This is a genomic window from Alteromonas sp. (assembly GCF_984505615.1).
In genome coordinates this window covers 57,672-115,342 of sequence record NZ_CFHOXV010000006.1, presented here as the reverse complement: position 1 = coordinate 115,342, position 57,671 = coordinate 57,672, and the positions used below count along the sequence as shown (strand labels likewise).

Genomic DNA, 57,671 nt, shown 5'->3' with positions numbered 1-57,671 from the left:
GAATGGACAATACCTGCCAACTCATTAAGCTCCTGATATTTGAATTCCGGCACGGGTTGTTCCAGTGTTTGTTCATTGAGCCCCTGAGCCCATAACCGCAGCCTTTCCACAGGTCTCGATACGCTGCGCAGCAGGATCATCAGCACCCCGGCGAATAACACCAGCACGCCCAGCCCAAGGAGCATGGACCAGCCTTCATGGGATATCATGAATTCAGGTTCGTCATCGAGTTTAAGAGAGTCAAACACCTGGGCCACGTACCGGTCGGGATACCTGCCATGACGATCGGAAATTTTTACCACAAATACGGCACTGGACGGCCTGAAGAAGATAAACGATCGCTCAACGGCTTTATGTAAATGAAATGGCCGGAGTTTGTCCGGATTAAATTTTGTTTTTACGCTGTCCGGAAAATCCTTCCAGTCGGCAGCGACAATAAAACTTAATACTTCTTTCGGTTTGCCCGGCTCAACCCGGATCTCTCTCGCGGCCGCTATCATGTTGCCACGCATGACGCCGTCCATGCCGGCAAAAAAGTTCATCATTGCGAGCACACTAAAACCGGAGATGACGACGGTTCCCATTACCAGCAGGGCAATGAGAATATAGCGTCTCAAGCTCAGACTGAAGCCACGAACCATACTATTGCGCTCCGGAAACTAATTTGAAACCTACACCGGTGGCAGACTGCACATCCAAACCGCTTTCTTTCCCCAATGCCTTTCTTAAATGATGAATATGTACTTTCAGGCTATTGGAGTCCGGCCGGTTTTCTCCCCACACGGCCTGAGAAAGCATTTCGCGGGAGACCGGCGAAGGATACGCCCGCACCAGCTGTTCGAGTACGATAAACGCCGTAGGACTCATTTTCACCGGCTCACCTGCCAGCGTGGCCATTTTTCCGTTCACATCCACACACAGTTCACCACATCGCAATTGCTTTACCTGCCCGCTTCGTCGTAGCGACAGCGCCTGCAAACGTGCCACCAGCTCGGCCATGGCGAAGGGTTTTACCAGATAATCATCAGCACCTTTCGCAAACCCTGCCAGCTTATCATCTAACTGATCCCGTGCGGTGAGCATGATAACCGGCGTATCGTCGCCCTTTTCACGTAACCGTTCACACACAGACAGGCCATCCAGTCTCGGCAGATTAATATCGAGGATCACTACGGCATATTCGTTTTCAGACAGAAAATTCAGTGCCGCCACACCGTTACTGGCATGATCGCAGTCGAAATCTTCCAGTGCCAGATAATCAACAATGTTCCCGGCTAAATCTAAATCGTCTTCAACCAGCAGTAATGTGGTCATCACGGTCTCCGAAACGTTTTCTTAAATGCTCACGGCCACGCACCATCAGGCTTCGCACATCTTCATTAATTAACACCAGTGCAGGAATTAACAACAGGGTGATGACAGTAGCAAACAGAATACCATAGCCCAGCGATGCTGCAGCAGGGATCAGAAACTGTGCCTGTTTGGAGGTTTCCCCCAGAATAGGATACAGCCCGGCAAACGTCGTCACGGATGTCAGCAATACTGCCCGCAGGCGACTGCTGCACGACTCGATAATGGCGTCCTGCACATCGGCACCAAAGCGGCGTAACTCGTTATAACGGGAAACCAGCAGCAACGAATCGTTCACCACCACGCCGCTGAGGGCAAGAATACCGTTCAGAGACAACAGACTCATCATCAAACCGTTACTCCAGTGACCGAGGATAGCGCCTACCACACCAAAGGGGATTGCCATCATAATGATCACCGGCTGTACATAAGATTTAAGCGGAATGGCAAGCAAAGCGTAAATGGCCACCAGTGCAAGGATAAACACCGTTTCCATAGAGCTTTGTGTTTCTTCCTGCTGCTCTGCTTCACCAGCAAAATGCACTGACAAATCCGGGTACTGGCGGGTAAGCACCGGCACCAGCTCACTGTTCAGTTTTTCCACCAGCTCTGTTGAGGTAATTTCATCACTGACAACGGATGCAGAGACAGTAAGCGCCCGCAAACCGTCAATCCGGGTGATTTGCTTCTGCTGGCTGTCAGGGATAATACGGGCAACCACGTCCAGCGGCACCACAGTGCCGTCGTTCAAACGCACTCTGGCGTTCAGAATATCAGCAGGGTTTGCCCGGTCAGCTTCAGGGTAACGTACCCGCACTTTTACTTCGTTTTTATCGCGCAGATAACGCTGCACGATTTCACCACCAAATGCCCGCAGCAACTGCTGTGACAAGCTCTTTGTGTCCATGCCCAGTGCGCGGCCCTGCGGCGTCAATTCGAATCGCAACATGGCTTCACCCGGTGTCAGTGAGCTTTCTACACTGTGCACACCGTCGATGTTTGCCAGCGCTTCACGGAACGCAGCTTCTGCTGCCGTCAGCGTGCTGTCGCTGATACTCTTCAGCTCCACCTGGAAGGCGTTTACCATTTCCCTGCGGGACTGAATTTTTAACTGCTTCACCCCTTCCGGTTCACCGGCAAGCTCACGCCATTTCGAGGCCAGTTCATCCAGCGAGTAGGGTTGACCCTCTGCCAGTGAAACAATGATGCTGCCACTCTGATCGCCGGACGCCGTCACCTGCAAATTGGCGATGCCTGAACCTTCAAGGCCCAGATTATTCATCAGAAAATCATCCGCTTCATTGAGTGTGTTTTCGAGCCGTGTCAGGTTTTTCTCGTTCTGACCGAAGCTGGCATCACTTTGCAACGTCATAGACGCTTCCACCGTGTCTCCCGGCATACTGGGGAAAAAGCCTACCCGCACCACACCGTTCATTGGCATACCAATCACCAGAATAAACAGAGCGACAAACAGCATGACGGCGGCATAGCGATATTGAATGGCTTTGCGCAGTGCCGGCTGATACATCCGTTCATTGAAGAAGTTTAAGCCGCGATCAGCACCCCGCTGCACTTTGCCCCACAGATCTGCAATGCCCTTACGGGGTTTTCTGTGTGTCGGTAAATGGGCCAGGTGAGAAGGCAAAATGAGTTTTGATTCCACCACCGACAGCAGCAGACAGATGGTAACAATCATGCCGAACTGGGAATAAAGCTTACCCAGCCCGCCTTCCACGTTAGACAATGCAAAGAACGTCGCAACAGTCGTCAGTACCCCGAACAATGTGGGAACGGCAACCCGCATGGTGCCTTTGATGGTGTTTTGCAGCGTATCTCCGTATTTCTGCCTGGTGGCGTAGACACTTTCCCCCACCACCACGGCATCGTCCACCACGATACCCAGCGCCATAATAAACCCGAAGGTAGTCATTTCGTTGATGGTCATATCAACGAAGCTGTCCGTCATGAAAAACAGGGTACCAAAGAAAATAAACGGCAGACCGGCGGCCACCCAGAACGCCACGCGAAGATTGAGAAACACTGCCAGCGTGATAAACACAAGCACAATGCCGGACAGCGCATTTTTAGTCAGCAGGGCGAGACGATCGGTAATCATGGTGCTGCGGTCATACCAGGTTTCCAGCTCTACGCCTTCCGGTAAAAGACCCCGCTCATGCCACTCTTCTACCACGCTTTTCGCCTGTGCCACCATGTTCACCACATCGCCGTTTTCATCCATCACGATTTGAATACCATAGCCGTTCACACCATTGTAACGGGCAAGCGTGTAAGCATCATCGGCAAACATGTCGGTCACGACAGCCACATCTCCGATTGTCAGGAATGTGCCGCTGTCGTCTGCCAGTAGCGGAATGTTGGCAAAGTCCTCTGCATAATAAGCCTGCTCAGAGGCCTTAAGGCGGATCACCTTCTCTTTGTTTCGCAAACTGGTTGTAAGGGCAGTAGCCGACTCCTGATTAATGGCATCAGCGATATCAGACATGGTTAGTCCGTATGCCTGTAACTTAGCCTCGTCGATTTCGATGGACATCATGGGGTCAATAAAATTAGGCGTACTGACCTCACGAATTCCGTCTTTGGCGAGTAAATCCCGCTCCAGTTGATCGCCCAGTTGTTGCAATGTGGCGTGGTCAGTATCGCCGTAAAGCTGCACCCAAATCACGTGATCCTGCCGCCGGCCTTTGGATATCACCGGCTTTTCTGCATCAGACGGGAAATTGAAGATACTGTCTACCTTGGTTTTTACATCCGTAAGCAGCGTATCAAGATCGTAATCACTTTCCTTTTCAATCTGTACATTACTGCCACTGGCTGTAGACGTAGAGGTAATGCGCTTAATACCGGGCACACCTTCCAGCGCATTTTCGATGTTAATCGCAATGCCCTCTTCGGCCTGTACCGCGTCACCGCTGTCGTAGGTCATGGAGACATTGATAAAGCGGGGATCCATGCTGGGGAAAGCTTCTTTACGGATATCACCCAAAGACGCAAGACCAACAATGATCATTCCCAGCATTAACAGATTTGCCGCCACCGGGTTGCGGGCAAACCAGCCGATGATACTGCTGTTATTCGCCGCCATTGCCGACCTCCGCTACCGGATTCACTTTCATATTGACGAGGTAACTGTTCAGCGGCCGCACAACCACTTTCGCACTCTCCATGCCGGCAACCGGTGTAATGTAGGCGTGACCGTTTTCCATAAACAATACCTGCGGAGTAAATTTATCCAGCGTATTATTTTGCGTGACGTACCATACTTCCTGTTTCTGCGAAATCGCAGAAGACGGAATTTGCCACACATCCTGCCATTCACGGCCGGCAATTTCTGCCACCACATACGTACCAAAATACAGCGGAGATGCCTGAGCAAGCGGGTCGTTGACCACCACGATCGCGCTTCGCTGTCGGGATGTGGTGTCCAGATGCTGCTCTACCCGTTCAACCACACCTTCCCAGCGGGTTAAACCGTCCATGTCGGTCAGTGTGACCGGCCAGGGCGTTTGTTTCAGTGTCGCCGGTGACGGCAGATTGTTCCATTGTGTCGCTGACAGCGGTATCGCAATTTCTGCTACATTCGTGGCATACAATGCGGCTACTTCAGCGCCGGATTGCACAAAGCTGCCGGGCTGGATGCTACGGGTTACCACCACACTGTTAAACGGTGAAGTAATTTGAGTAAAGGCCAGGTCACGCTGCGCCTGCGCCAGCGCTTTTTCTGCCTGGGCAACTGTGGCTTCTGCCGCAGCCAGTTGCGGTCCGCGCAGAACAAGAGAAGATGACGGCTCACCTTCCAGTCCGGAACGTTGCCATTCAGACAATGCCTGCTGACCCTGTAAGCGTTCTTCTTCCAGCGCCACCTTTGCGTCTTCCAGCGTAGCCTGTGCTGCCGCTACGGCCTGTTCATAATCGGTATTGTCGATGGTGGCCAGTACGTCCCCTTTATTAAACTGTGCGCCGGTTTCAAACCGTTTACTCAGCGACTGTACCTGTCCGGACACCTGCGCAGATAACGTCAGATTAAAACGGGGATTTACCTGACCATAGCCTTCTACATTGGCCTTATGAGACTTTGCAGCCACACTAACCACACCCACTTCAGGAATGGTCGTGGTTTGCTGTTGCCCTGCGCCCGGCATCCTGCCTGCCGGTGCAGCCTGTTGTGTCTTCTCGTTACCATTTTCTGTGCCGGCAGTCTCAGGCTTTGTCGCATTAGCAGAAGACGGCGCGCCAGGCGGTCCCGGTGGTGCACCATTTCCACTAATTAACATAACAGCGAGAATGACCACGCAGACTGCGCCCAGAGTGATGAAAAGGGTTTTACGTTGCTGACTCATGACGATACTCCAAGGCCGAGTGCCAGCCCTAAATCGATACGGTTTGAAAGTTGATTGCGCTGAAGCTGAACCAGTTGTGCTTCAAGGGAATAGGTAGTCTGGGTAACCGACAATAAATCGAGAATATCACTCAGCCCCTGACGATACTGACTGGTGTAGTTGTCCTGACTACGCCGTGAATTGCTGTAAGCCTGACTGATGTGCTGTTGCCGGCGCTGATAGCTGTTTTCCAGATCCAGTGTTGCCTGCACTTCCTGTACCGCGGTAAGCAGTGTGTCCTGATAGTTCCACCAGCTGTTCAGTGTATCCAGCTCTGCCAGCGCGATATTTGCCCGCAGCTCACCGCCCTGAAACAGCGGTGCCGTAATACTGCTCAGCAAGCTCCACACGGGGTCTTTGAACAACGACAGCGCGGGTGTTGTACCTGAATCACTCAGGGCTGCGGTAATATTCAGTGACGGCAGTAATTGCTTGTACGCCACTTTTTCAGAAGATTCGTTAGCTTTAATCTGATAATACGCCGCCATCAGATCAGGGCGCCGTGCCAGGTCCTGTTCCGGCAATGCAGCCAGCGGCAACACCACATCAGGGAACGACTCGCTGATGGCAACATCAGCCAGTGACATATCGCTGCGCCCCAGCAAAACTGCCAGTGCACGTTTTGAACTGGCCAGATTATTTTCGTATTCAGCAATATTGGCCCGTGACGTTGCACTGCTGGTACGGGCTGTATCTAAATCTGCCAGTGTGCCCAGACCGGTGCGGTAACGGTTTAAAATGATGCTCTCGCTGTTCTCAAGCGCGGCCAGCTTCTTCTTTTCAATATCCAGAATTTTCTGCTGGCTGATGATATCCAGGTATCCCTGCATCACACTGGCCGCCAGCGTGGCCCTTGCCGACTGCAACGCCGCCGCATTACTGCGGGTAGTAAAAGCCGCGGCATCCACACTGTCACCGATGCGGTTCCAGATATCAATTTCCCAGCTGACATTCACCGAAGCACTGTAGGAGGTGTCACTATTTTCACTGTTATTACCGGACAAGCTGGCCGATGCCTGTGGCAGGCGGGACGCATTGGCAGACGTCTCCCGTATTTTCGATTGCTTCAGTGTAATGAGTGTTTGCTGCAAACCGGGATTATGCGCTATCGCCTCGTCCACCAGCGCCTGCACGGCTTCTACCGGCAACAACTGATCAAGACTGGCTGTTCTCACAGCAGAGTCTGACTGAGGCAACCAGGATACCGTGTTCCCCATTTCCTCAGTCACCCGTTCACTTAATGCTTTATCAGTGGTGTCTCCGGTGCTGGCACACCCAGACAGTATTAATGCGATGCTCACTGTGAGCACCGGCAAATTCATCTTCATTACTACACCCGGTTTAATCGTATGCTGCAACATTACATCAGTCAGGGTTAAGACCGGGTTAACGCCCTGATTACACCGTTCAATATGAGCCAGTCAGAACCCGGGCGGGTGAAATTGCACGGGGCATAGGATAAACTTGCGCGGTTGTTGAATTAGCAGGTTTTATTCATTGGATACTTTAATCACCCCCCTTTCTGAACTCATTAAAATTGCCGTTGCGCCGGTATTTTTGCTAGCCGGTATCGCCGGCTTTCTGAACGTGATGTCTGGCCGTCTGGGTCGTATTTCCGACCGCGTACGGGTAGCTGAACGGAATATCCAAACCTTTGCTGATGCTGAGCGGATCCAGAAAAACAAACGTGAAATTATTATGCTGTGGCGCAGAGTGGGTGTGATTAACTGGGCGATCGGCCTGTGTGTAACCGCAGGTTTGCTGGTGTGCTCGGTGATTGTTACTTTGTTTTCCGGTGAATTATGGCGCATCAATCTCGATACGCTGGTCATCACACTGTTTATTCTGGCAATGGCATCACTGATATCAGCTTTACTGGTATTTCTGGTAGAGGTGCGGCTTGCCACCAAAACCATCGAATATACCCGTAACGTACACTGAGAGTGCCACCTGGCTGACAGCATTGCGCTGTCAGCCCTTACTGTTTATGTCCAGGAAACGATACCGGCAGCACTAAAATACGCAAGATAAGCGACAACCATCAGCTGCAGCACAATGAATATCAGCACAAAGCCCTTCAGCCAGCGGGATGTATCTGAACGGCTGTAAATGACCGTCTGAATGCCTGCCCATACTGTCACCAGAGGCAGAACAACAGAGCTGATGAACAAGACAACCGACATTAAGCCGGGGGCCGCCAGATAAGCAAAGGGGTTGCTCATGCCAATGCCCAGCGCGAGCAGAAAAACAAATGCACTGACCGCTGACAGTGACATCCACTTACGGAGTTGTTTTCCGTGTACCGTGGTAATTTTCCCCCTGGCGTTATTTATCAGCCAGACCGGTGTATACAACAGCGCAATAAGTAAAAAGATTAGCCAGGCAAATAACACGACCTTGTCGGCAACAGCGTTGAAGGCTGAGACTTTCACCAGTACGCGATCACCGTAATGAATAACCTCACCGGCAAGGGGATCCGTGGCCGCAGCCATCACAATCTCACCCTTTTCATTTTGCCAGCGATTGTCACCTGCGTAGGTTAATTCCCGGTTCCAACCCGGCGGAAACACGCTGGACAGCTTCGCTCCGCCATCCTCCACATGGATCATAACCGGAGCGACCAGACGCTCGATAAAATACTGCTTTTCTATGCGGGTATTAATAAACCGGTAGTAGCCGGACTTTTGCTTCCATTCATCCGGTACCGGCTGACTTATCACTGAAGGGGAATCTGTCTGCGAAACCAGGAAGTCACTGATTTTTCTTCCCACCTTATACAGCACACTGGCATCATCGCTGTTCTGCAAAATCACAAACCCGTATCCACCCTCCGGAGAATACGCCAGTTCTGATGTCCAGCCGGTTAACGCCCCGTCATGTCCCCGGTAAGCATATCCGCCGTAATAGCGGGCAAAATTATAGATGCCGTAACCACCATCGAATTGATGCACATTCGTAGTATCACTTACCTCCATGCGGTTAACACTGTCTATGCTGAGCAGTGGCGAACCACGTCCGGTAAAGAATGCCAGCAGCTTAGCCTGATCATTGATACTGGATGACACGCCGCCTGACGGATACATTAACAAGTGTTGATGAGGCACAACCTGACCACCGCTGACGCCGGATGCAGCATCGCTGTTTTGCTCAGGCTCTGCGTAAAACGTATTTTCAAATCCAAGGGGAATAAAGAGGGTATCGCGGATATAGTCTGCAAACGGCTCACCGGTTACCTGCTCTATCAGCATAGCGGTGGCCACTGCCGCGGAATTAGAGTACGCATGACGGGTGCCGGGCGCCCAGCGGGATACCCGGCTGTCAGGATTTATCCCGAACGCTTCACTGAGGGGCATGACATCAGCATTGTCATACACATGTTCCTTCAGCGACAAGTCGTCCCAGCCGGTGGTACTTTCAAGTAAATGCTTAACCTTCAGCGGATGAGTCGCTTGCCAGGGGTTTTCAAATTGAAGATCAGGCAAAACGTCCCTGACATTGTCTTCAGGATTGATGCGTCCCTGTTCAATAAGTCGCATAGCAGCGATACCTACGAACATTTTACTGATGGAAGCGATACGGTAAGTCGTGGAAGGCGTTACCGCCTGAGATGAGCCGGGCGCTTTTACCCCGAAGGTATTAATATGGGCGGCCTGGCCGGGTTGAATGACTGCCCATGCCATTGAAGGAATGTGGCTGTCTTCTAAGATTCCTTCAATAGCAGCGTCGAGTTCATCCACAGAGGCCGGCACACTGTCACCGGCTGCACTGAGAGCAGGGAAAAGCATAATAAAAGCGAGCCAGCACATCGCCGGCAGACGGGAGACACGGGTCATACAAATATCCTTTTGCAAATTGTAATTCTTTTACTGGTCAGTCCCGGACCAAAGACACCGCTATCTTTGCTGCTCAGAGAACAGCATCAATCCATATCGACAATCTGATCCTTGCCTGAATATTTAGCACGGTATAACCGGGCATCAGCTTTCTCTACCAGTTGTTCCAGATTCTGCATCTCTTCCGCACACACGCCTATGCTGCAGGTAAGATTGAGACGATGCTCGGTGAACTCATGCTCGCGGACTCTTGTCAGAAAAATATTCAAATCGTCCAGCAAAGCAGCATAATCACGGGTTGAAATTACAGTGAATTCCTCACCACCATAGCGGGCATAGAGATCTTTACCGAAACAATCTCCCATCAGGCTGGCAAATTCCTGTAACAGATGGTCGCCGGCTTTGTGTCCGTAGGTATCATTAACCTGTTTAAAGTCATCAACGTCAATCATGGCGACAGTAAGCCCGCCCAGACGCCCTTCATTTTTGAACAGTGCCTCACCCTGTTCAAACAGGTAACGCCGGTTGTATGTTTTTGTCAGCGGGTCCAGATTCGCGGAATCGCGGATGGTGACCAGCATCTCCTGGGCTTCGAGGTTTTGAAGCACCCGGCAGAAAAACTCTTCGTGATAAAACGGCTTACTCAGGAAGTCATTAGCGCCGCTTTTAATGAACTTGGCAGATAACACACTGTTACCATTGGCAGATAAACCAATAAACACCAGGTCCTGGAAGTTACGATCCTGACGCACGGCTTTAACCAGTTCAAAGCCGTCCATATTCGGCATCATGTAGTCAGAGATAACCAGTTTAATATCCGGATTTTCAGCCAGTACCTGCAACGCTTCCACTCCGTCAAATGCTGACAACACCTGAAAACGGAATTTGCGCAGAAAAGCACACAGGTAAGAGTTGCTGGTAGTGGAATCATCAACCACCAGTACTTTGGTGGTCAGATTTTTACGCAGGCGGTCAATCAGCTTGATAACCTGCATGTAGGAATAGCGGGATTCTTTGGTGATGTAGTCCAGTACGCCTTTGTCGATGAGGGAGGTACGTAATGTTTCATCAAAGTTACCGGTCAGTACGGCCGTAGGCACGTCATGAGAGAGCATCAGCTCTACGATCTCACCACGCGGAGCGTCGGGCAGGTTCAGGTCGACTATCGCTGCCAGAAATTCTTCGCCGCTGTCCAGCTTTTGCTTTGCTTCAGCATAATCCGAACACAGCACACTGTGAAAGTGAGGGTTATCTTCCACCAGCTTATTTAAAATTTTACGGACTATCTGACTGTCTTCGACAACGAGAATTTTAAACATAACTACAACCTGAACTACTTGTCATACCAGCATAACCAATAAAAAAGAATAATGCGTTAACAAAATACGAAAGTTATACTGATGTATAACCTTCGCGGTCATTAATCTTCCCTGGCTAATGCGTCGAGTACAGCAAACAATACGTTTGCACCCACCCGCGACACTTCCTGATCGTAGATATGTTCTACATTTACGCCTTCCTGCCCGCCGGCAAGATCGCTGATAGCACGAATTATAACCCAATCGACATCATTTATCGTGCAAACCTGACCGACTGCAGCAGATTCCATTTCTGTCACTTCGGCCTTGAATACATCACGTGTCCACTGGCGGTATTCGCGGTTATCCAGAAATACCGAACCGGTCACGCCGTTACCACCTACCGTTAATTTTGCTTTGCGTTCGCCCAGAATCATCTGGTCCGGCAAGGCCAGCATGGCACTTCTTGCTGCATCCAGCAAACGGGGGGTCGCAGAGAAATAAGCCGTATCCACCGGCTCATCCAGGCCATCTTTAATGATCAGCACTTCGTCAGGCTGGATAAAGTGAAAGTTCTTGTATGCCGGCAGGTGCGGGTCCACTTGTCTGCGCTCCGGCTGTTCCTGCAAAAATCTGGCGTAATATTCCGGCAACACGTAATTGCCCGGGTTTTGTTTATCCGGATTGGTGTACACACTTTCATCATGATAGTACCAGCGCACAGGCACAATCACGTCACCTGGCTGCCAGTCCGGATTCACCGCGCCGGCAATCCCCATGTACACCACCTGTTTCACAGGAAAATAATCGAAAGCCATCTGCATGGTCAGTGCAGCATTGGCGATACTCATGCCCGTCGCAAATACAAGAATGGGTTCATCATGGTATTTACCTATACGGTAGGTTACACCTTTGTACTTCACGACCTGTGTGATCTGAGCGCCGGAATCAGCCTCGATACGGCCCAGAATCCCCTTCATTTCAGGCCCGTATGCCACCACGACGGCAGTAAAACCTTCCTGTTGAAACTGCTTTGGTCCGAAAGCTTCCGTTGAAAGTGTGTTATCCGCGGGGGCTACTACGGCAGGCGTTGCACAGCCACCCAGCATCAGCAACGAAAATAATGCAAAAACCAGTGAGCGTGCACCGGTGATGGAAAGGGTCATAGATAAAATCCGGATATGTAAAAAGAATTAAGGATTTTAAGCGGAAATACTGAAGAAACACAATGCGCAGTTACCCCGTCAGTGAGCGGTAACTGCGCTGCCATTTAGCAAAAAATAAACGGTTTACAGAGGTAATACTTCCATTACCAGAACGAACATACCACGGCGTTTCTGCGCCGGTGCTTTTGCGTTGTCATCTTCAAACTCAGCTTCCAGCCAGTACATGCCAGGTTCCTCAAAGGTAACTGCAATCTGGCCGTTAGCGTCAGTTGTAAGGTTCATCGCGTCGTCAGTATCACGATACTTTTCACCGTCTTTTACAATAGTCACTTTCGTGCCGGTGGCAGCACCGCCATCCATCAGGAAGCCAAGGCTGATTTCTTCACCGGTATACAGGTCATTCGGATGCGTTTTACCATCCAGCTCCAGGCCTTTACCTGTAGGTTTGATGGCGTCTTCTGAAGGTTCACCCAGAGTAGCAAATACGTTAATCCGGCGTGATGATTCAACCACTTCCAGACCGTCTGCTTTTTTCGGTACTGCTTTGTTGAATTCTTCCAGCGTGCCGGTTTTACCGCGACCGGGCCACATCTGACGCTTACCGTCTGCGTCTTTCCAGAATGCCATCAGCGACTGGGATGCCGTTTCAACACGGTACGTGCCTTCTTCCTTCACATTGATGTCAAAAACACTACGGTAGCGTAGTTTCTGTTCGTGCTGCTTCGCCACTTCTTTACCGGAAGGCGAAGTCACCGTAATACCTTCTGTGCCCAGTGCGAAGTGATCAGGGGTAAAAATGCCGTTTGCTACGGCAGCATCGAAGCTGATCCACTCGTCATCGCCTGACACAACAGTGGTTGTCGGCTTAATCCATGCACGGTGAGCCAGTGCCGGTGTTGCGATTAAAGACAAGGCAACAACGCCGGTACCGATCAGATGTTTAATTTTCATTTATGGCTCCAAAGTTAATTCAATTTCAGACAGTTCCTGATCACCTTCTGCAACCTGATGTTGCGATGCAGAAACAGGCAATGTGACAGGCACGCTTAATACTTCACGGCCACCCAGTTCCCGGGCAGCTTCAACGTTCAGGGTATATTCTCCGGCAGGAATATCATCGAACTGTCCGGACAAGTCGATGGTGTGCTCACCTGGACGACGGGTAGCACCACTTACACCGTCCATAGGTAAATCGGCACTGCGGCCACTGCGACGCCACCAAAGGCGCAAATCTTTCAGCCATTTTTCGCCTTTACCGTTTTCCATTTCCACGTCATACCATACGGCAACGTCTTTTACCCGCTTCTGCTTAGCATCAGCCAGCCAGACGGCAACATAAGGTGCATGGTATTCAGCCACAGATAAACGGGGCAAGGTAACCTTTACTTCACTGGCATGAGACAAAACAGGAAAAACAGCGAGAGATAAAGACAGAACGGCACCAGCTAACCCACGGCGTTTTGCTGATGACAATTGGCGTACCACGGTACATCCCATTAACAGACACTCCTTAAATGAACAATTTTAATGTCAGCGCACATTCATATTCCCGGTATATTCCGGGTCGGAATCTTCCCCTTTCTCCTGATAAGCCCGCCGGAACAAGCTGTTTATCCCGTTGTCCTACAGATTGAACGTGATGGAATCGACTCTTTCAGCCCGCACCCTTATTCTGGCTGAGTAAGGATTATCAAGAAATGAGAATTATTTCCATTTAGACTAAACTGACTCGCATGAATTCTCAACTCATTTCTTCTGAGATTTCACAGGAATCATTCGCTATATGAACACCAAGCTTCTCCGTTCGCTGCAAATTTTCGTTGAAGTTGCTAATACCAGCAACATGAGTATCGCAGCCAAAAAACTTCACATGACCGTGTCTGCCATCAGCCAGCAGCTGCGCAAACTGGAACAGGAAATCGGACTCAGTCTGTTTAACCGTAACACCAGACACATCAGCCTGACAGAGGCCGGTCACATTTATTATAAAACCAGCATGGAACTTATCCGTGTGGCAGAAGAGGCTCAGCACCAGATTGAGCAACTTCAGGAAACCCCCTCAGGCCGCTTACGTATTGTCGCGCCGGAAGGGTTCGGTGGTGGTCTGCTGAGTAAACCTTTGCAGGCATTGCTGTCTGAATTTCCCAAAATTAAAGTGGCACTGGAATTAACCAGCCAGACTACTGATGTCATTGCCAGCGGTGCGGATCTTGCGATTTCATTGCAGGAAGTAAACGACGTAAATCTGCACTGCCGCCATCTGGCCACCTGGGATCTGATTGTCTGCGTAGCAGCAAACCATCCGCTGGCAGATCTGGATACCGTTAACAGTACTGATTTAGCACCCCATGCGTATATTTCTCATCCGGGAATGCGGGATTATGTGGAATCACAGGAAGGAAAAGATAAAGCTCTCCCTAATCCGCCCCGTCTGATGGTGGACTCGGTACAAGCTTTGATCCGCCTGACTCTGGATGGCCTTGGTTACGCCGTGCTGCCTGAGCCGGAAGTCAGAGAGTACATTGAAACTGGCAAACTGGTAAACATTCTGCCTGAATGGAAAGCGCCGAAATATGATGTCTACGCGGTTGCACCGAAGCATGATGCAACACCAGTAAAAACACTGGCTGCGGTTAAGTGTTTGCAGGAATCTTTTTCACTGATATAGAACGCTTTGTTCTAAATGAAAAAAGGCCGGTTAAACCGGCCTTTTCTCTTTAATTGGCGTAAACGGGGTGAGATACCGCTTTGTTCACTAGTTGTGAAGTTCGTGTGCCCCGTGCCTTATAGCGATATTGCTTACCGGTACGGGTTTCATTTTCAGCCCGGCTTTCGCCTGTTTTAATGGCTTTTCCACGTTTACGTTGAATTTTGATCGTATCAAGACACATAGTTATCACTCCTGACTAACTTAGACATGCCTGAGCTATTCGCCCGCGGTCGTTAAACCGCGCATATTGTATAGCCCGGGATGATAATCCTTACTGCCGGTTTGTCGCTCAGTTTATGCTGACTGGCGCATCCGGAAATTCATACTCACTGTTGATAAAGCACATTTCAGACCAGACTGATTTTTGACACATGCCTCATTCTCCCGAAACGCCCGTATGGTCAAGCTTTGAGCAAAATCATCTGGTATAACATCTTTCCTCAAACTGGATTTTTAACCGCGAATAAAGGATGATAGCGGCACTTTCGAATGTAAAATTGGCATAGCAGTGTGTATGCCTTTACCATTTTTCTATTACCAGGACTTAGGGAACTTCTATGTATAAATTGGTACTTATCCGTCACGGCGAAAGTCAGTGGAATCTGGAAAACCGCTTCACTGGCTGGCACGATGTGGATTTGACTGAAACCGGCGTTGCGCAAGCACAGAACGCGGGTAAACTGATGAAAGATGCAGGCTTTGAGTTTGACATCGCTTATACCTCTGTACTGCTGCGCGCAATCAAAACACTGAACATCGCGCTGGAAGAAATGGGACAGCATTACCTGCCTGTACAACGCCACTGGCGTCTGAACGAACGTCACTACGGTGGCCTGACAGGTCTGGATAAAGCAGAAACTGCAGCAAAACACGGTGAAGACCAGGTGAAAATCTGGCGTCGCAGCTTCGACGTACCACCTCCGGCAGTTGAAGAAAGCAGCGAACACTTCCCCGGCCATGACCGTCGTTACAGCCATGTTGATCCAAGCATTCTGCCCCGCGCAGAGAGTCTGGCGCTGACCATCGACCGCGTACTGCCTTACTGGCACGACGTTATCCGTCCTACCATTCAGGATGGCAAGCGCGTAGTTATTGCCGCTCACGGTAACAGCCTGCGCGCACTGGTTAAGTATCTGGACGGTATGTCAGAAGAAGAAGTACTGGAACTGAACATTCCTACCGGTGTACCGCTTGTATACGAACTGGATGCCGATCTGAAACCAATTTCTAAAGAATACCTGGGCGATCCTGAAGCGATCAAAGCGATGATGGATGCCGTTGCCAAACAAGGTAAAGCGAAGTAATTCGTATCTATTATGCACACGCTGAAAGACAGCGTGTGCCTTATCTTCATTCTTAAGCTTTTCTTAAGTTTCTATCTGTATGATTCCATCTGATTCGCAGTACAACGTTATGTTGAAGAGGAACTCAGTTGGATCTTTCTGTCATTATTCCTGCCAAAAATGAGCAGGACAATATTGCCCCTCTCGTTGAAGAAATTATTCAGACTCCCGGTCTGCAATGCCTTTACGAAATTATTTATGTTGATGATGGCAGTACTGATGACACCGCCGGCAGGATACTGGCTGTGAGCAGAACCGCTTCTGTGCCTGTACGACTCATCCGGCACAAACGCTCTGTGGGACAAAGCACCGCCATATTTACCGGCGTAGCCCATGCAAGTGGAAAACTGATTGTCACCCTTGACGCTGACGGCCAGAACAATCCTGCTGATATACCCGCCATGCTGAAAGCCGCTGCTGCATTTTCTGATTCAGAACATTTCTGTATCGCCGGTTACCGCAAAGCCCGTAAAGATACAGCCTGGAAGCGATTTCAATCAAAAGTCGCCAACAAGATTCGCAGCTCACTGCTTGGTGATGACACACCTGATACCGGATGCGGGCTGAAAGTTTTTCCCGCAGAAACATTCAGACGCCTGCCGTATTTTGATCACATGCACCGGTTCTTACCTGCCCTCATCCGCCGGATGGGCGGTAAAATTGTTGTCATTGAAGTCTCACACCGCGACCGTCAAACCGGTACATCCAAATACAATATGCTGGGCCGTCTGGGTGTAGGGATAGTGGATTTATTTGGTGTGCTCTGGCTGCAAAAACGCTGCAAACATGCGGACATCATCAGTGAATAAGCCAGCCGGGAAATTCACTGTGTCGCAGATCAGGCCAGTCTTACTTAAGCTCTTTTTTGTTGTGCTGATAATCTGTGGTGTGAGCTATGCCATCGATGTTCTGCCTGCATTTTCCGAATTTAATCAGCAGTGGATTGATGCGCACACCCGGAATAATGGTCTTAAGGGTGCTTTGCTGTTTTTAGTAGTTGCTGTCTGCTTACTCTCTGTCGGCGTGCCGAGGCAAGGTGTTGCCTTTCTCGGCGGCTATGCGTTCGGGTTCACTGAGGGCTTTGTGTATTCCACTATTGCTGCAACAGTGAGCTGTTCCCTTTGCTTTCTTGTCTCGCGCCTGTTTGCCCGGAAACTTGTACAGCGATTGTTCCCGGTAAAAATTGTCAGGATCAGCAGCTTCCTGTCCGGCCAGACCTTTTTGAAAGCATTTGTGATTCGCTTGCTGCCGCTGGGTAACAACTTGATTACCAATATCATTGCCGGAGTAACCACGGTTAACCCCCTCCCTTTCATCACAGGATCTGCTTTGGGCTATATACCGCAAATGGCAATCTTCGCGCTGATGGGTAAAGGGATCGTCGTTCAGTCGGGTTGGAAACTCGCTTTCAGTGTGTGCATGCTGGGTGTCTCTATGCTGCTCAGCATCTATCTGTACCGTCGCTACAAGGCAGATAAAATGTTGAATGACTCTCCGCCCTCCTGTCCGGCAGGGGCAGCTCACAGCAATGCGTCATACAAGGCAGAGGTAAAGTAAATCATGTGCAGCAGAAAAGCGGTGTCACAGCCATCGACAGCATGGCTGGCGCATCCTTACTTACCCTGGTTTTTCTTTTTGTTCGCAGCAGTGCTTATACTGGCCGGTACCGGTTTACGCTCCCCGTGGCCCGCAGATGAGCCCAGGTTTGCCCTTATCGCAAAAGAAATGGTGGAGTCTGGACAGTGGCTCTTTCCACTGCGTGGAGGCGAGTATTATCCGGATAAGCCTCCCGTTTTTATGTGGTCTATCGCGGTGTTCTATGCATTTACCGGATCACTGAAGCTGGCATTTCTGCTTCCGTCCGCCCTCTGCAGCATACTGACTTTATTTTTGGTGTATGACCTGGGAAGCCGGTTATGGAACAGGCAAACCGGTCTGCTTGCGGCGGCATCATTGTTGTTCAGTTTTCAGTTCGTCTTGCAGGCAAAGTCTGCACAAATTGATGCGATGGTGACATGCTGGATTACCCTCGGTTGCTACGGTATGTTGCGCTTCATGCTGACAGAGCGGCGCTGGCGCTGGTACTTCACGGCGTTCTTTTTCATGGGCGTGGGAGTAATAACCAAAGGGGTCGGATTTCTGCCTGTATTCATGCTGATCCCTTATGCGTTATATGTTTTCAGGTTTAAGCAAAGCAGAAGGACTTCTTTTGGTGATATTGGCAAATGGATCGCCGGTCCGGCGATTATGCTTGTCACTATCGGCTTGTGGTTAGTCCCCATGTTACTGGTTGTCGACAACAGTCATGACCCGTTGCTGCAACAATACCGTGACAACATCCTGTTCCGCCAGACAGTCACCCGTTATGCAGACTCCTGGCACCATATCAAACCATTCTGGTATTACGTGCTCAATGTGATACCCGCATTCTGGCTGCCCTTAAGTGTTGCATTACCCTGGTTGGTCCCGAACTGGATAAAAGCACTCCGTGCCGGTGACGGCAGAATACTTATTCCGCTGGGCTGGGTATTGCTGGTTTTGATTTTCTTCAGCATCAGTCCGGGTAAACGGGGTGTTTATATTTTGCCGGCACTCCCTATGCTGGCGCTGATAGCCAGCCCGTACGTCACCGGAATCATAAAGCGTAACGGGTTTAACAGGTTAATCGCCGTTATTATCAGCGCACTATCTCTGGTGGTACTAACGGCAGGTATTGCCGGACTTGCCGGTGTCGAAAAGTTACTCACATTACAGGAAAAATTTGAGGTTACGCCCTGGTGGTGGTTTATCTTCACCGGCAGTTGCGGACTGGCGACCCTGCTTTTTGTACGCGAAAAGAACACCCCGTTGCGCTGGCCGGTTTTTATTTCCTTATTGTGGGTATCATGGAGCACATGGGGATATGTGCTGCTGGAAAATGTGAAAACACCGGTTAATGTTTACGACAATATACGGGCGCACCATGGCGATAACATCGAAGTCGGCCTGGTAGATTTTGCTGAGCAATTTATATTATTTTCGCCCTATCCGGTTACCCATTTTGGCTTTCACACACAGACTGAAAAACAACTGGCCAAAGCGTACGAATGGCTGGAAGACAACCCCTCACGGTTTGTGCTTACTAGCAAAAATAATTTGAAGGGGCTGTGTTTTGACTCTGAGAAAGCAGAGCCTGCCGGTTATGCGCACCGGAACGAGTGGGTTTTATTGTCGTCTGACAGCAAGCTGGGGCAGTGTACAATTTCCGCAGAAGGGATCCCTGAATACCATTACCGGCCGGCAGCCAGGTAATGCCGGTTACCAGAAACTGTCAACCACACTCAGAATTGCCTGCCAGGCAGGTTGTACAGACGGATAGGTACCGTCCTGCCGTAAACCGTTGTGCTGACGGTTTGTCAGCATAATGACAATCAGACCATCATCAGGCCGGAACATCAGTTGAGTACCGGTAAAGCCGGCATGACCGAAGCTTTCCCGTCCCTCCCCGTCTTCGTAACGCCAGAAGCCCAGCGCCTGACCAGTATCGTAAGGCGTATTCAGAAACGCAGCCAGCGTCTCAGGCCCGGTCAGCATGGCGTTACCATAACCGCCACCATTGAGCAGCGTCTGGCAATAGATTGCCAGATCCGGCAGAGCAGAAAACAGACCGGCATGACCTGCCACACCTTCAAGTGCGTACCAGGCGTTGCCGTCGTTCGCCTCACCGGTTAACGTGTAATCGCGGTAGCCATCAAAATTGCGCTCAAACGGCGGGTTTTCTACTACCGGGTATGGCGTGGAAGAATTTACCATGTGTTGCTCGTAGGGATTGCCCTGCGACGTGGCGGCAATATTATCCAGCCAGCTTTCCGGTGGTAAATAGCGGGTTCGGTTCATACCCAGAGGCTGATGAACAAACGTGTATACGTAGTCGTTAAGCGGCATTTTACTGATCTGTTCAACGATTTTACCCAGTAACATAAAACCGATATCAGAATATGCCCGTTTTTCCGTGATCCCATAACGTCGTGGCAGTGACGCCAGCCAGGCGAAGACAGAATCACGGCTTTGCCTTTTGTGCAGCCAGAGTGGTTGCCACTCCCATAAGCCGCTGCGGTGGGTCAGCAGTTGCTGCACAGTGATGCCGGCTTTATCTGTTTGACTGAAGCCGGGCAGCAAGTCGCCCAATGTGTCGTCCAGTGACAACCGGTGTTCACTGACCAGATGCATCACCGCAGCCGTGGTAGAGACCACCTTCGTCACGGACGCCAAATCAAAAACCGTGTCTGCCGTGACCTTGCGGGGAGATGCCAGCGAATGCAGACGGCCGGAGTTCATTAACTGATACTGCGCCATACCCTGTCCCGCGGAATACAGTACCTTACCCTGTCTGGCGACAAGGAGAGCAACGCCCGGAAACAGGTGTTTATCGGGGTCAGTGCCAATAAATGGCTGCAACGTTTGTTGCAATGCCTTGCTCTGCGTGGCGGTTAATCCTTCTTCCGGACTTGCAAATTCCAGTTCGGGATAGTCTACAGACACCGCCACATCGCCGGTTTTTACCTTTAATGACAGTGCATTTTTACCGGTTTTCACCGCATCTTTACTGGTCAGTATATATTGTGCATTTTCAGCCGGATCCAGTGTGCCGTCGAAGACCACCCGGTCATTCACTTCAATGCGCGCCTCGCTGACAACAGCCGGCACAATACGCAATCTGGCGTAGTCACCGGGCACTGAAAATACACCGGTAAGAGGTGTTGACGTTGCTTCAGACTGCAAAACTAGCTGCCCCTGCAACTGTGCGGCATGGGCTGACACACTGGTCGCCATGCCGATAACTGCGACTTTCAGAAACGTCCGGAATGGTTTAGTCATGAGCCACAGGTGTGCTTACCTCGTCCAGAGATACCGGGATCCCGCCCTGCGGCTTCAACATGCCGGTAAGTACTCTGACCAGGCTGTCCATCGTGCCGCCGGTATAGGGCGCGTCAGGTTCATCAGACAGGGCATACACATTGGCGTTATAAGTCGCCAGCACCGCATCGCTGAAGGTATTCAGTTGCATGGCGTCGTAAGGCATCCGCAAATACACCAGGATACTGCGTTTTCCTGTTTCTTTGACTTGTTCGAGTAATGAAGGCAATAAAGCCTGCGCCTCATCAAACCCCATGATCTGCTTTGTATTAACGTCCATGTCTTCCATACCGCCCAGTTCTACCAGACTGGGCGCCGGTGTCATGCTGCCAACCACTACGGTATCAGCCTGCGCCATGGCACTGTCCAGCGAAGGCCTGTTAAGTTGCTGCAAGCTCATGCAGGTAACCTGCTGCTGCGGACGGTACAGTGACATGTGATAAGACACCGCACGGCATACGGTTTCCTCCGGCATGAGAACCAGTACGTTACCGGTTTCCGGAATGATAAAGTCAGCCGGTTTGCCTTTAACAACCGCAATGGCCGCATCAGCAAGTAACTGAGCTCGCCGCTTGTTGTCTGCCAGAGAAGCCGCCAGTTTTTCCGGTGAAGGGGTAAAGTGTGCAGCCAGCCCGAAGTCAGCTTTTGTTTTCCGGATCCTTGCGGCAGATTCTGCAATTAACCCTCTGTCGAGCTCACCCTGTAATACCTTTTGTGTAAGGGCATCGAGTAATTCATTGAAGGCGCGGATACCACTGTCACTGTGGACCGGCAGTGGCATCACGACGATATCCGTACCGGCAGAAAACGAAGCCGCTACGGCATCAGTCTGGTCAAAGAATTTTGCGATGCCGGCCATGTTCATGGCATCAGACACGATGAGTCCTTTAAAACCCAGCTCATCACGCAGGATCCCGGAGAGGATTTTTTTCGACAATGTCGCCGGCTTAATTTGTGGCTGACCGGACTTGTCGTTGAGCTTACTGTCATCTAATTGCGGATACTGAATATGCGCCGTCATTACCATGGCCGGCGATACCTCACGGATAATCGTTTTAAACGGGTACAAGTCCACCGCATCAATCATTTCGCGGCTGTGATCGACCACCGGCAAAGCCAGATGGCTGTCTGTGTGAGTGTCACCATGTCCGGGAAAATGCTTCAGTGTGGCCAGGATCCCCTGCGACTGCATGGCTTCAACCTGCGCTTCGCCGGCCTGCGCCACCACTTTCGGATCCTGCCCGAAAGAACGCACGTTAATGACCGGATTCGCCAGATTGGCGTTTACATCCACATTGGGAGCGAAGTTGGTATTAATACCTAACAGCTTAAGCTCCTGCGCCATGATTTCAGCGCTTTCACGGGCAAAGCGGGTACCATGTTTTCCGATGGTTGCGCCAATCGCCATATTGCCGGCAAAGTCGGTTGTAAAGACCCGCGGAGTTCTGAATACACGCCCCCCTTCCTGATCGACGGCAATAAACAGCGGCTCTCCGTCACTTTTCCCCGTTGCAGCCTGCTGCAAATCGCTGGTCAGCGAGGCAATCTGGCCTGGCCAGGATAAGTTTTCACCGAACAAAATGACGCCGCCCACGCCGGACTCAGCGACGAAGTCTTTTAACTCCTGCGGTAAAACCGTTACCGGCTCGCGGCATTTTTCTTCGTCGCCGGCACAAAAATAGCGGAAGTCAGGCATGAGTTTTTGCGCAATATCGCGCCGTATACTTTGCGTATCAGAGTCAGCAGTCATAGCATTTGCAGGAGTCAGGTTAAGGCAGCTTAAGCATACCGCTATTTGAAAATATCGTCTGCTCAAGTGGCGGATTAGTGGCATAGAATATCTGTACCCCGATGGTAAGTAATCGTAATTCAGGAATTGGCTGAGGGATTTTTTATCTCATGTTACATTTTTGATCAAGAATATTTTATTTTTATATGCTAGGTTTGTCAGGTTTATTTCGCCTGAAACCCGCTTCCGGAAAAGTAGTATGAAACGGTTTCCGGCACCCTGTACCGGCACAAATACCTAACCGGCAAAAGATGATTATGAATAAATTTATTGAACGCCTGTACCATATTGGTAGCAAACCTCAGCGAAAAATTCTCGGACTGATGAGCGGTACATCGCTGGACGGCCTGGATATCGCGTTGTGTAACATCACAGGCTCAGGAAAAGAGACTGAAGCCCGTATCGAGCGGTTTATGACAGTCGATTATGACGTCAAATTCCGTCAGGCAATTCAACGTGTTTTTGCAAAACGGGATGTAGACTTGCAGGAAGTCACATTACTGAATGCGTGGGTAGGCGAATATCATGCGTCTTTAATCAATAAAGCACTGAGCCAGTGGCAAGTGGATAAAGAAGATATCGACTGTATTGCCAGTCACGGTCAGACCATTTATCACTGCCCGCGGGAACAGCACGGTTTGCCTGAATACGGCAACGGCACATTACAAATCGGCGATGGTGACCGGATTGCTACAGGCACCGGCATTATTACACTTTCTGATTTTCGTCAGAAACACATCGCCGCAGGTGGTGAAGGCGCGCCACTGGCGGTTTACGGAGATTTCCTCGTGTTCAGCCACGAACAGGAAAACCGTGTTTTACTGAACATCGGCGGCATCGCCAATTTCACCTGGCTGCCCGCCGGTAATCATCCCGCCGAAGTATTCAGCACCGATATCGGCCCGGGCAATACCATCATTGATGCCTTTGTATCCCGGCACTATGCACGGCAGCGCTTCGATAAAGACGGCGCCATCGCATTGTCAGGAAACGTGAATGAAAACCTGCTCAATGAATTGCTACGCCATGATTTCTTTTCCTGTCCGGTACCAAAAACCACCGGACCTGAGGTATTCAACCTGGATTATCTGAATCAGGCACGATTACGCAGTCAAACCCTGTACATTCCTAACGAAGACGTTGTAGCAACACTGACAGCATTTACCGCTAAAGCGATTGCTCACGGCATTATTATGACTGCCACCAGCACGTCAGCGATAACGATGTACGTGAGCGGGGGCGGCGCGCGAAATAAAGCACTCATGGCAGCTATCGCGGATGAACTGCCGGACTTTATCAGCCTTAAAAATTTGTCTGAACTGGGCATAGATGCCGATGCGAAAGAAGCCCTGCTATTTGCCATTCTCGCCAATGAAACGCTGGCCGGCAGCCCTTGCTTTGAAGGCAACCTGTTCGGTATTCCCAATACCAATATGGGGAAAATAAGCCTGCCGTAGACGATTGTTCAGCACAGATATATGCCAGCGCGGGTTTAAGGGTAACAGTGTGACAGGAAAGAGAGCGTGCCCGGTGAAGGGCACTGAGCATTTGCTGTTCCTTTATCCGATATTTTTCCGCGCATACGCTGCAACGTACCGTCTTTATCTATGATGTGATGTTTAAGTGCCCCCGCCACATGAAGAATGATGGCTGCGATGAGCAGATAGCCAACTATCTCGTGTACTTCCCCTGCCGCCTCTGAAAGGCCTTCGTTTCTTGGCAGAACATCCTGAGGATTAACGGGGTCATGGTTAGCGGGAATTAAATCAAACCCGAAAAACGGAACGTTATGCCCGCCCATCGATGACATGATGATGCCAGACACTGGCAGGATAAGCGTACCGAGGATCAGTACCCAGTGAATCACACCGGCCAGCATATGCTCCCACGCTTTATAGTCTCCCGCCGGCACCGGCCAGCCATTTTTCACCCGCCACACAGCACGGGCAAAAGCAAATACCAGAACGACCACGCCAAAAGACTTATGTAACGGATACAGGCTATAGTCATGATTCTCTGTCATGTAAATACCGACAGCTAATAAAGCGATCATCAATATCGCCACTATCCAGTGAAGAGACACGGTGATTTTACTGAACTGAAATTTTGAATCTGCGCTCATGGGCTTTCCCATCCTTAAATTTTAGGGTCTGAGTTAAACCGGACCGGGCGGTCAAACACGCGACTAAAGTATGATATTTAATGCATATTTATACTTATAATAACCACTTTAAAAGCATGGGAATAGATAAATTTCATTTTATTTCAGTTAATTAAGTAAAACTAAACTTTTGACTAACTCACATGACTGGCGAATAAAAGTACCATAAATATAAATACTAATAACAATGCGCGAGAAATGAGATGTTAGCTCTTAAGTCTACATACGAAAAAGAAATCGCCGGATTAACACAGGCGATTAACGAACATAAAGCCTTTTCTGACGCAGTAAAACGTCACAATGCCTACGTTATTTTCACGCCGGATGGCAACGTGATTGAATGCAATCAGATCTTTGCGTCTATTTTCGGTTTTCAAAGCAGTGATTTGATTGGTCAGCACCACAGTGCACTGTGTTTCAGTGAGCTAACAAACAGTACCGCTTATGCAGCATTATGGCGTGACTTGCGCGACGGCCATGCCCAAACCGGTCAGTTTCACCGTAAACACCGCAGTGGTGAAGGTGTGTGGCTGGAGGCTTCTTATGAACCCATTCTGGATGAAAACGGAAGAGTAACTGCAGTACTAAAAATTTGCTGCGACATCACTGAGCAAAAAGAAACAGCAGAAGCCAACAAAGCGATTTCTGATGCCCTGGACCGTTCAATGGCAGTGATTGAATTTACCCCAGACGGCACAATCCTTAACGCAAACGGAAATTTTCTGGCCACCGTGGGCTACAGCCTGAACCAGATTCAGGGTCAGCATCACCGTATGTTCTGTTACGATGATTTCTACATCGACAATCCTAATTTCTGGGACATTCTCGCAGCAGGCAATTTCCAGTCCGGCCAGTTTAAACGCAAGAATGCAGCAGGCGAAGTGCTGTGGCTGGAAGCCACTTACAACCCCATTTACTCTGCTGACGGCAGAGTCTATAAAATTATCAAGTTTGCCTCAGACATCACGCAAAAAGTGATTGAACAAAGTAACATCGCCAGTGCATCGGAGCACGCGGTGTCGATTTCAGAAGAAACGTCACAAATTGCATTACGGGGAACAGAATCACTGACCAATTCCGTGGATGTATTTAACGCCACTTTGAAAGAAGTAGATCAGGCAAACGTACTGATTGAGCAACTGACTGCCCAGTCAGCCAACATTGAATCCATCGTTTCTACTATCCGCAGCATTGCTGATCAAACCAACCTGCTTGCGCTGAATGCGGCTATCGAGGCAGCCCGTGCCGGCGATCAGGGTCGTGGCTTTGCCGTGGTAGCAGACGAAGTACGCCAGTTGGCAAAACGAACCAGTGACTCAACGGTAGAGATTGAATCGGTAGTAGGCGAAAACAAAGGTCTGGCACAACAAGCCAGTGAGAAAATGACCGAAGTGAAATCCAAAGTTGACCTGAATGCTGAGCAAATCGGCAGTGTGCAGGCTGTGATGGATGAAATATATCAGGGTGCGGTAAGCGTAACTGAGAACGTTTCCCGTATCATGAACCAGTAAGTCCAACCGACTAGGGGCAAGGACGCCCCGAACTTCGGGACGCCATACCATATGGTTACGATGAATTATGGTGCCATGTGGATCACAGAACGGATGCTCTTCCCTTCGTGCATCAAATCAAACGCTTCGTTGATTTCTTCCAGTGGCATAGTATGGGTGATGAAGTCATTCAGAGCGAATTTGCCCGCCAGATAATCTTCAACAATACCGGGCAGTTGCGAACGACCTTTCACGCCGCCGAATGCAGTACCACGCCATACACGACCGGTCACTAACTGGAACGGACGGGTTGAAATTTCCTGGCCGGCACCGGCTACACCGATGATCACCGATTCACCCCAGCCTTTGTGACAGCATTCCAGTGCAGAACGCATCACATTCACGTTGCCGATACATTCAAAAGAATAATCAACGCCGCCGTCGGTCAGTTCAACAATCACTTCCTGAACCGGCTTGTCATAGTCTTTAGGGTTGATGCAGTCAGTCGCACCTAATTTCTTAGCCAGTTCAAACTTGGATTCATTCAAATCGATACCGATAATACGGCCTGCTCCCGCCATGGTTGCACCGATGATGGCAGATAAGCCAATACCGCCCAGTCCGAAGATAGCAACGGTGTCTCCTTCCTGAACTTTCGCCGTATTGAGTACCGCGCCCATACCTGTGGTCACACCACACCCTAGCAGGCACACTTCTTCCAGTGGCGCATCAGGATTAACTTTAGCCAGCGAAATTTCAGGCAGAACCGTGTACTCGGAGAACGTGGAGCAACCCATATAATGATAAATTGGCTTACCATTACAGGTGAAACGGGTTGTCCCGTCAGGCATCAAACCTTTACCCTGAGTTTCACGTACCGCGCTGCATAAATTGGTTTTACCTGATGTACAGAATTTACATTCTCCGCACTCGGCGGTGTAAAGCGGGATAACATGGTCGCCCACTTTCAAAGAGGTTACCCCTTCGCCAACTGACTCAACAATACCACCGCCTTCGTGGCCCATGATGGCAGGAAATACGCCTTCAGGATCCTCACCAGACAGGGTAAATGCGTCGGTGTGACACACGCCTGTGGCAAGAATTTTTACCCGCACTTCACCCGCTTTTGGCGGTGCAACCTGAATTTCTTCTATAGACAGCGGCGCTTTCGCTTCCCACGCTACCGCGGCTTTACAAGTAATTACGTCAGCCATGTTGTTTTATCCTTTATTCGATGTGTGTCGGACTATTCTAAACAGTCGCAGTTATGTAACAATACACGCAATATGAAAATCACTTTTTCATAAATGCAATAATAGACCCATTTACCTGCAGGGCTTTATGAACAGAGACGGTATTGTTGAATTTGTGGCGGTTGTTGAGCAGCGCAGCTTTACGCTGGCAGCGAAAAAACTGCGTATCTCTACCGCAAAAGTAAGCCGCCAGGTCAGTGCACTGGAAACCCGTCTGTCATCGAGGCTGTTAAACCGCACCACCCGTGTGGTGACGCCAACCGAACTTGGTCAGCAGTTCTATCATCAATGCCGTCACATTCTCGACCAGCTTGATGACGCAGAACGTTTCGTCTCCGAACAACAGCTCACGCCTTCAGGCAAACTCATGCTTACTGCCCCCGTAACTTACGGTGAGCGGATCATCGCACCGGTCGTTAATGACTTTCTTACGCTGCATCCCCGCATTGAGGTCAGCCTGAATCTGACAAATCAGGTTGTGGACTTAGTACAGGAAAACTACGATCTGGCTATCCGTCTTGGTCATCTTGAGAGCTCATCGCTGATTGCCCGCCGGTTAGGCTCGCGAACGTTATTCACCTGTGCCTCACCGGAATACTTTGAGCAGCATGGCCTGCCTCAGTCGGTAGCCGACCTTGCCCGGCATCAGTGCATTGCCGGCACATCAGCCCACTGGCAATTTAATGTAAATGGCAGAGTCGTCACCTACCGGCTTTCAAACGCACGACTGCGTTGCAACAGTGGCGTGGGGATCCGTGATGCTGCCCGTAAGCACCTGGGCATCATTCAACTGCCTGATTATTATGTCGCTGATGATATCGAAGCTGGCCGTCTGAAAGTGATATTGCCGGCACAACAAATCGATGATGACGGGATATGGGCGGTATACCCGCAAACCCGTCATGTATCAACCAAAGTCCGGTTATTACTGGACTATCTGGTTACCCGCCTGAGTCCCGGCGCGTAAACCAGTTCGCCACCGGGCCGGCTCTGCCGGTACACACCTTATGCCGGAATTGCTGGTTCAGGGCTTTCAGGCTCTGCTTCAGGGGGCTTTCCTGTAATGCTGGCAATAAGCTCTGCCGCATTTTTCTGTCGGAATGCCCGATACTCTTCCCAGTCAAATGACTTCAGAAACGCCACAGCCGCATCACAGCCATTTACAATCAGCTTTTCTTTGTCTTCCGGAGACATATCAAAGTCAAGCCAGCCAATGTCTGTTGTATCAATTTCCTTCACCACCCGGTTGTAGTCTTCAAAATGCTCATGGCGGTATTCTTTATCAGTGTTGCCTTTGGCAATATCCACCACATTGGAGATAAAGTTCAGCAGTGATGAATTATCGAAACGGTCTACATCAAAGCCCAGCTTGGCACCAAACGTGGGCATTGAAGGGACTTTGCTGGGTTTCGCGTGAAATTCGTCAAAGGGAAAATTTGATAACAGGCCGCCGTCAACGAAGGAGACCGACTCGCCATACTTCTGAGGGTCTTTCAGCGTCACCGAAAAATCCCGTTGAAGCCGGTCTTTCACATCACTGTAAGGGGGGATGTCAGTCAGCGTGAAGGGATCAAAAAAGATGGGAATAGACATGCTGGCACGGGCAAAATCTGCAACGGGCGCATCGTTTTCCGGGCGGTAGAATAAATCGGCGTCTTTAGGAAAGGTCACCTCAACACCCACGGCCATACAACTGGCTTTTACTGCCAGTCCGCCGAACGGGGCGGATTTATCATATGTGAACCGTGGCGGATGGTTCAGGGTAACCGTTTCCGGCAGCGTCCATTTTGATGCCAGACCGGTGAGATGTGCCGCACCGAAGGGCTTCAACACTTTTCGTTCCATCCAGTCGTAAAAGGTTTGACCGGGGTTTAACCCCCGCTTTGCTTTCAATCGTTTGTAACCGGAAATCACACCCTTCATCCATCGCCAGCCTTTGCTGAACATGTTACCGCCACCGGGATTCTGCACCACATCCCTGACGGCTTTAGGTCCGTCGACAAAACTGAAAAATGCCACTTCATCCAGCACATCTGCAATCGCCATGGTTTTAGGCTGATCCGGTGTACCGGCTGCACTCAGCCCTATCGCATTGATTGCACCGGCAGACGTGCCGGCTATTTTACGAAAACGGATATTGCACTGTTCAAGCACGTAGGTATAACCCACGAGACCAAGCCCGAGCATGCCGCCGCCTTCCATCACAAGGTCGACGAAATAGTACTTTTCACCGTCTTTTTCGAAATATACATCTGACCAGACTTTGCTTTTCAACTCAGCCGGGATTGAATAGGCCGACAATATGTCCTTCACAGACTTAGCCGGTGTAGTTTGCGCGTTCATTACAGCCTCCCTGTCCATAATTTGTTCAACATGCTAACGCAGGGTAGGATTAATGCAATGGTCATTCTGTACTAAGCCAATACCATTTATGAATAAAACCGTCTCTGAGATTGAATTAAGACACAGAACCCTGCGTTTACCTCACGGTGAAGATGCGCCACTGATTGGTTCAAAGCAGCACTACCGGGAAGAACTGAAAAAGTGGCAGAAAAAACTGCTGCATGTTCAGCAGGCCATTTATCACCAGAAAAAACGGGCAATTGTGGTTTTCGAGGGCTGGGATGCATCCGGTAAAGGCGGCGCCATCAGGCGTCTGACCGGCCATCTGGACCCCAGAGGGTTTGCCGTGCACCCCATTGCAGCGCCCACCGCTGAAGAACAGGGAAGGCACTATTTATACCGGTTTCAGACAAGGTTACCCAAGCCCGGCCGTATCGCCATTTTCGACCGTTCCTGGTATGGCCGGGTACTGGTGGAAAGAGTGGAACAACTGACACCGGATGATGCCTGGCAACGTGCCTACCGGGAAATCAATGAGTTTGAACGGATGTTGTCTGATGATGGCGTCCGCATCATTAAGCTGTTTTTACACATCTCGCCCGACGAGCAGCTACGCCGGTTCGAAGAGCGGCTGCACAATCCCTACAAACGCTGGAAGCTTACAGAAGAAGATATCCGCAACCGCAGTAAGTGGTCTGATTACGCATCAGCTACCGAAGACATGTTTGATGAGACGGATACCCGCCCGGCTCCCTGGCATCTGATACAGGCAGAACACAAATGGTATGCACGGGTGGAAGTCTTAAAGAAAGTTGTGAAGGCATTGCGAAAAGGCACCGACATCACGCCACCGCCACCGGATGAGAAGCTCATCCGTCTGGCAGAGCAAAAATTGGGGATAAGCGTGCCGGATACAGACACGCCGGAGCCGCAACAGTCAGAGCAGGAAAACTAAAACGTCAGCTTATATTTCTCAAGTTGGTAGTAGTAAGGAAGTGCTTGCTCACAAACTTCCTGTAATGCCTCCGAAAGTACCGGCACGGGTTTCCGTGCCGTGGCTTTAAGCCCGGTACTTGCCCACACCGCATTGTACCAGTGCTCTGCCCAGACGCCGTCAGCTTTGTTGCCACCAGCCGGCCAGCTGAGCATGCCCGCATCGTAAGGTATACCAATGGCTTCACACAGCGCCTGCAGCCCCGTTGCGGGGTTGGTCAGCAAATCGTCACTGTCAATTACCACCGGCGGCTCGCCGTTCAGCGTCATCTGGCGGTTAAATAACTCAGCTTGCTGACGGATGCCGATATCATCCAGTACCGGTTTCTCCCGCTTTTCATTGTAACTGGCAATCACCCTGGCCGGATGACGCAACAGAAACACGTTAATCACATCGTCTGTCCAGGCCAGCGGAAATGCGGGTAACATGTGATGTGACATGTGCTTCTGATAGAAAATATCTTTACCGTCAGGGATCGGACCCAGGCATTGCGCAATAACCTCAGAAGCACGCTGTGGTTGCGATGCCAGTATCGCTTCCTGCATCGGGTGCACTTCCCCGCTTTCCTTCAGATACGCCGCGTAAAAGGGCTCGTCAATTACCGCGCAGTCACTGCGGGCGGAAAACGCATACATCATTGCTGTCGATAAGTTTCTGGGGCCGGACCACATAGCAATACGCATCAGTGAGACTCCTTAACCAGTTGATAATATGCCTCTCTTATCTGCTGCGTGACCGGTCCCGGGTGCACGTCGCCAATTGCTCTGCCATCAATGTGGGATACCGGCGTCTGCGCACCAAACGTGCCGGTAAGGAAGGCCTCGTCAGCACCATAGGTTTCAACCAGCGAATAATTGCGCTGATGCACCTTCAGGCCAATCCGCTCACACACGTCTATCACTTTCTGCCGGGTGATACCGTTCATGCAGTAATCACCTGTTGAGGTCCAGACCTCGCCTTTTCGTACAATAAAGAAATTACAGGCGTTGGTGGTGTTTACAAACCCGTTTACATCCAGCATCAGTGCTTCATCGGCACCGGCCTTTTCTGCGGCAATACAGGCCAGTATGCAATTGAGCTTGGAATGCGAGTTGAGTTTGGGATCCTGCGTCATAGGCAGGCCACGAATATGCGGCACAGTAGCCAGCTTGATAGGCCGCGCAATGGACGCTTTGGAGTGCTCACATATAATAACCAGCGTAGGACCGTGCACAGAAAGCGCCGGATGCTGAAACGGCTTTTTCTTTTTGCCCCGGGTGAACATCAGCCGTGCATGTACATCGGTATGCATGTTGTTGGCTTTACGGGTGGCTTCCAGCGCCTCTGTAACCTGCGCCCTGGTCATGCCTAAATCCATATCGACCACTTTTGCAGCTTCAAAAAGCCGGTCCATATGCTCATCCAGAAAAGCCCATTTGCCGTCGTATAACCGCAAGCCTTCCCAGATGCCGTCACCTAACATAAAGCCACTGTCGTATACCGACACTTTGGCTTCGTCGCGGTGAACAATGTCACCGTTTACATAAATGAGAATATCATCATTACGCGCATCTTCCGCTGCGGTATGGGTAGAGACATCCGCCATACTCATTGATTGTTTTTCCTTTTTTGTACAGCCAGAAAAACAAAAATACCGGCTGACGACCCGTAAAGTAAAGTCGTACCGCCGGTATTTGCGATGATATTCAGCGATGATTAGTTAAACAGATCTTTCAGCTTGTCTTTGCCTTTCTCCATTAACTTCTCTTTTTCTTCATCGATTTTTTCCTGCACTTTCTCTTTGGCTTTTTCTGCCAGCACTTTTTTCGCTTCGGCTTTTGCCTGCTTGATGGCGTTATCCAGCATCTGATTTACGATAGCCGCACCGACCTGATCAGCAGGTAAACCGTCAGGCTGACCAATGGCACCGGCACTGAACGTTGGCAGAGTGACTTCATACGCTTTCTTATCAATTTTGAAATCACCGGTTTCAAGGTTTTCAAAATTCAGTTTCAGCTTCGCGTTACTCACCGTTACCGCATCCACAATCAGTTTTGGCGCCGGAGCGGAGGATGGCTCTGCAGGCTGGCTGTCGCCCTGAGGCAGGTTAGCCATCAGATTCTTTTTGATAACCATCAGGTTGCCCTGACCTGATGCATCTACTTCGTACAGGATTTCCGGACCGTCTACAGTCACTTCCTGGATGCGGTAAGGCTCTTCGGTAGCACCGGCGAGATCTAATGTCACACCGTCAAGGCTGAATGCATCTTCTTCACTGAATCCGTCAGGATTTTCTACATCAATGTCAGTGATAGTCAGACGCCCGTCACTGAAAGACAAATCCACAGCCGACACGGTAACCGGCGTAGCCAGATATTTTGTGCCCTGTGTTTCAATTTGTTCGCGGATAAAGTCATTGGCACCACTGGCCAGATAAACCACACCGCCGGCAATCACCACAATAACCAGCAATAAAATAACCAGAACTTTCTTCATTACTTCTCCCTGCATAAATGAGATTAAATACCGCACGGTTCACGGCATTTGCGCGTATTCCCTGTATCAGTGTTTGAACGACTGCTTTACACGGTTTACGGCGTTTAGGTTTTCCATACGACCACTGCCTGTTATTGTGATCACAACACTGCATCAGACAACGTCTTTTTGCAGTCACAAGACTAATTTGAAGAGTAAAGGAAAGCAATGAATAAACTCTCATGGGTGCTGGCATCAGCACCGCTGTTATTTGCTTGCTCCCAGCCGGCAGACAACACCACAACGACAGAATCAAAACCAGCCAGTGCACAACACACTGAGCACCAATCCACGATGGCATCAGGTACGGATTATCATTCATTTTCGAACCCTGACGCAGTGCGGGTAACACATTTGGATCTGGATTTAACCGCAGACTTCGACAACCGTGAACTCACTGGTACAGTAACGCTGGACTTCGACCGTATTCAACCGGCTGCGGACACGTTAATCGTTGATACCCGCGCACTGGATATCAAACAGGTAACCGCAAATGGTAAAGCCGTTGAATTTACCCTGGGTGAAGAGGACGAAAATCTGGGTTCTCCCCTGTCGATAGCCTTACCTGCATCGGCCAGTGCTGTCACTATCGACTATGTGACTTCACCGGAAGCATCCGGCGTGCAGTGGCTTACTCCGGCACAGACTCAGGGCAAAGAACATCCGTTCCTGTTCACTCAGGCTCAGGCCATTCATGCGCGCAGTTTCATTCCGCTGCAGGATTCACCTCAGGTCAGAGTCACTTACGACGCCCGTATTCATACTCCGGCAGATTTGCTGGCAGTCATGAGTGCGTCGAATGACCCCGATACGCCCCGTGACGGCGATTACAGCTTTACCATGCCTCAGCCTGTACCTTCTTACCTGATTGCCCTGGCCATAGGTCATCTTGAGTTCAAGCCTATGGGTGAACGTAAGGGCGTGTACGCCGAGCCTGAAATTCTCGATGCAGCCGCCGCCGAGTTTGAAGACACGGAAAGCATGCTGGAGCTGACAGAAAAAACCTACGGCCCCTACAGCTGGGACCGTTATGACCTGCTGATCCTGCCACCCTCCTTTCCTTTTGGTGGTATGGAAAACCCCCGTCTGTCATTCATCACCCCTACGGTGATTGCCGGCGACAAAAGTCTGGTTTCCCTGATTGCCCATGAGCTGGCGCACAGCTGGTCGGGTAATACTGTGACCAACGCTACCTGGCGGGATTTGTGGCTGAATGAAGGTTTTACCACCTATCTGACTTACCGCATTATGGAAATGTTGTACGGCACAGACCGCTTTAACATGGAAGCGGTACTGGGCTATCAGAGCCTTGAAGCAGATATCGCTGCGCTGCCGGCCAATGATGAAATACTTGCCGTAGATTTACGCGGGCGCAACCCTGACGATGTGTTTTCAGATATCCCTTACGAAAAAGGTGCGCTGTTTCTCCGTGAACTGGAACAAAAGGTGGGCCGTGAAAACTTCGACGCTTTCCTGATGCAATACTTTAAGCATTTTGCTTTCCAAAGTATCACCACAGACACCTTCATGGCGTATCTGGAAGACACCCTGCTGAAACAATATCCGGACAAGCTCGACAAGCAACGTATTGAAGAATGGGTATTTACGCCCGGCATTCCTGATGGTGCACCTGTACCGGCGTCAGATGCCTTTGATAAGGTGGACAGTCAGCGCACTGCCTGGTTAAATGGCGATAAGCCTGCTGCAGACATCAAAACAGCAAACTGGACAACCCACGAATGGCTGTATTTCCTGAATAACATGCCTTCTTCACTGTCTGCTGCGCAGTTAAAAGATCTGGATTCTGCCTTTGATCTTACCAACAGCCATAATAACGAAATTGCGCACAGCTGGCTGATGATTGCCGTACAGAATGAATACAAGCCGGCCTGGCCCCGTTTGCATGATTACCTGGTTGAAATAGGCCGCAATAAGCTGGTGAAACCGCTCTACCGGGCGCTGTCGCAAACACCGGAAGGGAAAGCGTTTGCGAAAAAGGCATTTGAAGAAGCAAAACCCGGCTATCACCCGCTGACGGTGCATGCGAATGAAGGCTTCGTAGAGGACTGACATCCTTATTTAGCATTAAATAAATGTCAGAAGGCCGTATCAGCGTAAGGTGATACGGCTTTTTTTATCACTTTTGTTCTGAAAACGCCGCCCGTCAGCCTTCTTTATAACCAAAGCGAACAAAAACCTTCTCCGATAAAATGTTAAAAACTATAGCCATATGTTTATTTTATGTTAATACTAAGAGTGTACGTTCTTTGACCAGCAGGAGTGTTGACTATGAGCAATCACATATGGGGACTGATCCATCATCCCGATAAAGAATGGCGTTCCATTAATGAAGAACATGAAACGGTCAGCCATTTATATACCCACCATGTACTTTGGTACGCGCTTATCCCCGTGGTTTGTTCCTTCATCGGCACCACACAGTTTGGCTGGACTTTTGGCGGTGAGGAAGTCTTTCAGGTTTCTGTCGCCAGCGGACTGGTGCTGGGCGCCGCATTCTATGCATTAATTTTATTAGCCGTAGCTGCGGTTGGCAGTATTATTCACTGGATGGCAAGACGATTCCCTGAACGCCCGTCACGGGCAGAATGCATCGTATTTGCCGGCTACACAGCAACCCCGTTATTCATGAGCGGCGTGTTTGCTATTTACCCAGTGTTCTGGCTTTGCGTAACGGCAGTGGCAGCGGGCCTGGTGTACACGGCTTATCTGCTTTATGCGGGTACGCCAAGCTTCCTGGGTATCAGCCATAAAGAGGGCTTTATCCTTTCCACGTCGACGCTCTGCATGGGTGTGCTGGTGCTGGAAGCCTTAATGATAGTGGCCGTTGCTCTGTGGAGCATGGGCTCGGAGCACAGCATTATGTGGTACTTCTTCCACTAGCATTAAGTGCATTATTCATCACGGATTGAACAATAATTTCATTCCTCTGTTACTGCGGGCCCCGGGCCCGCTTTTTTGTTTCCGGCTCCGGGGCAGTTACGCCTTTTGCGGCAACTATTTTCTACCCGTCGAACACCTGGTCAGTCAGCGCCAGCGCGGCTTCTACGGTATCATCCATATCGTAGTATCTGTAGTCTGCCAGTCGCCCGCCGAAGAGGTACTTAGCTGCATTTTCAGGCTTTGCCGCCAGCGCTTTGTATTCTGCCAGCATGGCGTTATTTCTGGCATCGTTGATGGGGTAGTAAGGTTCGTTATCTTTGCTGAATTCATGTGGAAACTCCCGCGTTATCACGGTTTTTTCCTGTTTACCGAATTCAAAATGTTTGTGCTCTATAATGCGCGTCCAGGGCACTTCTGCTTCGGTGTAGTTTATTACCGCGTTACCCTGATAATTCTCGCAGTCCAGTACTTCGGTTTCAAAATGCAGGCTGCGGTATTCCAGCTCCCCTAAGCACTTACCAAAGAACTCATCAATTTTACCGGTGTAGAGCACTTTACCGGCCAGCGCTTCCCACGCCTCACGATTTTCAAAGAAGTTCACACCGGTTCTCACTTCTATGCCTTCGAGCAGCCCGTCAATCAGCGCGTTGTAGCCGCCATGAGGGATCCCCTGATAAAGATCGTCAAAGTAGTTATTGTCGAAAGTAAACCGGAATGGCAAACGTTTAATGATAAAGGACGGGATCTGCGTCGCCGGTCGCCCCCATTGCTTTTCCGTATAGCCTTTAATGAGTGTTTCGTACAAATCTTTGCCACCGAGATATAACGCCTGCTCTTCCAGATTTTGGGGCTCAGTTTGACGGTAAGGGGCACGTTGCTCTTCAATTTTTGCCTTTGCCTCTGCAGGGGTAGTGACCCCCCACAACTGGTAAAAGGTATTCATATTAAATGGCAGGTTATAAAGCTTGTTTCGGTAATTGGCGACAGGAGAATTTACATAGCGGTTGAAACTGACAAACTGATTCACATAATCCCATACCCGCTGATTACTGGTGTGAAAGATATGTGCGCCGTACTTGTGCACATTGATGCCTGCCACGTTTTCACAATAAATATTACCGCCTTTATGATCACGCTTATCAATGATCAGAACGGACTTTCCGGCAAGGCGCGCTTCTCTGGCAAACACAGCACCGAACAGGCCCGCACCGACGATCAGATAATCATATTGTTGTTTTGTCATCAGACAATCCGCTGTTTTGTATATCCGTTAACAGTATATACCCAAAGTTGTTGAAAAGGCTGCGCTATCAGGCAAACAGCCCTTTCATAAAATCATAAAAGGCTTCGGTTTTGCGTGTGGTTAAGCTGTTCTGCGGCTTGAGAAACCATACCGGCGCATCATTATCTGCCAGTGCTTCCGGTAATACTTCCACCAGCTGCCCGCGGGCTAATTCATCTTTAACCGCAATATAAGACTTGATCCCCAAACCGTGGCCGGCCAGCACGGCCTGCGTCATATTGTCGGAATTAGACACGGTAAACCGCGCGTTCACATTCAGCGTCCGGCTGTGTTCTCCTTCCTGTATTTTCAACTGGCGCTGCCAGGGAAGTACAACCCAGCGATGCGCTGCCAAATCATCAATACTGCGGGGATGGCCGGCCCGGGCCAGATATTCAGGTGCAGCGCACAACAAACGGGAATTATTTGCCAGTTTCCTCGCTAATAAGCCCGAGTCAGCCAGTTTGCCTACCCTGATGGCAACATCCTGCTTATCTTCAACCACATTGACGAACTGGTCGTTGATCAGAAAATCCAGCTTAAGATCCGGATACGACTGCTCAAATTCCATAAGTTTTGGCATCACAAATTTTGAAAATACCCAGGGCGGCATGGTAACCCGCAGAATGCCACTGACAGACGACCCCCTGGCACCAATCTGATATTCCGCATCCCGCAATGCTTCCAGAATGTCTCCCACCCGTTGGTAAAACACCTCACCTGCCGGCGACAAACCAAACTTTCTGCTGTCCCGAAAGACCAGCACCGTGGACAGTGCCTTTTCAAGTTTACTTAACCGCAGGCTCACCGTGGCAGGTGACACTTGCTGTACAGACGCAGCAGCGTGTATCCCCTTGTTTTCCACAATGGCGATGAAGGTTTCAAGTTCATTCAGGCTATACATACTTTAAATATCTTAAACACAGGTTTCGATTTACAGGACTTCCTTTAAGAAATTAAAACAATAAAATCGTTATGTACACCACCATCGTAGGAACAACTTACATTGAGACATATTCTTTTTATTGCCGTCGCCTTGCTGGTAACGATTATGAACAATGCGGAGGCTGACACCATGCCATCACAACCCAAAGTGATCATTTTTGACGTTAACGAAACCCTTCTGGATATGGAAGCAATGCGTGAATCAGTAGGCGAAGCCCTCAATGGTCAGCAATCATTGCTTCCCTTGTGGTTCTCAACCATGTTGCACCACTCACTGGTATCAACCGTGTCAGGGGAATATCAGGACTTCGGGAAAATTGGCGTGGCAGCATTAATGATGGTGGCAGAAACCAATGGCATAGACATCACGGAAGAAGAAGCCAAAACAAGCATTGTGACGCCACTGCTCAGTTTGCCACCGCACCCGGACGTAAAATCAGGGCTGACGGATTTAAAAGCACGGGGCTATAAGATTGTCAGTCTAACCAACTCGTCCAACTACGGTGTGAAAACCCAGTTTGAAAATGCCGGCCTGACAGACTTTTTTGATGCCCGTTACAGCATTGAAGATATTCAGATTTACAAGCCTGATCTCCGCGCCTATGCCTGGGCACTGAAGCAACTGGGTGTTAAACCGGAAGATGCCCTGATGGTAGCGGCTCACGGCTGGGATATTGCCGGAGCGAAAGCTGCAGGTATGCAGGCCGCCTTTGTAACCCGGCCGGGTAAAGCCATGTATCCTCTGGCTCAGAAGCCCGATTATGTGGTTAACGATCTGCACGAATTAACAGATATTCTCGACAAGCAGTACGGCCGGTAATCAGATACATCACGCTTAAAACATCAGGCCCAGGCTCACCACGAACCTGCGGCCTGATTCTCCGATCTTCATCAACGCCGATGCCTCTCCGGTATCAACAGTCCGCTTTACCGTTTCGTTGGTGGCATTGTAAATGTCCATACGCAATGTCGCATTGGCCGAAAATAACCAGTTCAGACTGAGATCCACGCCGGTATAATCTTCCACATAAACATCTGCATTATTGGTTAAATCCCGCTGCTCGGCGAAGCGGCTGCGGTAGTTAATGTTGATTGCAGCCTGCCACGCTTGCCAGCCGGATAACAGTCGTATATTTCCCGTCCAGTCAGAGACACCTTCTGCACGCCAGTGTGCGGTGGGATCTCCCTCAGATTGTGATGATATTTGCGCTTTGGTGACACGGGTTATCGTGGCAGACAAACGGTGACGGAGATGCTGAATGCCCGGTTGTCCGAAAGCAATTTCAGCCCCCGCCTGTACACCGGTTATCCGCCCTTCACTGTTATTGGTTCGCTGCAGAGTTTCATATTCTGTGCCCCGGTAATCAAGAGTAAGCGCTTGCTCCGATATGTAATCAGTGAGGTGGTGGGAGAATGCCAGCAACTCAGCATCGATGCTTTCACTGTTTACGTTCACAGATGTGGTGAACGTATCTGCCACAACAGGTTTAAGCAGAGGGTTTCCTGCTTCGGCATAAGGCAACCCGCCTGAGTTTACATGGATTTTCGGGTTTAAATCTGAATAGTTCGGTCTGTTGAGTGAGCGGGTGTATCCTGCACGCCATTGCCAGAACGGCGTAAATTGCCACTTCACGGCAACAGAGGGCAACCAGGCGCTGTCGGTACGGGCAAAATGCTGTGCGATAACACTTCCCCCGCTGTTGAACCCGGACCCGGTCGTCTCACTTTCAGTGTGAGTGTACCGCATGCCGCTTTCAATCATGAGATTCGGCCCGTTATTTTTGGCCCCGAACGGCTGCCAGACAGCCGATACATACGCTTCCATGGCGCTAAACGTAACCGCATAGCTGTTCAGCAAATCATTCACTGATGCCTGACCATCAGCAGGAAACGATAACGCGATATCGTACAACTGAAATAAATCGCTTTTTGGGATCAGCCACCCGGCCTGCCCGTAAGTAAAGAAGTCCGCTTCAAATCCGTTGGGGAGTGGCATCAGCCATCTGCCATCTAAATCCGGCAATGCTGCCAGCGCGGACTCACTTAACTGAATGTCCCGGCGTGTGTAATGATGTGCCTGTGTGGCATGCAGGCACCCGGCTTCTATATTTGACAAAGGGGCCTCACCCGGCGGCGTAAACGCTACGTCGCCGCCCCACTCGGTCGCAGAATTCTCAACACTGATCCGTCGCTTACTCATTTGAGTGATGTGGGAATAGCTGCTGACAAGGCCGGTGTTTCCATCATCAACAAATTGATTGAGCTGATGATTTGACACATCCACATCCACCCCGGCAGGCTGCATTGCAACATGCACCCGTGAAATGGGGTCCCGGGTCACACTGTCCGCTCTGCTCTGGCTGTAAAATGGCGTAACGGTAAGGGGCAGCCTGTCACTTTTCCATTCTGCCGACGCCTGAAAGGTATCTGTGGCATAGTCGAGTGTTGACTCCTCGCGGGTAGATTTCATCTCTGCGCGACTGAAATGAAGAGCAGAAATGCTGTTGTTCTGTCCTTTCACGGCAGTTGCCTGCTCATTCACCGGGCTCACCGACAGCCGGTGTTCATCGAAGGAAAAACCGGTATCGGAGCGCAGCCACAAAAATGATGTTCGCAATGCGTCCACAGGCTGCCAGACCACGTTGGCGTAGTAAGTTGCCCGGGTACGGTCTTCGTTTTCGATAGTCAGTGCCAGACCGTCTGTGGGGACCAGTGTATTGTCTGCCATACCCTGCCACTGAAACTGTTCCGGTGCGCCACCATTTTCGCCCCAGTGCCAGGTTTCAAATTGATACTGACGCTGCAAACGGTTCTCGTAATTCATCCGGAATACCGCACCCAGCGTGCCGCTGTGGTTACGTAGATTACCGATTGCGGCAAACCCGGGCTGGTAATTAATACCGGCCTCCGGTGATGCCGCGGTAAGGCGGACCTGCGCACTGTTAAATTTATAATCCAGGGGATCATCACTCAATAAATCCACCGTTGCACCAGCCGCACCGGCGGGCTGAGCGGTAGCGGCAGTTTTAAACATGGTCACCTGATTAAATAATCCGGCGCTCAACGTATCAAAACGATATTGCTGACCGTATTGGTTGGAATTGCGGATATTTTCTGTATTCGCCAGACGGTGCCCGTTAAGCAGTGTCATCTGATATTCCGCACTTAAGCCCATCGCATTGATGTTAAGTGCTTCACCGCGATCACGGGTGATACTCAGTCCGGGCAAGGCCTGCAGCGCCTCGGCTAAATTTCCTGCTGGCAGGCGGTTTAGCATAGCCCCGACCAGTACCGCCTTCTCGCCTACCGCCTCAGACTTGATTTGTCTGGCATACCGGGTGGCATTGTCATAATGCTGATTGTAAGCCTCAGGCGAGGTCGTCGACATGTGCCCGGTCACCATCACCTCTTCCAGGGCAATGCTGTTTTCACCTGACTGCGCATTGCGGTTTGCAGGTGTCTCAGCGGGCTTGATGATGATGCCTGACTCAGTATTTTGCCATACGAGGCCAAGCGGATGCAGGCAGGCAGAAAGCTGTATCTGTAAAAGCTGCGACGTGTCGTAACAGCGCTGAAACTCGCTGTCTGAAAGCGCATTGAAAGCGCTGTTACTTACGGTATTAGCAGAGTAAATGACAGGAACAGAAAACTGCTCAGACAGTGCGGTAAGTCTGGCTGGCAGACTGACCGGGCTAGTGAGGGTTGGTGACGGAGCGGGAAAGTCAGTAACTGAACCGGCGGCAAACAATAAACGGGGCAGCAAGGCCATCGATATTGCTGTCAGTCCTGCCCTTACCCACATGAATCCGAATCACTCTTAATGCTTAGCTTATTAATCCAAAACAGTGTGAAGTGATTAAATGAAAGATTTATGACAACAGCCGGAGCTGCTGCCATCAACCGTACTGAATACGCTAAATTGCGGCTATTTGCCGTTTTCCGGCTTCGCCAGCACAATACTGTCCTCGTATTCATGCATCGCCAGACCGTTCATTTGTGCTAACAACCTGGCGGAACCGGCAATGTCAGCGGCTTTAAAGCGGCCACTGATATGTGCGGCATTATCATCAACGTGCTGCAAAACAACGGGTTTGTTGCTATAGCGGTTCAGTTGATAAAGTGCATCATTTAACGACACATTGTTCAGGTCAATCCAGCCTGCCTGCCAGTCAGGTTCTGTTGCCGTAAAGGCTGACACGGTAATGCCCCGGGCCGTCACGCTGGCTCGCTGTCCTTTTACCAGTTCCACACGGTCACTGCCGTCTGGCATAGACACAGCGACTTTACCGTGAAAAACGTCAATTTGAGTTTGCGAGAGTGATTTATCCACATTAAACGCCGTACCTAAGACCTGAATATTGGCGTTACCTGTTTCTATAGTAAATGGTCTGGCTTCGTCTCTGGCTACTTCAAAGTACGCCTCACCTTTGGTTAACTTTGCCTGCCGGTTTCTGACCGACTCCGAAAAGTGCAAACTGGCCCCGCGGTTCATGGCCACTTCAGAGCCGTCAGACAGTTTTACATCTTGTGCATCAACGCTGCTGAATGTCTGCGGTGACGCATAAGCCACTTTCACCGGCATCTCATCAGGGAATGATTGTTCCTGAATAACGTACCAGCCAATAACGCCCGCACAAAAGCATGCTGCCATTCCGCCCAACCACGCCCATCTTGATGCATTGCGCGACGTCGTGTGAGACTCATGTTCAGCCAGCGCCTCCAGTAAGGCGGGATCGTCCCAGATAGCCTGTTTAATCTCATCGTTTCCGGCGTCATGGTTTTTATTTATTTCTGTCATAGTAATTTAACCTGCTGTCGTACTGTAACGACGACTCAAATGCCGGAACGGGGACGGGGCTTATCAGAAAAACGCGCCTCTATGGCAATTTTCAATGCATCCATTGCACGGGTAATGTGTTTCTTCACCGTTTCTTCATTGAGTCCCAGGGTGGTTGCGATATCTTGTCTGCTTTCATTATGCAGTCTGCGACGGATAAAAATATCCCGGCGCAGCGGCGACATTTCACTTAATACCTGCTTGTATAACGCTACACGCTGCTGATTATCCAGCATGGTTTCCAGTGACACTGCTTCGCATTGCGGCTCATGCTCAAGCTCTGCCGGAGCACGTTGTTGCTCCCGGTGATGATCGATAACCAGATGCTGCGCCATGCGATAGCCATAGGCCAGCGGGTTATCCAGATGTTCATGAAAGCTTGTATTCATAGCCTTCACCAGTAATTTCTGAAACAGATCTTCTGCGTCAGCACGTTGCCCTACCGCTTTTATCAGATAGTTTTTCACAGCGTCCTGATTTGCCATCAGGCATTGCAGCAGAACACGATTCTGCTTTGCACAATGCTCAGGCATGTTCATATTCGCAGCCTGCAGATGCGCAGGTTCAGTGCTGTCAGTGGTTTTGGCCAGTGCCATAGTTACTCGGTTCTCAGTAAAGTTCAGATAAAACGGGTCACGTTAAAGACGGGCATATTACGTGATCGGGGACAGTTTTTTATATGACATTTCAATGACATATTTATGAATCCCTTGTCTTTAAACTGACATAAAAACTTCACCATAAAATTCGTCCCCGAGGCGTTTTTCCTGTCGTCATGGTTGGCGAATTTCAAAAATTAGTCGCAAAGACATTTACAGGAAAACACACTCATGAAAAACCGCTTATTCCCGTTGTCGCCACTTGCTCTGGCACTGAGCACCCTGATCACCGGCACCGTTGTTGCGCAGGAAGCCCCGCAGGAAAAGGACGATAGTGTTGAGAAAATCGAGGTTACAGGCAGCTACGTGAAGAGCCTTGAAAAGGCGATTGATATCAAACGTACCACGGTTGGCTTTTCTGACTCGATTGTGGCTTCGGATATTGCTGACTTCCCCGAGCAAAACCTGGCTGAAGCACTACAACGTATGCCCGGTGTTACCATTGAGCGAAACAAGGGTCTGGGCCAGCGCGTTAATGTACGCAGCCTGCCGACTGAATTTACTTTTGTGTCTATTAACAACCTTGCTACTGCGTCAGGCAGCGGCGGCCGTGATGTTGAATTCGACAGCTTTGCTTCTGAAATTATTCAAAGTGTTACCGTTAAGAAATCGCCGACGGCTGCAGATGAAGAAGGTGGTATTGCCGGTTCAGTCGCTATCAGTACAGCCCGCCCGTTTGACTATGACGGCCGCCAGATTGTTGCGTCCGTTGAAGGCGCCTACAACGATATTTCGGAAGAAACAGATCCTAAATTCTCATTCCTGGCCAGCGACACCATGGGCGACTGGGGCGCGTTAGTGTCGTTTGCCTATTCAGAACGTACCAACCGCACAGACAGCAACTCAGGCATTAATTTCCGTCCGCTTTCGCGCTTTTTAGAAAAATCAGGCTCATCACAGTGGCAATCAGACCAGGCTGCTGATGTACTGGCCCGCGATACCGGCATCACGATTGACGACCGCTTCGACAGTGACGAAACCAGCCGCGTTGTATTTATTGATAAAGTGGGTGACCGCTCTTACCTGAGCGAGCAGGAAAAATGGGGCGCCACGGCATCTGTTCAGTATAAGCCTTCACGGGATTTCAGCTTAACCTTCGACAGCATGTGGAGCACCTTCGATAACCACGAAGACGAATATGATGCGGCAGCGTATTCCGCCTCAAGTATCAGTTCGTTAGAGCGTATCAATGCTTACGACAGCACGACATTAGCAGATTACGGAATGACGGTGCTGACTGATGTAGATTATGCTGCCACACAGCACGAATTTTTGAGTAAAGAGTACAGCCGTACTACGGATTATCAGCAATACAGCCTGACTATGGACTGGCAGTTTGGTGAGTGGGATGTTTACGGCGTAGTGGGTTACAGCGGTGCTGAGAAAACCGAGGAATCCACCAACCTGAAGCATACAGCTTATCGACCTACCCGTACCCGTTACACCAGCACAGGCGGTGAAACCATTGCCAGCGATAATCCTGACTCCTTCGATATGTACAACTCGCCGGAAGCGTACACCTTCGATTACTACGAAGTGAATCTTGAAGGCATTTCAGACGACAAATACGCCGCCCAGCTGGATTTCACCCGTAATATGGATTTAAGTTTCTTCCCTGCGCTGGCAAAAGTGCAGTTTGGCGGACGCTATACGGATAAATCGAAAACCCGTGATTACGGTACAAACCGCGTAACCGGCCCGGCTGAAGGTGACTCGTCTTGGGTAGGCACCCGCACACTGGCTGACAGCGACTTAACCACCATTTCTGACTTAGTTTCGGGCGGTGAGTATTTACCGGAAGTGACCTCAAAATCAGACTGGGCACAAATTTCAAATGCCTACGCCCGCAGTGAAATGCGTTACGACGGCTTTGCTGTGGATTTTGAACCGGATCAATTCTACGAAGTAGAAGAAAAGGCAACGGCGCTGTACGTGATGGCGGACTTCGAGTTTGATATTGGCAACATGCCGGCGTCACTGAACACGGGTTTGCGTTATATTGATACTGACGTAAATTCATCAGGTTACCACCAGGTACAGAATGACGATGGCTCAACCGGCTATACCTCTGCGCCAGTCTCCAAATCCGGTAATTACAAAGAAACCCTGCCAAGTGTGAACTTCACGCTGGATATTACCGACGAGTTATTGTTCCGTGCTGCTGCGTCAGAAAACTTCATCCGCCCTGCACTGACTGACATCGCTTACAAACGTACCGTGAGCTTAAATGAGTTTAAATACCGCGACGGTAACCCGGATCTGAAACCTACCTATGCTGACCAGTGGGAAGTGGGACTGGAATATTATCTGGAAGAAGGTGGTTTGCTGGCCGTATCTTACTTTGAAAAAGAAATCGAAGGCGTTGTACGTGAATCACTCACCGGCGTGGTAACAGGTGTGACCAAGTACAACGACAACGGCACTGTTGACGGTGTTTACGACTTCGACGTTTACCAGAAAGTTAACGCTGAAGGTTCCTATGATGTCAGTGGTCTGGAATTTATCGTTCAGGTGCCTTTCGCCCGCTTCCATGACGTGCTCGACGGGTTTGGTGTGAATGCCAACTACACAACGCTGGATAACTCTTTAACAGGCGCTTCTGATTTAGGTATTCCTACGCCGCCGGAAGGACTGGCTGACGAAACCTATAACGTGACGTTCTACTACGAAGACGACGTATTTGATGCCCGCGTGTCTTACAACTACAAAGACAAGTACGTGGAATATATTGAGCGTGACATGTATCCGGTATACCGCGATGCCTACGGCCAGTACGATGTGTCTTTAGGCTACCGTATCAACGAAACCTTCAAAGTGACGCTGGAAGGCATCAACATTACTGACGAAGCCACCAAAGGTTACACCATGGACCCGGCCTTCCCGACCATGTATGAGTTCTCCGGCCGCCGCGTCTCTCTCGGCCTGCGGGGTAACTTCTAAGTTTACTGCGTGTTTCTTCCCTGAAACTGTTAGCCGGGCATTGCCCGGCTTCTTTATTCTTAATCATCAATTTATTCTTACCCCGCAACTCAAAGAATAAAAAATTCCAAACAAATAACACCACTGTAATAAAAACATCTTACTACCGTCACTCAATCCTGTAACGCTGGTCTGCGCAGTACTCCATTTATTTTTATCTCTATTCGTTCAAAAGGAATGTATCCATGTTGTGGAAGTTACGCGTTGCGGGCACCCTCGGGCTCCTGCTTACTCTTACCGCTTGTGATGACGATGAAACGGTTGAAGTTGAAGTTCCCGTTGAAGTAGAAGTGCCGGTTACCGTGAACCCTGAGCATAAAATGCTCACAGACCCGTTTTTACAATTACCCACAGCCTCCAGTGTGAATGTGGTGTGGTTCACCAATTTCGAAGGCAGTGAACATGCATTAACCTATGCTGACCAGACCATCACGGATGTTACCACCACGAAGCTGGAACGCATGATGGAAGATTCTGGCTCTGCTATCGACAATCAGACCTTCGAAACAGTGACGTATCGTGACGTTTACCGCCATGAAGCCACTGCAACAGGACTGACGCAGGGTGAACGGGTCGATTACTCGGTGTCCAGTACTGACGAGGACGGCTTTGCATTTACCAGTGACACCTTTACCCTTGCCCCTACACCAGCTACGGGTCAGCCGTTAATGATTCTGCTGACCTCTGATTTGCAGTCGAAAAAGAACGTTGTCGCAAACTATCAAAAGGTAGTGGAAACCGTTGGCACGCCTGACGCTGTCTTCTTTGCCGGTGATTTTGTGAATGTACCCGACCGCGCTTCAGAATGGTTCGATCAGGCCAAAGACAATGCGCCTGCATTCTTTCCTGCCCTGCAGGGACACTACCAGCAATACATGCCGGGCTTTCCCTACAATGGCGGTGAAATTCTCCAGCATGCACCGGTGTTCGGTACTATCGGAAACCATGAGGTCATGGGTCGTTATACGCCCGATGAAGAAAGCTACTCTCTGAACGGCGGCTTTGGTGATCCTCAACCGGCATGGTTTGCAGAAGTCGCCTATGAACAGGTTAAAGCCGACGTTAACCCGTCTGACGATGAAACGGTTAAGGCACAGTGGATTGCCGATCACTCTCACAACCAGATGAGCTTTCTGGATATCTTTTCCTTCCCGGACGATGGCCCCCGCGGCGAAGAATACTTCGCGGTATCGTTTGGAGACGTGTTCCTGATTTCTATGAATGTGTCCCGCATCTGGCGTTCGTGGAGTGTTACCCCGAACAACAAAACCAAATTTGTTGAAAACGCCGAAAACTACACCGACCCGACACAGTGGGGATTTGGTGAGTTTTTGTTTGAGCGTTTCGATGCTGAGTCAGAGCAATACGCCTGGCTGACAGATGTTATGCAGACTGAAGCATTTCAAAATGCTAAGTACAAGGTGGTGATGGCGCACCAGGGCGTTTTCGGATTGGGTGACAACACCGTTCCGGTGCTTGCACAGCCAGTGCTGCAGGTTGTACAGGACAATGGCAGTGGTGGTGAATCTGTCGCTGAATACACCTTCCCCATTGAGCCGGCCACATGGACTGACACCATCGCGCCGTCACTAGAAAGCGCGACGGAAATTCGTTACCAGTATCCGCTTACCGGTGATGTGTGGCTGAACGATATTGAACCCCTGCTCATTGAAAACGGTGTAGACCTGGTGCACATCGGCCATTCTCATTTGTGGAACCGTGCGCAGGTAGAAGATCTGCACTACCTGGAAAGCTCTAATGTGGGTAACAGCTATGGTGCATATTACGATGATACCACCGGCACTTACACGGCAAACCGGCGTCCGGCTACAGCTGATTTCTGGGAAGATGTTTATTCAGCCAATCCGCGCTGGTCAGAAACGAATTATCCGCCTAACGGTGATCCACAGGGGCGTGTAATGAGCTTCCCTACGCAGTTCAGTCCTATGAGCATGGAAAATGACAGCTACCCGAATTTGCCTTTTGTTGCCAGCAATGTACTGTCGGTATTCTCTGTCCTTGATACCAGCACAGGCACAGTGAAAAGCTATGTGTTTGACCCAACTGATTTGGATTCTGAAGTGACATTATTTGATGAGTTCTCGATTGAGTAAGTAGTTACTTTCGACGAAAGACATACTTATAAAGAATAAGCCCCGGCAGTACTCCCGCTGCCGGGGCTTATTTCAGTGCAGTTTAACCCGGCGATCAGAAATCGAAACGGGCACCTGCCCTTTTTGCCACAAGGATTATTGTAAGCGAAGAGAAAGTAGCTGTTCAGCTACTTTGAAATTACGCCCCGGCGAGTTTTGCAAACTCATGCAAACCGGTAACGTGATAGTCTGCCGAAGCATGCCTCTCAACACCGGCACGCAGAATCTGTACGGTCTTCATCCCCAAAGCATTTCCTGCTGCGATTTCAGACTCTGCACTGTCTCCGATCACCCAAACATCTTGAGGGTCGACCCCGTACTTATCGCAGGCTAGCGCAAAGTAATGCCCTTTTCCTTTACGTGGAGGCTCACCCGGGTCGTCAAACAAAGGAGCGAGCAAGTTTTCCCCCACCGCATTACCGGGAGCGAGACAGTTGTCGAAGTCAAAAATGATAAATGGGCGGGATGTCGTCATAAAACCTCATTAAATCTGTGTAACTGCGGTAAGCCGGGCTTATGTTTCCGGCACGCAGGCCGTTATAAGAATGAAGCACTTAGCTGCAAAACTTAGTCTCAGCGGCTTAAAGGCAACGTGCATAGGTATATTTACAGATAACCCTATACGCCGGATTCTGCTCTACCATAAACAAGTAGTATTACGGTGTATTTAAATTATCGACTGACAGGGTAAGAAATCGGGCAGGCCAATGCGTTATCAGGTATCCAGACAATCCGGATTCACGCTTATTGAACTGATCATCGTCATCATTATGCTTGGCGTATTATCGGTCACGGCATTGCCGCGTTTTGTGAACCTGTCATCTGAAGCCAATGCTGCTGTTATTAATACCCTTGCCGGCGCACTGAAATCCACCGCGAACATTGCCCACACAAAAGCCATCATAGCCAAACGGAATGGCGGATTTAATAATGGTTTTGATTTCGATGGCGTTTATTTCGACAAAAGCTATCCGCTGGCACTTTCGTTCGGTGACAGTGACGGCATTCCGGAAATCATGGAGCTGATGAGTTTTGGTGCCAATGATTTTACCTGGGCCGATAATTTCAACGGCCAGTCTGCCAGCGGCGATCTTACCCGTGAAATTTACATTACTGTTCGAAGTAAAATTAACCAGGGTGTTGGGCATAACGACGTGGTTGCCACGGCCTGCTATGTTTCCTACGAAACTTTTGTGGACGTGTATAAGCCTCCTGAAATTATTGTTGATGTATCAGGCTGCTAGATATGAAGGGCGCTCAGCGCCCTTCATCGTATAAAAATCGCGTTTAGTTGCGACCTTGACGGCGTGTCCAGCACAATCCTGCCAACATCATCAGTGCAACCACAAACGTGGACGGCTCTGAAACAGTGGTGGTCACTGCGTCTGCATTCAGCGTGTAACTGAATGAACCAAAGCTGAAACCTTCATTCCCACCTACAGCCAGCGTGTACCAGCCACTTGTAAGTAATCCCGCATCCAGGCCATTAGTTCCTGCCGCAGGTACGAAAGCGTCGGTACCAGTGATATACGTTAAGCTGCTACCCCAGAAATCAGAGAAGTCACCTGCATTGTCAAACAGGAAACCGGGGTCAGTCGCCAGTTCACCTGAATACAAGCTCATGCCCATTGATGTAAGAAGTGTATCCAGTGAGAAGCTCAGTTCAGTGTCAGCAGATAATTCGAACGTGTAAAAATCAATTGCTGAAGTATCACCGTTTAACCAACCGCTTTCGTCACTCAGAGAGCCGCTTGCCGTACCCGGAATGCTCAGGTTCATAATGGCTGCATTCGCCTGAACAGCGAGTAACATTGATGCTAAAAATACCAGTGCTTTCATGTTTATTCCTTAAAGTCTGAAAAGGGGCAGCAACGTGCCCCCGTATTGTTTTATTAAATTTTTATGCTTATTCCGGCTTACAGTGCGCCGTTTTCCCACGGGCCGGTAATCGCGAACGTGACACCCGGAGACTGGATATTCACGAATAACCAGCGGCCATAGAAACATGCACCACACCACTCACGACTGGTAAAGCTGCGGCGGGCAGAACCATCTGTGCTGGTGCCCACGCTGTCGGTAAAGTTTTCTGAAACGCCGGGGTAAATGTTGTCGATAACAGCAAGATCACCCTGATCCAGCTCCATGCGGTTTTCACAGAACGTGAAGGTTTCGCCGCTTTGCGTTAAGCCCACCAGACGCTTGGGATCAGAGCCACCGTCTTCACACATCAGGATGCTGCCACGGGGACTGACAGCAATATTGTCAGGACCATCGACTTCTGACGTGCTGGTAGATTCAAATACAACCGTGAGTTGCTGACGACGGGGGTCGAAACAGAAAATTTGTCCCAGACCGGCTGCGCCACCTGAAGTAGAAACGAAGTAGATTTTACCGTCGTCATACCAGCAACCCTCACCGCGAAGAATGATGGCAGCGTCGCTGGCCTGACTGAAACAGGATTCACTGAACGCGTCCGGATCAGGGATTTCCTGCCAGCTTACGTTGTAGGTTGAGCCTTCAACCAATCCGCCACGCAGGTCAACACGTGGTGTGTTATCCAGCACCATTGCGTAAAGCGTACCGCCTGATTTCAGATCACCCCACTGGCCTGCAGGTTCGAATTTATAAAATGCCGAAGTCCCCGTGTCTTCTGTCATGTAAACAAAGCTTGTTGCAGGATCCACTGCCACAGCTTCGTGGGTGAAGCGACCCATTTCACGGATTGGCTGACCGTCTGATACACCAAAACCGGGCACTTCGAAGATATAGCCGTGATAAATGCCCTGAGCAACCTGGAAGGTCTCTTCACAGGATAACCACGAACCCCATGGTGTGGAGCCACCAGCACAGTTACGGATTGTGCCGCCAAGGCTATTGTAGGAAGACAGGAACTTACCATTTACTACATCAAACATCAGGTTGGTAGTACCGCCATATTGCGCCGGATTATAGATACCACGGCCGCCCACAGGGTCACATTTATGGCCTTCGCCCTCGCTTAACTCATGGTTACGAACCAGACATACAATATTTTGCTTTGCAGCAACCACTGCCATACCGTCATGGTCGGTTGGTGTCGGGTTACGGTCAGACTGGATCTGACCTGTCCAGCCGTAAGAGGTATATTCAAAGCCGTCCGGTAAAGCCAGCAACTCCAGACCTGTCGCTTTACAGGCTTTCATGCTCAGGGGGCCGTAAGAAGAAGAAAATGGCAGAGTCGCAGCCTTGGCAGACAGCGATGCCAGTGCTGTACTGGCAGCAACAACAGAACCGCCTTTCACAAAATCACGACGGTTAACCGTCGCTTCGGACAGAATCATCCCGGTTGTTTCTTTAGACATTTTTTTGCACCTGTTCGATTGGTTTTAGAAGTAGGAACCCCGACCTCTGAAAGGGGACAACATCCGGTCTTGCCGGGAACCAATCTACTGAGCAAAAATGACACGCAGACGCCATTTTCTTGACGGGCAGGCTACATGTTCGTGACAGATTTTTTTAATTTATATTTCAGCAGCTTCCTGCGCCGCCTGTGCCCGCCGCTCTGTCATAGCAACAAGGTAAACAGATACTTCATAAAGCAACACTATGGGCGTACCCAGTGCTATCTGGGAAATTAAATCAGGGGGTGTAATAAAAGCAGCGACAAGGAATATCAGCACAATAGCGTGGCGCCGGTAGTGTCTTAGTGTTTCTGCCGTTACCATGCCGGTTTTCGCCAGGATAAGCAGAAATACCGGTAGCTCAAAACTCAGTCCGAATGCCAGAATGAGCTTAATCACCAGCGACAGATATTCACTGACTTTTGCTTCCAGTTCGACTCTGATGGCCTCATTGCCACCTGCGGTTTCGAAACTCATAAAAAACTGCCATGCCATCGGCATCACCACATAAAACGCAAGCGCAGCGCCGGTAATAAACAAAACCGGGGTCATAATAAACAGCGGCAAAAAACCTTTTCTTTCGTGCTGATACATACCCGGAGCAAGAAATCGCCAGACCTGGATCAGAATAAGCGGCACCGAGAAAAACAGAGCAGTAAAAAATGCCAGCTTCAGGTAAGTAAAGAATGCCTCCTGCAAGCCGGTATAAATCATTCTCCGCTCACTGCCTTCACCGAATTGCTGAAGCAATGGCTGTTGAAGGAAATGGTATATGTCAGCAGAGAAATAGTAGCCGGCGCCGAACATCACCATAAAAAACGCCAGGCAGTAAAGCAGGCGGGTACGAAGCTCAATAAGGTGAGTAAGTAAAGGCGCAGTGGACTTATTGATCTGTTCGTCATTCATTGCGCTGCTCCTTCGCCTTACGCGCTTCATCAGCCTGTTTGCGCGCCTCGTCAATTTTGCTCCGGCGCTCAGCATGTTGCTCTGCAGACATTGAGCCCGGAGTAAAATCTGCCGGCAGATTTCTTATATCTTCAGGCAAAAACGCTTTCCAGCTTTCGTCACCCGGTTGCGCTTTGCCGTTCACAATATTCACTTCTTTCGTAAGCTGATTCATGCTGCCCTGCATGCCGGCATACATGCGCTTCAGCTTTGCAGTAAAGCGTCCGAAAATTTGAAACAGCTCAGGTAAATCTTTCGGGCCGATGATAATGAGTGCCAGCACACCCACGAAAAAGAGCTCAGTCCAGCTGAGATCAAGCATGGGGTTGGCCGGCTTTCACCGGTTGCTCTGGTACACGATTGGACTGTGCGGATTCTGACTCTGTCTGACCGGCAGGTGCTACTGCATCCAGCTTTTGTTCTTCGTCCTGCAAACCCTGTTTGAAACTGCGGATACCGGAGGCAATATCGCCCATCAAGGCAGGAATACGGCCACGACCGAATAGTAGTACTACGATTAGCAGTACCAGTAAAATCTGCCACATATTCAATCCCATTACCCGTCTCCTTTGTCAGTGTGAAAGTCCATGCTGTCCGGGAACTGTGACTGCCACGTGACGAAATGATGAAGATATGATGAGAGCGGATTTTTAGTTAATTCAGGACAAATCTTAATGACTGGCTCATATTATTCATTGAATTAATTCACCAAGTAAATTAACTTATTTATCACATTTCCAGTGTTGTGATGAATAAGGATCCTGTCATTGAAACGGTTTACTTCTGTTGTATCGAAAAGCAGTCTGGCGCTGCTGGTTTTTGCGAGCTCTCATGCACTCAGTAACACACCGCCGCCGGTGGATGAATTTACCGGCAAGCCCAGAGTGTTTGTTTTCACTGATATGGGTAACGAGCCGGACGATCAGATGTCCATGGTGCGCCTGCTGATCTATTCCAATGAACTGGACCTTGAGGGCCTTATTGCAACTACGTCTACCTGGCAGAAAGAAAAGCGGGAAACAGACACCATAGCCGGTATTATTTCCGCTTACGGCGAAGTACGCAGCAACCTGATGAAACATGCTGACGGCTGGCCGGAAGCACCGTATCTGCAAAGTCTGGTTAATGTGGGCCAGCCTGGTTACGGCATGGCCAGTACAGGCAAAGGGCAATCGTCCCCGGGTTCTGAAGCGCTGATTGCCGCCGTTGATAAAAACGATCCGCGACCGGTTTGGGTAACAGTGTGGGGTGGCGCCAATACGCTGGCGCAGGCGCTGATGGATGTGAAGGCAAACCGCTCAGAGGCTGAACTTAAAGCATTTGAGAAGAAGCTTCGCGTGTACTCTATTTCTGATCAGGATGATGCCGGCCCGTGGATACGCAAACACTTTCCTGATGTCAGCTATATCGTAAAGCCTTCGTCTCCCGACGGCGGTGAATATGCTTACGCTACCTGGACAGGCATCGCCGGTGATGAATACTATCAAAACGGCAAAGGTGCTGACTTCACCACCGTATCGAATGAGTGGCTGGAAGAAAATATCCGTAAAAAGGGCCCGCTGGGCAAGCATTACCTGAGATATGCATTCATTATGGAAGGTGACACACCGGCATTTCTCGGATTAACTGCTAACGGACTGAACAGTTTCCGCAGCCCGTCCTGGGGCGGCTGGGGAGGACGCTATGTTTACCGTCAACCCTACGGAGAAACACATTCAATCTGGACTCAGGGCGGTGACTGGTTCCCCCGTGTCACGTCTGCCGATACGGTTACAGGCAAAGACGGTGAAACTGTAGTCTCTGATCATGCGACCATCTGGCGCTGGCGTGAGCAGTTTCAGCATGATTTTGCAGCCCGCATGGACTGGACTATCAAGCCCTATGAGGAAGCAAACCATCATCCCGTCATTTCGGTTAACGGAAACACAGGCACAGAGGTGATTTACGCTGATGTTAAACAGGGGGAGACGCTGGTTCTGGACGCTTCTGCCACAGAAGATCCTGACGGAAATAAACTGTCCTGGCACTGGTTCCATTACGAAGAAGCAGGCTACAGCGGCATGCCGGGCACTCCGGCGCTGGCGGCACTTTCACTGAAAAATACCGGCAGCAAAAGCGAAGTTACCGTGACTAAAGCATGCAGAGAGATGTGGCACGATACGCCGGTACCCTGTGATAACGGCGGTGAAGCTCACGTTATTCTCGCAGTAACAGATAACGGCACACCGGCACTGACCAGCTACCGGCGGATCATCATTAAAACCAGAGAATAATAATTCTGCAACGTGGCCGCAGCTAAACGGAGAAGCTGCGGTTGGTCAATTCCAGTAAGCCCCGCGTGGCAACGTCAGTATCCGGCTCGTAAGTAATAGCAAGGCGGGATGCAATGGCCTGGGTACTTCCATGATGCTCAAGCGCTTCTTTGATGGCGGCCCCCAGGTACTCGTGCAGGATGGCCGTTTCACCGTTTAAGTAGATGTGCCGCACATCCAGCATGGCCATTAGCTGCACGGCAATGTGCCCGAGGACATCCCCTGCCTGGTTAATGATGGCCTGCATGGCCGGATTGCCTACATTGAGCAATTCACTGATATGGTGCAGCTTTTCAACAGGCGTTGCGCCTTTCAGCGTAATACCGGCCTGTTCAGCCTGCTCGAAAATCGCGTTGTAGGTGACGTACTGCTCAGCACAACCGCGGGCGCCGCAATAGCATACCGGACCATGTTTATCGTAAGTCAGATGGCTCACTTCCGGAGCAAGACCATCCGGTCCGGCAATTAATCTGCCATCAACGCAAATACCGGTGCCCAGACCATAACCCAGAAGCAACGCTATATAGCTGTCTTCAAACTGATTAAAGGCGTTGAAATAGAACGTCGAGCACCAGGCAATGTTATACAAATGCACAGGCACACCCAGCGCTTCTTTTAACATGGATGCCAGCGGTACGTTTTGTTCATCCAGTAATTGCGACTGATAAATAATGCCAGTGTGCTGCGCTATTTTTCCCTGAGTAGCAATACATACCGATTTAAGTACATTTACTTCAATACCATGGCCGGCGCATAGTGAACTAACCAGCGCCTGCAGCTTTGCGGAGAATACGGACGGGGAAAACAGGTTTCCTTCTTTGAATGATACCTGCCATGGCTGATTCAAAGAACGGTGCACTTTTCCTGAAACATCCTGCAAGTAAGCACTTACACCTTCAATCGAAACGTACATTGCAACACTGAAGTAATGTCCCTCATTCAGTGCCAACTCTGTTGCCGGCCTGCCTGTACGATCTGAGGAGTCAGTTTCAGCCCCCGGGTTCTCACGAATAAGACCCTCTTCAGCAAGCACTCTGGTCACTTTAGTCAACGCCGGTTTACCCAAACCGGTAGCCTGCGCCAGCGCTACCCGCGAGTACGGTTGTTGACGAAGTAATGCGACGACTTTATTTTTTCCGTTCAAAAGCTGATATTTCGCTAGTGTCTATAGTTAAAACAAGGCCGTTTTCACCAGCCACGCAACAGGCGAAAAACCTGCGTAAGCCTAGAATACCTTATCCGCCGCTTTTCAAAACCGGAAATTCATATTCAGTTGATCTGATCTACGATGGCGCTGAGCATCTGTGCCTGTTTTCCCGAGAAACGGCGTACTATGATTCATATCACATAAACCGGCAATCTCTCTGTTCAACACCGTAAAGGAATTCCATGAAAAAGCGTATATCGGCTTTGCAAATTGGCACTAAACCACAGGGCACTCAGGCGACATTAGAGGCCATTCTCAGTTTTGAAAACGCTATTAAAGAAGCACAAACCGATTTAGTGGTGATGCCCGAGGCTTTGCTTGGCGGCTATCCGAAAGGAGAAATCTTCGGAACCCGTCTTGGCTACCGTTTACCGGAAGGCAGAGAATCCTTTAAACAGTATTTTGATGAAGCCATTGCCGTCCCGGGACCGGAAACCCGTGAACTGGCAGATTTGGCAGCTCGCCTGAATACGAACCTGGTCATAGGCGTTATCGAAAAGCAGGGTTCGACGCTTTACTGTTCCTCCCTGTATT

At 50.0% G+C, this 57,671-nt stretch carries 49 protein-coding genes (2 of these 49 cut by a window edge); 18 read left to right on the top strand and 31 right to left on the bottom strand.

Annotation, left to right across the window (positions count from 1 at the left end; translation table 11 throughout):
- The 5 genes in view from AC4PME_RS06250 to AC4PME_RS06230 are tightly spaced (at most 1 nt apart) and all read right to left on the bottom strand, a layout consistent with a single transcriptional unit that may run on beyond the window.
- On the bottom strand, positions 1-641 hold the 5' portion of the coding sequence (locus tag AC4PME_RS06250; RefSeq protein WP_491045806.1) for a sensor histidine kinase. The gene continues 640 nt to the left of window position 1, outside the view; only the first 641 of its 1,281 coding nucleotides appear in the window; it begins with the start codon at positions 639-641; the stop codon falls past the left edge of the window.
- Position 642: 1 nt separating this feature from the next.
- Complete coding sequence (locus AC4PME_RS06245) at positions 643-1,314, bottom strand: response regulator transcription factor (protein ID WP_491045805.1); 672 nt, start codon at positions 1,312-1,314, stop codon at positions 643-645.
- Positions 1,292-4,453 (bottom strand): efflux RND transporter permease subunit, encoded by a 3,162-nt coding sequence (locus AC4PME_RS06240; protein ID WP_491045804.1) that lies wholly within the window; start codon positions 4,451-4,453, stop codon positions 1,292-1,294. The genes AC4PME_RS06245 and AC4PME_RS06240 overlap by 23 nt, the downstream gene beginning before the upstream one ends.
- The gene (locus AC4PME_RS06235; protein ID WP_491045803.1) at positions 4,440-5,708 is read right to left on the bottom strand and encodes an efflux RND transporter periplasmic adaptor subunit; all 1,269 of its coding nucleotides are present in this window, start codon (positions 5,706-5,708) and stop codon (positions 4,440-4,442) included. The genes AC4PME_RS06240 and AC4PME_RS06235 overlap by 14 nt, the downstream gene beginning before the upstream one ends.
- Positions 5,705-7,075: a TolC family protein gene (locus AC4PME_RS06230; RefSeq protein WP_491045802.1), complete on the bottom strand. Its 1,371-nt coding sequence runs from the start codon at positions 7,073-7,075 to the stop codon at positions 5,705-5,707. Before AC4PME_RS06230 ends, AC4PME_RS06235 begins: the two co-directional genes overlap by 4 nt.
- Positions 7,076-7,244: 169 nt before the next feature.
- Between AC4PME_RS06230 and AC4PME_RS06225 the strand changes: the two genes are divergently transcribed.
- On the top strand, positions 7,245-7,688 hold the full coding sequence (locus tag AC4PME_RS06225; RefSeq protein ID WP_119502960.1) for a DUF2721 domain-containing protein: 444 nt from the start codon (positions 7,245-7,247) through the stop codon (positions 7,686-7,688).
- Between the two features lie 44 nt (positions 7,689-7,732).
- Here AC4PME_RS06225 and AC4PME_RS06220 read toward each other — a convergent pair whose 3' ends face one another.
- From AC4PME_RS06220 to AC4PME_RS06200, 5 genes are all read right to left on the bottom strand, one after another.
- Complete coding sequence (locus tag AC4PME_RS06220; protein WP_491045801.1) at positions 7,733-9,580, bottom strand: serine hydrolase domain-containing protein; 1,848 nt, start codon at positions 9,578-9,580, stop codon at positions 7,733-7,735.
- 86 nt (positions 9,581-9,666) lie between these two features.
- Positions 9,667-10,899 (bottom strand): diguanylate cyclase, encoded by a 1,233-nt coding sequence (locus AC4PME_RS06215; protein WP_491045800.1) that lies wholly within the window; start codon positions 10,897-10,899, stop codon positions 9,667-9,669.
- Between the two features lie 101 nt (positions 10,900-11,000).
- Positions 11,001-12,044, bottom strand: coding sequence for a 5'-methylthioadenosine/S-adenosylhomocysteine nucleosidase family protein (locus AC4PME_RS06210; RefSeq protein ID WP_491045799.1), 1,044 nt, complete (start codon positions 12,042-12,044; stop codon positions 11,001-11,003).
- Positions 12,045-12,167: 123 nt separating this feature from the next.
- Positions 12,168-12,995: a DUF4198 domain-containing protein gene (locus AC4PME_RS06205; protein ID WP_491045798.1), complete on the bottom strand. Its 828-nt coding sequence runs from the start codon at positions 12,993-12,995 to the stop codon at positions 12,168-12,170.
- On the bottom strand, positions 12,996-13,541 hold the full coding sequence (locus tag AC4PME_RS06200; RefSeq protein ID WP_491045797.1) for a DUF2271 domain-containing protein: 546 nt from the start codon (positions 13,539-13,541) through the stop codon (positions 12,996-12,998).
- Positions 13,542-13,827: 286 nt separating this feature from the next.
- Here AC4PME_RS06200 and AC4PME_RS06195 point away from each other — a divergent pair, with 286 nt between their 5' ends.
- Positions 13,828-14,712 carry a LysR family transcriptional regulator gene (locus tag AC4PME_RS06195; RefSeq protein ID WP_491045796.1) on the top strand — a complete coding sequence of 295 codons (885 nt, stop codon included), beginning with the start codon at positions 13,828-13,830 and terminating at the stop codon, positions 14,710-14,712.
- A gap of 49 nt (positions 14,713-14,761) precedes the next feature.
- Here AC4PME_RS06195 and AC4PME_RS06190 read toward each other — a convergent pair whose 3' ends face one another.
- Positions 14,762-14,935 (bottom strand): hypothetical protein, encoded by a 174-nt coding sequence (locus tag AC4PME_RS06190; protein ID WP_303572246.1) that lies wholly within the window; start codon positions 14,933-14,935, stop codon positions 14,762-14,764.
- A gap of 376 nt (positions 14,936-15,311) precedes the next feature.
- On the opposite strand from AC4PME_RS06190, the gene gpmA reads away from it, so the two are divergent.
- The 4 genes from gpmA (at position 15,312) to AC4PME_RS06170 (ending at position 19,388) form a co-directional block, all read left to right on the top strand.
- Positions 15,312-16,058, top strand: coding sequence for a 2,3-diphosphoglycerate-dependent phosphoglycerate mutase (gene gpmA, locus AC4PME_RS06185; RefSeq protein ID WP_119502966.1), 747 nt, complete (start codon positions 15,312-15,314; stop codon positions 16,056-16,058).
- A 128-nt stretch (positions 16,059-16,186) separates the two neighbouring features.
- Positions 16,187-16,906, top strand: coding sequence for a glycosyltransferase family 2 protein (locus AC4PME_RS06180; RefSeq protein ID WP_491045795.1), 720 nt, complete (start codon positions 16,187-16,189; stop codon positions 16,904-16,906).
- Between the two features lie 19 nt (positions 16,907-16,925).
- The gene (locus AC4PME_RS06175) at positions 16,926-17,654 is read left to right on the top strand and encodes a TVP38/TMEM64 family protein (RefSeq protein WP_491045794.1); all 729 of its coding nucleotides are present in this window, start codon (positions 16,926-16,928) and stop codon (positions 17,652-17,654) included.
- Between the two features lie 3 nt (positions 17,655-17,657).
- A complete protein-coding gene (locus AC4PME_RS06170; RefSeq protein ID WP_491045793.1) occupies positions 17,658-19,388 on the top strand; it encodes an ArnT family glycosyltransferase in 1,731 nt (576 codons plus the stop codon).
- 6 nt (positions 19,389-19,394) lie between these two features.
- Here AC4PME_RS06170 and AC4PME_RS06165 read toward each other — a convergent pair whose 3' ends face one another.
- Both AC4PME_RS06165 and AC4PME_RS06160 read right to left on the bottom strand, forming a co-directional pair.
- Positions 19,395-20,954: a serine hydrolase domain-containing protein gene (locus tag AC4PME_RS06165; protein WP_491045792.1), complete on the bottom strand. Its 1,560-nt coding sequence runs from the start codon at positions 20,952-20,954 to the stop codon at positions 19,395-19,397.
- Positions 20,947-22,743, bottom strand: coding sequence for a glycoside hydrolase family 3 protein (locus tag AC4PME_RS06160; protein WP_491045791.1), 1,797 nt, complete (start codon positions 22,741-22,743; stop codon positions 20,947-20,949). The genes AC4PME_RS06165 and AC4PME_RS06160 overlap by 8 nt, the downstream gene beginning before the upstream one ends.
- Positions 22,744-23,039: 296 nt before the next feature.
- On the opposite strand from AC4PME_RS06160, the gene AC4PME_RS06155 reads away from it, so the two are divergent.
- A complete protein-coding gene (locus AC4PME_RS06155; RefSeq protein ID WP_491045790.1) occupies positions 23,040-24,239 on the top strand; it encodes an anhydro-N-acetylmuramic acid kinase in 1,200 nt (399 codons plus the stop codon).
- 35 nt (positions 24,240-24,274) lie between these two features.
- Here AC4PME_RS06155 and AC4PME_RS06150 read toward each other — a convergent pair whose 3' ends face one another.
- Positions 24,275-24,904 (bottom strand): cytochrome b, encoded by a 630-nt coding sequence (locus AC4PME_RS06150; RefSeq protein WP_491045789.1) that lies wholly within the window; start codon positions 24,902-24,904, stop codon positions 24,275-24,277.
- A gap of 242 nt (positions 24,905-25,146) precedes the next feature.
- Between AC4PME_RS06150 and AC4PME_RS06145 the strand changes: the two genes are divergently transcribed.
- Positions 25,147-26,454: a methyl-accepting chemotaxis protein gene (locus AC4PME_RS06145; protein WP_119502972.1), complete on the top strand. Its 1,308-nt coding sequence runs from the start codon at positions 25,147-25,149 to the stop codon at positions 26,452-26,454.
- 65 nt (positions 26,455-26,519) lie between these two features.
- On the opposite strand, the gene AC4PME_RS06140 is transcribed toward AC4PME_RS06145, so the two are convergent.
- Positions 26,520-27,647 carry an S-(hydroxymethyl)glutathione dehydrogenase/class III alcohol dehydrogenase gene (locus AC4PME_RS06140; RefSeq protein ID WP_490708036.1) on the bottom strand — a complete coding sequence of 376 codons (1,128 nt, stop codon included), beginning with the start codon at positions 27,645-27,647 and terminating at the stop codon, positions 26,520-26,522.
- Between the two features lie 127 nt (positions 27,648-27,774).
- On the opposite strand from AC4PME_RS06140, the gene AC4PME_RS06135 reads away from it, so the two are divergent.
- A complete protein-coding gene (locus AC4PME_RS06135; protein ID WP_491045788.1) occupies positions 27,775-28,653 on the top strand; it encodes a LysR family transcriptional regulator in 879 nt (292 codons plus the stop codon).
- Between the two features lie 38 nt (positions 28,654-28,691).
- On the opposite strand, the gene AC4PME_RS06130 is transcribed toward AC4PME_RS06135, so the two are convergent.
- Complete coding sequence (locus AC4PME_RS06130; RefSeq protein ID WP_161599190.1) at positions 28,692-30,029, bottom strand: patatin-like phospholipase family protein; 1,338 nt, start codon at positions 30,027-30,029, stop codon at positions 28,692-28,694.
- Positions 30,030-30,117: 88 nt separating this feature from the next.
- On the opposite strand from AC4PME_RS06130, the gene AC4PME_RS06125 reads away from it, so the two are divergent.
- Positions 30,118-30,984, top strand: a complete 867-nt coding sequence (locus AC4PME_RS06125; RefSeq protein WP_119502976.1) for a polyphosphate kinase 2 family protein — start codon at positions 30,118-30,120, stop codon at positions 30,982-30,984.
- Here AC4PME_RS06125 and AC4PME_RS06120 read toward each other — a convergent pair.
- The 3 genes from AC4PME_RS06120 to AC4PME_RS06110 form a co-directional block, all read right to left on the bottom strand.
- Positions 30,981-31,706, bottom strand: a complete 726-nt coding sequence (locus tag AC4PME_RS06120) for a sulfotransferase-like domain-containing protein (RefSeq protein ID WP_119502977.1) — start codon at positions 31,704-31,706, stop codon at positions 30,981-30,983. The two genes, AC4PME_RS06125 and AC4PME_RS06120, sit on opposite strands and share 4 nt — an antisense overlap.
- Complete coding sequence (locus tag AC4PME_RS06115; RefSeq protein WP_491045787.1) at positions 31,706-32,614, bottom strand: D-amino acid aminotransferase; 909 nt, start codon at positions 32,612-32,614, stop codon at positions 31,706-31,708. Before AC4PME_RS06115 ends, AC4PME_RS06120 begins: the two co-directional genes overlap by 1 nt.
- A gap of 104 nt (positions 32,615-32,718) precedes the next feature.
- A complete protein-coding gene (locus tag AC4PME_RS06110; RefSeq protein WP_303572265.1) occupies positions 32,719-33,498 on the bottom strand; it encodes an AsmA family protein in 780 nt (259 codons plus the stop codon).
- 207 nt (positions 33,499-33,705) lie between these two features.
- Between AC4PME_RS06110 and AC4PME_RS06105 the strand changes: the two genes are divergently transcribed.
- Together AC4PME_RS06105 and AC4PME_RS06100 are read left to right on the top strand one after the other, a co-directional pair.
- The gene (locus AC4PME_RS06105) at positions 33,706-35,607 is read left to right on the top strand and encodes a M1 family metallopeptidase (protein WP_491045786.1); all 1,902 of its coding nucleotides are present in this window, start codon (positions 33,706-33,708) and stop codon (positions 35,605-35,607) included.
- 219 nt (positions 35,608-35,826) lie between these two features.
- On the top strand, positions 35,827-36,438 hold the full coding sequence (locus AC4PME_RS06100; protein ID WP_474841888.1) for a Yip1 family protein: 612 nt from the start codon (positions 35,827-35,829) through the stop codon (positions 36,436-36,438).
- A gap of 121 nt (positions 36,439-36,559) precedes the next feature.
- Here AC4PME_RS06100 and glf read toward each other — a convergent pair whose 3' ends face one another.
- Positions 36,560-37,681 carry a UDP-galactopyranose mutase gene (glf, locus tag AC4PME_RS06095; protein WP_491045785.1) on the bottom strand — a complete coding sequence of 374 codons (1,122 nt, stop codon included), beginning with the start codon at positions 37,679-37,681 and terminating at the stop codon, positions 36,560-36,562.
- A 67-nt stretch (positions 37,682-37,748) separates the two neighbouring features.
- Positions 37,749-38,624 carry a LysR family transcriptional regulator gene (locus tag AC4PME_RS06090; RefSeq protein ID WP_119502982.1) on the bottom strand — a complete coding sequence of 292 codons (876 nt, stop codon included), beginning with the start codon at positions 38,622-38,624 and terminating at the stop codon, positions 37,749-37,751.
- 147 nt (positions 38,625-38,771) lie between these two features.
- On the opposite strand from AC4PME_RS06090, the gene AC4PME_RS06085 reads away from it, so the two are divergent.
- Positions 38,772-39,485 carry a haloacid dehalogenase type II gene (locus tag AC4PME_RS06085; RefSeq protein WP_491045830.1) on the top strand — a complete coding sequence of 238 codons (714 nt, stop codon included), beginning with the start codon at positions 38,772-38,774 and terminating at the stop codon, positions 39,483-39,485.
- Positions 39,486-39,500: 15 nt separating this feature from the next.
- On the opposite strand, the gene AC4PME_RS06080 is transcribed toward AC4PME_RS06085, so the two are convergent.
- The 3 genes from AC4PME_RS06080 to AC4PME_RS06070 form a co-directional block, all read right to left on the bottom strand.
- The gene (locus AC4PME_RS06080; protein ID WP_491045784.1) at positions 39,501-42,467 is read right to left on the bottom strand and encodes a TonB-dependent receptor domain-containing protein; all 2,967 of its coding nucleotides are present in this window, start codon (positions 42,465-42,467) and stop codon (positions 39,501-39,503) included.
- Between the two features lie 123 nt (positions 42,468-42,590).
- On the bottom strand, positions 42,591-43,463 hold the full coding sequence (locus AC4PME_RS06075; RefSeq protein WP_491045783.1) for a FecR family protein: 873 nt from the start codon (positions 43,461-43,463) through the stop codon (positions 42,591-42,593).
- 35 nt (positions 43,464-43,498) lie between these two features.
- Positions 43,499-44,098: an RNA polymerase sigma factor gene (locus tag AC4PME_RS06070; protein ID WP_119502985.1), complete on the bottom strand. Its 600-nt coding sequence runs from the start codon at positions 44,096-44,098 to the stop codon at positions 43,499-43,501.
- Positions 44,099-44,332: 234 nt separating this feature from the next.
- On the opposite strand from AC4PME_RS06070, the gene AC4PME_RS06065 reads away from it, so the two are divergent.
- Together AC4PME_RS06065 and AC4PME_RS06060 are read left to right on the top strand one after the other, a co-directional pair.
- Entirely contained in the window at positions 44,333-47,101 is a 2,769-nt protein-coding gene (locus AC4PME_RS06065) for a TonB-dependent receptor (protein WP_491045782.1), read from the top strand.
- Between the two features lie 224 nt (positions 47,102-47,325).
- Positions 47,326-49,254, top strand: coding sequence for a metallophosphoesterase (locus AC4PME_RS06060; RefSeq protein WP_491045781.1), 1,929 nt, complete (start codon positions 47,326-47,328; stop codon positions 49,252-49,254).
- Between the two features lie 178 nt (positions 49,255-49,432).
- Here AC4PME_RS06060 and AC4PME_RS06055 read toward each other — a convergent pair whose 3' ends face one another.
- Complete coding sequence (locus tag AC4PME_RS06055) at positions 49,433-49,768, bottom strand: HAD family hydrolase (RefSeq protein WP_491045780.1); 336 nt, start codon at positions 49,766-49,768, stop codon at positions 49,433-49,435.
- A 232-nt stretch (positions 49,769-50,000) separates the two neighbouring features.
- On the opposite strand from AC4PME_RS06055, the gene AC4PME_RS06050 reads away from it, so the two are divergent.
- Positions 50,001-50,537 (top strand): pilus assembly FimT family protein, encoded by a 537-nt coding sequence (locus AC4PME_RS06050; RefSeq protein WP_491045779.1) that lies wholly within the window; start codon positions 50,001-50,003, stop codon positions 50,535-50,537.
- Positions 50,538-50,580: 43 nt separating this feature from the next.
- Here AC4PME_RS06050 and AC4PME_RS06045 read toward each other — a convergent pair whose 3' ends face one another.
- The 5 genes from AC4PME_RS06045 to tatA all read right to left on the bottom strand — a co-directional run bounded on the left by AC4PME_RS06045 (position 50,581) and on the right by tatA (position 54,175).
- Entirely contained in the window at positions 50,581-51,132 is a 552-nt protein-coding gene (locus tag AC4PME_RS06045) for a hypothetical protein (RefSeq protein ID WP_491045778.1), read from the bottom strand.
- A 77-nt stretch (positions 51,133-51,209) separates the two neighbouring features.
- Positions 51,210-52,634: an alkaline phosphatase PhoX gene (locus AC4PME_RS06040; protein WP_491045777.1), complete on the bottom strand. Its 1,425-nt coding sequence runs from the start codon at positions 52,632-52,634 to the stop codon at positions 51,210-51,212.
- 159 nt (positions 52,635-52,793) lie between these two features.
- The gene (gene tatC / locus AC4PME_RS06035; protein WP_491223625.1) at positions 52,794-53,579 is read right to left on the bottom strand and encodes a twin-arginine translocase subunit TatC; all 786 of its coding nucleotides are present in this window, start codon (positions 53,577-53,579) and stop codon (positions 52,794-52,796) included.
- Positions 53,572-53,940, bottom strand: coding sequence for a Sec-independent protein translocase subunit TatA/TatB (locus tag AC4PME_RS06030; protein ID WP_491046419.1), 369 nt, complete (start codon positions 53,938-53,940; stop codon positions 53,572-53,574). Before AC4PME_RS06030 ends, tatC begins: the two co-directional genes overlap by 8 nt.
- Positions 53,933-54,175 (bottom strand): twin-arginine translocase TatA/TatE family subunit, encoded by a 243-nt coding sequence (gene tatA, locus AC4PME_RS06025; RefSeq protein ID WP_491046420.1) that lies wholly within the window; start codon positions 54,173-54,175, stop codon positions 53,933-53,935. Before tatA ends, AC4PME_RS06030 begins: the two co-directional genes overlap by 8 nt.
- A gap of 210 nt (positions 54,176-54,385) precedes the next feature.
- Here tatA and AC4PME_RS06020 point away from each other — a divergent pair, with 210 nt between their 5' ends.
- Complete coding sequence (locus AC4PME_RS06020) at positions 54,386-55,891, top strand: DUF1593 domain-containing protein (protein WP_491046421.1); 1,506 nt, start codon at positions 54,386-54,388, stop codon at positions 55,889-55,891.
- A 22-nt stretch (positions 55,892-55,913) separates the two neighbouring features.
- Here the strand turns inward: AC4PME_RS06020 and AC4PME_RS06015 are convergent, their stop codons facing one another.
- Complete coding sequence (locus AC4PME_RS06015) at positions 55,914-57,074, bottom strand: ROK family protein (protein ID WP_491046422.1); 1,161 nt, start codon at positions 57,072-57,074, stop codon at positions 55,914-55,916.
- Between the two features lie 245 nt (positions 57,075-57,319).
- Between AC4PME_RS06015 and AC4PME_RS06010 the strand changes: the two genes are divergently transcribed.
- Positions 57,320-57,671, top strand: partial view of a carbon-nitrogen hydrolase family protein gene (locus tag AC4PME_RS06010; RefSeq protein WP_491046423.1) — the start only. Its footprint extends 575 nt past the window's final position; 352 of the gene's 927 nt are visible here — the first part of the coding sequence; it begins with the start codon at positions 57,320-57,322; its stop codon lies off the right edge, out of view.

What these genes read in the sequence shown, in the direction of transcription:
- AC4PME_RS06245 (WP_491045805.1), bottom strand. Translation starts at nt 1,314, where the DNA reads ATGACCACATTACTGCTGGTTGAAGACGATTTAGATTTAGCCGGGAAC.
- AC4PME_RS06240 (WP_491045804.1), bottom strand. Translation starts at nt 4,453, where the DNA reads ATGGCGGCGAATAACAGCAGTATCATCGGCTGGTTTGCCCGCAACCCG.
- AC4PME_RS06235 (WP_491045803.1), bottom strand. Translation starts at nt 5,708, where the DNA reads ATGAGTCAGCAACGTAAAACCCTTTTCATCACTCTGGGCGCAGTCTGC.
- AC4PME_RS06230 (WP_491045802.1), bottom strand. Translation starts at nt 7,075, where the DNA reads ATGAAGATGAATTTGCCGGTGCTCACAGTGAGCATCGCATTAATACTG.
- AC4PME_RS06220 (WP_491045801.1), bottom strand. Translation starts at nt 9,580, where the DNA reads ATGACCCGTGTCTCCCGTCTGCCGGCGATGTGCTGGCTCGCTTTTATT.
- AC4PME_RS06215 (WP_491045800.1), bottom strand. Translation starts at nt 10,899, where the DNA reads ATGTTTAAAATTCTCGTTGTCGAAGACAGTCAGATAGTCCGTAAAATT.
- AC4PME_RS06210 (WP_491045799.1), bottom strand. Translation starts at nt 12,044, where the DNA reads ATGACCCTTTCCATCACCGGTGCACGCTCACTGGTTTTTGCATTATTT.
- AC4PME_RS06205 (WP_491045798.1), bottom strand. Translation starts at nt 12,995, where the DNA reads ATGAAAATTAAACATCTGATCGGTACCGGCGTTGTTGCCTTGTCTTTA.
- AC4PME_RS06200 (WP_491045797.1), bottom strand. Translation starts at nt 13,541, where the DNA reads ATGGGATGTACCGTGGTACGCCAATTGTCATCAGCAAAACGCCGTGGG.
- AC4PME_RS06195 (WP_491045796.1), top strand. Translation starts at nt 13,828, where the DNA reads ATGAACACCAAGCTTCTCCGTTCGCTGCAAATTTTCGTTGAAGTTGCT.
- AC4PME_RS06190 (WP_303572246.1), bottom strand. Translation starts at nt 14,935, where the DNA reads ATGTGTCTTGATACGATCAAAATTCAACGTAAACGTGGAAAAGCCATT.
- gpmA (WP_119502966.1), top strand. Translation starts at nt 15,312, where the DNA reads ATGTATAAATTGGTACTTATCCGTCACGGCGAAAGTCAGTGGAATCTG.
- AC4PME_RS06170 (WP_491045793.1), top strand. Translation starts at nt 17,658, where the DNA reads ATGTGCAGCAGAAAAGCGGTGTCACAGCCATCGACAGCATGGCTGGCG.
- AC4PME_RS06165 (WP_491045792.1), bottom strand. Translation starts at nt 20,954, where the DNA reads ATGACTAAACCATTCCGGACGTTTCTGAAAGTCGCAGTTATCGGCATG.
- AC4PME_RS06160 (WP_491045791.1), bottom strand. Translation starts at nt 22,743, where the DNA reads ATGACTGCTGACTCTGATACGCAAAGTATACGGCGCGATATTGCGCAA.
- AC4PME_RS06155 (WP_491045790.1), top strand. Translation starts at nt 23,040, where the DNA reads ATGAATAAATTTATTGAACGCCTGTACCATATTGGTAGCAAACCTCAG.
- AC4PME_RS06150 (WP_491045789.1), bottom strand. Translation starts at nt 24,904, where the DNA reads ATGAGCGCAGATTCAAAATTTCAGTTCAGTAAAATCACCGTGTCTCTT.
- AC4PME_RS06145 (WP_119502972.1), top strand. Translation starts at nt 25,147, where the DNA reads ATGTTAGCTCTTAAGTCTACATACGAAAAAGAAATCGCCGGATTAACA.
- AC4PME_RS06140 (WP_490708036.1), bottom strand. Translation starts at nt 27,647, where the DNA reads ATGGCTGACGTAATTACTTGTAAAGCCGCGGTAGCGTGGGAAGCGAAA.
- AC4PME_RS06135 (WP_491045788.1), top strand. Translation starts at nt 27,775, where the DNA reads ATGAACAGAGACGGTATTGTTGAATTTGTGGCGGTTGTTGAGCAGCGC.
- AC4PME_RS06130 (WP_161599190.1), bottom strand. Translation starts at nt 30,029, where the DNA reads ATGAACGCGCAAACTACACCGGCTAAGTCTGTGAAGGACATATTGTCG.
- AC4PME_RS06125 (WP_119502976.1), top strand. Translation starts at nt 30,118, where the DNA reads ATGAATAAAACCGTCTCTGAGATTGAATTAAGACACAGAACCCTGCGT.
- AC4PME_RS06120 (WP_119502977.1), bottom strand. Translation starts at nt 31,706, where the DNA reads ATGCGTATTGCTATGTGGTCCGGCCCCAGAAACTTATCGACAGCAATG.
- AC4PME_RS06115 (WP_491045787.1), bottom strand. Translation starts at nt 32,614, where the DNA reads ATGAGTATGGCGGATGTCTCTACCCATACCGCAGCGGAAGATGCGCGT.
- AC4PME_RS06110 (WP_303572265.1), bottom strand. Translation starts at nt 33,498, where the DNA reads ATGAAGAAAGTTCTGGTTATTTTATTGCTGGTTATTGTGGTGATTGCC.
- AC4PME_RS06105 (WP_491045786.1), top strand. Translation starts at nt 33,706, where the DNA reads ATGAATAAACTCTCATGGGTGCTGGCATCAGCACCGCTGTTATTTGCT.
- AC4PME_RS06100 (WP_474841888.1), top strand. Translation starts at nt 35,827, where the DNA reads ATGAGCAATCACATATGGGGACTGATCCATCATCCCGATAAAGAATGG.
- glf (WP_491045785.1), bottom strand. Translation starts at nt 37,681, where the DNA reads ATGACAAAACAACAATATGATTATCTGATCGTCGGTGCGGGCCTGTTC.
- AC4PME_RS06090 (WP_119502982.1), bottom strand. Translation starts at nt 38,624, where the DNA reads ATGTATAGCCTGAATGAACTTGAAACCTTCATCGCCATTGTGGAAAAC.
- AC4PME_RS06085 (WP_491045830.1), top strand. Translation starts at nt 38,772, where the DNA reads ATGAACAATGCGGAGGCTGACACCATGCCATCACAACCCAAAGTGATC.
- AC4PME_RS06080 (WP_491045784.1), bottom strand. Translation starts at nt 42,467, where the DNA reads ATGTGGGTAAGGGCAGGACTGACAGCAATATCGATGGCCTTGCTGCCC.
- AC4PME_RS06075 (WP_491045783.1), bottom strand. Translation starts at nt 43,463, where the DNA reads ATGACAGAAATAAATAAAAACCATGACGCCGGAAACGATGAGATTAAA.
- AC4PME_RS06070 (WP_119502985.1), bottom strand. Translation starts at nt 44,098, where the DNA reads ATGGCACTGGCCAAAACCACTGACAGCACTGAACCTGCGCATCTGCAG.
- AC4PME_RS06065 (WP_491045782.1), top strand. Translation starts at nt 44,333, where the DNA reads ATGAAAAACCGCTTATTCCCGTTGTCGCCACTTGCTCTGGCACTGAGC.
- AC4PME_RS06060 (WP_491045781.1), top strand. Translation starts at nt 47,326, where the DNA reads ATGTTGTGGAAGTTACGCGTTGCGGGCACCCTCGGGCTCCTGCTTACT.
- AC4PME_RS06055 (WP_491045780.1), bottom strand. Translation starts at nt 49,768, where the DNA reads ATGACGACATCCCGCCCATTTATCATTTTTGACTTCGACAACTGTCTC.
- AC4PME_RS06050 (WP_491045779.1), top strand. Translation starts at nt 50,001, where the DNA reads ATGCGTTATCAGGTATCCAGACAATCCGGATTCACGCTTATTGAACTG.
- AC4PME_RS06045 (WP_491045778.1), bottom strand. Translation starts at nt 51,132, where the DNA reads ATGAAAGCACTGGTATTTTTAGCATCAATGTTACTCGCTGTTCAGGCG.
- AC4PME_RS06040 (WP_491045777.1), bottom strand. Translation starts at nt 52,634, where the DNA reads ATGTCTAAAGAAACAACCGGGATGATTCTGTCCGAAGCGACGGTTAAC.
- tatC (WP_491223625.1), bottom strand. Translation starts at nt 53,579, where the DNA reads ATGAATGACGAACAGATCAATAAGTCCACTGCGCCTTTACTTACTCAC.
- AC4PME_RS06030 (WP_491046419.1), bottom strand. Translation starts at nt 53,940, where the DNA reads ATGCTTGATCTCAGCTGGACTGAGCTCTTTTTCGTGGGTGTGCTGGCA.
- tatA (WP_491046420.1), bottom strand. Translation starts at nt 54,175, where the DNA reads ATGGGATTGAATATGTGGCAGATTTTACTGGTACTGCTAATCGTAGTA.